49 protein-coding genes (1 of these 49 only partly in view) are annotated in these 57,671 nt (G+C 67.4%); 18 read left to right on the top strand and 31 right to left on the bottom strand.

Going from position 1 to position 57,671, the window contains the following annotated elements:
- Nucleotides 1-73: the end of an OmpA family protein gene (locus FK256_RS02340; RefSeq protein ID WP_141423544.1), read on the top strand. The gene continues 1,517 nt to the left of window position 1, outside the view; 73 of the gene's 1,590 nt are visible here — the last part of the coding sequence; its start codon lies off the left edge, out of view; it ends in the stop codon at nt 71-73.
- Between the two features lie 99 nt (nt 74-172).
- Here the strand turns inward: FK256_RS02340 and FK256_RS02335 are convergent, their stop codons facing one another.
- From FK256_RS02335 to FK256_RS02325, 3 genes are all read right to left on the bottom strand, one after another.
- A complete protein-coding gene (locus tag FK256_RS02335; RefSeq protein ID WP_141423543.1) occupies nt 173-2,773 on the bottom strand; it encodes an ABC transporter ATP-binding protein/permease in 2,601 nt (866 codons plus the stop codon).
- Nucleotides 2,770-3,765: an ABC transporter permease gene (locus tag FK256_RS02330; RefSeq protein WP_141423542.1), complete on the bottom strand. Its 996-nt coding sequence runs from the start codon at nt 3,763-3,765 to the stop codon at nt 2,770-2,772. Before FK256_RS02330 ends, FK256_RS02335 begins: the two co-directional genes overlap by 4 nt.
- Nucleotides 3,766-3,908: 143 nt before the next feature.
- A complete protein-coding gene (locus tag FK256_RS02325; RefSeq protein WP_141423541.1) occupies nt 3,909-5,648 on the bottom strand; it encodes an ABC transporter substrate-binding protein in 1,740 nt (579 codons plus the stop codon).
- A gap of 227 nt (nt 5,649-5,875) precedes the next feature.
- Here FK256_RS02325 and FK256_RS02320 point away from each other — a divergent pair, with 227 nt between their 5' ends.
- From FK256_RS02320 to FK256_RS02310, 3 genes are read left to right on the top strand one after another with little or no spacing between them, the layout of a single operon-like run.
- Nucleotides 5,876-6,655 carry a succinate dehydrogenase cytochrome b subunit gene (locus FK256_RS02320; protein ID WP_141423540.1) on the top strand — a complete coding sequence of 260 codons (780 nt, stop codon included), beginning with the start codon at nt 5,876-5,878 and terminating at the stop codon, nt 6,653-6,655.
- Nucleotides 6,652-8,613: a fumarate reductase/succinate dehydrogenase flavoprotein subunit gene (locus tag FK256_RS02315; RefSeq protein ID WP_141423539.1), complete on the top strand. Its 1,962-nt coding sequence runs from the start codon at nt 6,652-6,654 to the stop codon at nt 8,611-8,613. The genes FK256_RS02320 and FK256_RS02315 overlap by 4 nt, the downstream gene beginning before the upstream one ends.
- Nucleotides 8,610-9,365 (top strand): succinate dehydrogenase/fumarate reductase iron-sulfur subunit, encoded by a 756-nt coding sequence (locus FK256_RS02310; protein WP_009234168.1) that lies wholly within the window; start codon nt 8,610-8,612, stop codon nt 9,363-9,365. The genes FK256_RS02315 and FK256_RS02310 overlap by 4 nt, the downstream gene beginning before the upstream one ends.
- A gap of 59 nt (nt 9,366-9,424) precedes the next feature.
- Here the strand turns inward: FK256_RS02310 and FK256_RS02305 are convergent, their stop codons facing one another.
- Together FK256_RS02305 and FK256_RS02300 are read right to left on the bottom strand one after the other, a co-directional pair.
- Nucleotides 9,425-10,252, bottom strand: coding sequence for a class I SAM-dependent methyltransferase (locus FK256_RS02305; protein WP_141423538.1), 828 nt, complete (start codon nt 10,250-10,252; stop codon nt 9,425-9,427).
- Nucleotides 10,253-10,426: 174 nt separating this feature from the next.
- Nucleotides 10,427-10,786, bottom strand: a complete 360-nt coding sequence (locus FK256_RS02300) for a MerR family transcriptional regulator (RefSeq protein ID WP_141423537.1) — start codon at nt 10,784-10,786, stop codon at nt 10,427-10,429.
- 106 nt (nt 10,787-10,892) lie between these two features.
- Between FK256_RS02300 and FK256_RS02295 the strand changes: the two genes are divergently transcribed.
- From FK256_RS02295 to FK256_RS02270, 6 genes are all read left to right on the top strand, one after another.
- The gene (locus FK256_RS02295; RefSeq protein WP_141423536.1) at nt 10,893-12,047 is read left to right on the top strand and encodes an MFS transporter; all 1,155 of its coding nucleotides are present in this window, start codon (nt 10,893-10,895) and stop codon (nt 12,045-12,047) included.
- A 372-nt stretch (nt 12,048-12,419) separates the two neighbouring features.
- Nucleotides 12,420-12,617, top strand: a complete 198-nt coding sequence (locus FK256_RS02290; protein WP_141423535.1) for a hypothetical protein — start codon at nt 12,420-12,422, stop codon at nt 12,615-12,617.
- A 545-nt stretch (nt 12,618-13,162) separates the two neighbouring features.
- Complete coding sequence (locus FK256_RS02285) at nt 13,163-13,504, top strand: hypothetical protein (protein WP_021608412.1); 342 nt, start codon at nt 13,163-13,165, stop codon at nt 13,502-13,504.
- A gap of 143 nt (nt 13,505-13,647) precedes the next feature.
- On the top strand, nt 13,648-15,912 hold the full coding sequence (locus FK256_RS02280) for a VWA domain-containing protein (protein WP_141423534.1): 2,265 nt from the start codon (nt 13,648-13,650) through the stop codon (nt 15,910-15,912).
- A 121-nt stretch (nt 15,913-16,033) separates the two neighbouring features.
- Entirely contained in the window at nt 16,034-16,882 is an 849-nt protein-coding gene (locus FK256_RS02275; protein ID WP_141423533.1) for a VOC family protein, read from the top strand.
- A gap of 156 nt (nt 16,883-17,038) precedes the next feature.
- Nucleotides 17,039-17,944, top strand: a complete 906-nt coding sequence (locus FK256_RS02270; RefSeq protein ID WP_141423532.1) for an alpha/beta hydrolase — start codon at nt 17,039-17,041, stop codon at nt 17,942-17,944.
- A 252-nt stretch (nt 17,945-18,196) separates the two neighbouring features.
- Here the strand turns inward: FK256_RS02270 and FK256_RS02265 are convergent, their stop codons facing one another.
- The gene (locus FK256_RS02265; protein WP_009234175.1) at nt 18,197-19,621 is read right to left on the bottom strand and encodes a citrate synthase; all 1,425 of its coding nucleotides are present in this window, start codon (nt 19,619-19,621) and stop codon (nt 18,197-18,199) included.
- Nucleotides 19,622-19,833: 212 nt separating this feature from the next.
- On the opposite strand from FK256_RS02265, the gene FK256_RS02260 reads away from it, so the two are divergent.
- The gene (locus FK256_RS02260) at nt 19,834-21,069 is read left to right on the top strand and encodes an AAA family ATPase (protein ID WP_141423531.1); all 1,236 of its coding nucleotides are present in this window, start codon (nt 19,834-19,836) and stop codon (nt 21,067-21,069) included.
- Between the two features lie 6 nt (nt 21,070-21,075).
- Here the strand turns inward: FK256_RS02260 and dapC are convergent, their stop codons facing one another.
- The 12 genes from dapC to FK256_RS02200 all read right to left on the bottom strand — a co-directional run bounded on the left by dapC (nt 21,076) and on the right by FK256_RS02200 (nt 36,869).
- Nucleotides 21,076-22,323: a succinyldiaminopimelate transaminase gene (gene dapC / locus FK256_RS02255; RefSeq protein WP_141423530.1), complete on the bottom strand. Its 1,248-nt coding sequence runs from the start codon at nt 22,321-22,323 to the stop codon at nt 21,076-21,078.
- 24 nt (nt 22,324-22,347) lie between these two features.
- The gene (fdxA, locus tag FK256_RS02250; RefSeq protein WP_009234178.1) at nt 22,348-22,698 is read right to left on the bottom strand and encodes a ferredoxin; all 351 of its coding nucleotides are present in this window, start codon (nt 22,696-22,698) and stop codon (nt 22,348-22,350) included.
- Between the two features lie 214 nt (nt 22,699-22,912).
- Nucleotides 22,913-25,435 (bottom strand): VanW family protein, encoded by a 2,523-nt coding sequence (locus FK256_RS02245; RefSeq protein WP_141423529.1) that lies wholly within the window; start codon nt 25,433-25,435, stop codon nt 22,913-22,915.
- Nucleotides 25,436-25,450: 15 nt separating this feature from the next.
- Entirely contained in the window at nt 25,451-27,373 is a 1,923-nt protein-coding gene (gene typA, locus FK256_RS02240; RefSeq protein ID WP_141423528.1) for a translational GTPase TypA, read from the bottom strand.
- 165 nt (nt 27,374-27,538) lie between these two features.
- Entirely contained in the window at nt 27,539-28,240 is a 702-nt protein-coding gene (locus FK256_RS02235; protein WP_141423527.1) for a hypothetical protein, read from the bottom strand.
- Nucleotides 28,237-30,171: a dipeptide ABC transporter ATP-binding protein gene (locus FK256_RS02230; RefSeq protein WP_141423526.1), complete on the bottom strand. Its 1,935-nt coding sequence runs from the start codon at nt 30,169-30,171 to the stop codon at nt 28,237-28,239. Before FK256_RS02230 ends, FK256_RS02235 begins: the two co-directional genes overlap by 4 nt.
- Nucleotides 30,168-31,127 (bottom strand): ABC transporter permease, encoded by a 960-nt coding sequence (locus FK256_RS02225; protein ID WP_141423525.1) that lies wholly within the window; start codon nt 31,125-31,127, stop codon nt 30,168-30,170. Before FK256_RS02225 ends, FK256_RS02230 begins: the two co-directional genes overlap by 4 nt.
- Nucleotides 31,120-32,049, bottom strand: a complete 930-nt coding sequence (locus tag FK256_RS02220; RefSeq protein ID WP_021606287.1) for an ABC transporter permease — start codon at nt 32,047-32,049, stop codon at nt 31,120-31,122. Before FK256_RS02220 ends, FK256_RS02225 begins: the two co-directional genes overlap by 8 nt.
- A gap of 16 nt (nt 32,050-32,065) precedes the next feature.
- On the bottom strand, nt 32,066-33,691 hold the full coding sequence (locus FK256_RS02215) for an ABC transporter substrate-binding protein (RefSeq protein WP_141423524.1): 1,626 nt from the start codon (nt 33,689-33,691) through the stop codon (nt 32,066-32,068).
- 175 nt (nt 33,692-33,866) lie between these two features.
- Nucleotides 33,867-34,970: an LLM class flavin-dependent oxidoreductase gene (locus FK256_RS02210; protein WP_141423523.1), complete on the bottom strand. Its 1,104-nt coding sequence runs from the start codon at nt 34,968-34,970 to the stop codon at nt 33,867-33,869.
- 136 nt (nt 34,971-35,106) lie between these two features.
- Nucleotides 35,107-35,715: a biotin transporter BioY gene (locus FK256_RS02205; protein ID WP_141423522.1), complete on the bottom strand. Its 609-nt coding sequence runs from the start codon at nt 35,713-35,715 to the stop codon at nt 35,107-35,109.
- A 131-nt stretch (nt 35,716-35,846) separates the two neighbouring features.
- Complete coding sequence (locus FK256_RS02200; RefSeq protein WP_141423521.1) at nt 35,847-36,869, bottom strand: alpha/beta hydrolase; 1,023 nt, start codon at nt 36,867-36,869, stop codon at nt 35,847-35,849.
- A 367-nt stretch (nt 36,870-37,236) separates the two neighbouring features.
- Here FK256_RS02200 and FK256_RS02195 point away from each other — a divergent pair, with 367 nt between their 5' ends.
- Nucleotides 37,237-37,815, top strand: a complete 579-nt coding sequence (locus tag FK256_RS02195; RefSeq protein ID WP_141423520.1) for an NUDIX domain-containing protein — start codon at nt 37,237-37,239, stop codon at nt 37,813-37,815.
- A 2-nt stretch (nt 37,816-37,817) separates the two neighbouring features.
- Here the strand turns inward: FK256_RS02195 and FK256_RS02190 are convergent, their stop codons facing one another.
- The gene (locus FK256_RS02190) at nt 37,818-38,831 is read right to left on the bottom strand and encodes a patatin-like phospholipase family protein (RefSeq protein WP_425321570.1); all 1,014 of its coding nucleotides are present in this window, start codon (nt 38,829-38,831) and stop codon (nt 37,818-37,820) included.
- A gap of 33 nt (nt 38,832-38,864) precedes the next feature.
- Between FK256_RS02190 and FK256_RS02185 the strand changes: the two genes are divergently transcribed.
- A complete protein-coding gene (locus FK256_RS02185; RefSeq protein WP_141423518.1) occupies nt 38,865-39,971 on the top strand; it encodes an oxidoreductase in 1,107 nt (368 codons plus the stop codon).
- Between the two features lie 43 nt (nt 39,972-40,014).
- Here the strand turns inward: FK256_RS02185 and FK256_RS02180 are convergent, their stop codons facing one another.
- Nucleotides 40,015-40,470: a YchJ family protein gene (locus FK256_RS02180; protein ID WP_141423517.1), complete on the bottom strand. Its 456-nt coding sequence runs from the start codon at nt 40,468-40,470 to the stop codon at nt 40,015-40,017.
- A gap of 2 nt (nt 40,471-40,472) precedes the next feature.
- Complete coding sequence (locus FK256_RS02175; protein ID WP_211343506.1) at nt 40,473-41,834, bottom strand: M18 family aminopeptidase; 1,362 nt, start codon at nt 41,832-41,834, stop codon at nt 40,473-40,475.
- 80 nt (nt 41,835-41,914) lie between these two features.
- On the opposite strand from FK256_RS02175, the gene FK256_RS02170 reads away from it, so the two are divergent.
- Complete coding sequence (locus FK256_RS02170) at nt 41,915-42,568, top strand: HAD family hydrolase (protein WP_141423516.1); 654 nt, start codon at nt 41,915-41,917, stop codon at nt 42,566-42,568.
- 94 nt (nt 42,569-42,662) lie between these two features.
- Nucleotides 42,663-43,253 (top strand): GtrA family protein, encoded by a 591-nt coding sequence (locus FK256_RS02165; protein ID WP_141423515.1) that lies wholly within the window; start codon nt 42,663-42,665, stop codon nt 43,251-43,253.
- 31 nt (nt 43,254-43,284) lie between these two features.
- Here FK256_RS02165 and FK256_RS02160 read toward each other — a convergent pair whose 3' ends face one another.
- Entirely contained in the window at nt 43,285-44,097 is an 813-nt protein-coding gene (locus FK256_RS02160) for a peptidyl-tRNA hydrolase (protein WP_244936101.1), read from the bottom strand.
- Nucleotides 44,098-44,366: 269 nt separating this feature from the next.
- Between FK256_RS02160 and FK256_RS02155 the strand changes: the two genes are divergently transcribed.
- The gene (locus FK256_RS02155) at nt 44,367-45,629 is read left to right on the top strand and encodes a M48 family metallopeptidase (RefSeq protein ID WP_141423634.1); all 1,263 of its coding nucleotides are present in this window, start codon (nt 44,367-44,369) and stop codon (nt 45,627-45,629) included.
- A gap of 95 nt (nt 45,630-45,724) precedes the next feature.
- On the opposite strand, the gene FK256_RS02150 is transcribed toward FK256_RS02155, so the two are convergent.
- The 3 genes from FK256_RS02150 to FK256_RS02140 form a co-directional block, all read right to left on the bottom strand.
- Nucleotides 45,725-47,095 (bottom strand): PAS domain-containing protein, encoded by a 1,371-nt coding sequence (locus FK256_RS02150; RefSeq protein ID WP_141423514.1) that lies wholly within the window; start codon nt 47,093-47,095, stop codon nt 45,725-45,727.
- A gap of 847 nt (nt 47,096-47,942) precedes the next feature.
- A complete protein-coding gene (locus FK256_RS02145; protein ID WP_141423513.1) occupies nt 47,943-49,010 on the bottom strand; it encodes an LLM class flavin-dependent oxidoreductase in 1,068 nt (355 codons plus the stop codon).
- Nucleotides 49,011-49,075: 65 nt separating this feature from the next.
- The gene (locus FK256_RS02140; protein WP_141423512.1) at nt 49,076-49,585 is read right to left on the bottom strand and encodes a methyltransferase family protein; all 510 of its coding nucleotides are present in this window, start codon (nt 49,583-49,585) and stop codon (nt 49,076-49,078) included.
- Nucleotides 49,586-49,797: 212 nt separating this feature from the next.
- On the opposite strand from FK256_RS02140, the gene FK256_RS02135 reads away from it, so the two are divergent.
- Nucleotides 49,798-51,300 (top strand): hypothetical protein, encoded by a 1,503-nt coding sequence (locus FK256_RS02135; RefSeq protein ID WP_141423511.1) that lies wholly within the window; start codon nt 49,798-49,800, stop codon nt 51,298-51,300.
- Nucleotides 51,301-51,393: 93 nt separating this feature from the next.
- Here FK256_RS02135 and FK256_RS02130 read toward each other — a convergent pair whose 3' ends face one another.
- From FK256_RS02130 to FK256_RS02110, 5 genes are all read right to left on the bottom strand, one after another.
- Nucleotides 51,394-53,049: an MDR family MFS transporter gene (locus FK256_RS02130; protein WP_141423510.1), complete on the bottom strand. Its 1,656-nt coding sequence runs from the start codon at nt 53,047-53,049 to the stop codon at nt 51,394-51,396.
- A gap of 73 nt (nt 53,050-53,122) precedes the next feature.
- Nucleotides 53,123-53,839: a TetR/AcrR family transcriptional regulator gene (locus FK256_RS02125; RefSeq protein WP_141423509.1), complete on the bottom strand. Its 717-nt coding sequence runs from the start codon at nt 53,837-53,839 to the stop codon at nt 53,123-53,125.
- A 415-nt stretch (nt 53,840-54,254) separates the two neighbouring features.
- Entirely contained in the window at nt 54,255-54,641 is a 387-nt protein-coding gene (locus FK256_RS02120; RefSeq protein ID WP_034472333.1) for a VOC family protein, read from the bottom strand.
- 176 nt (nt 54,642-54,817) lie between these two features.
- A complete protein-coding gene (locus tag FK256_RS02115) occupies nt 54,818-55,267 on the bottom strand; it encodes an RpiB/LacA/LacB family sugar-phosphate isomerase (RefSeq protein ID WP_141423508.1) in 450 nt (149 codons plus the stop codon).
- 55 nt (nt 55,268-55,322) lie between these two features.
- A complete protein-coding gene (locus FK256_RS02110; RefSeq protein WP_141423507.1) occupies nt 55,323-56,147 on the bottom strand; it encodes a class I SAM-dependent methyltransferase in 825 nt (274 codons plus the stop codon).
- A 213-nt stretch (nt 56,148-56,360) separates the two neighbouring features.
- On the opposite strand from FK256_RS02110, the gene FK256_RS02105 reads away from it, so the two are divergent.
- Nucleotides 56,361-56,957 carry an STM3941 family protein gene (locus FK256_RS02105; protein WP_009234207.1) on the top strand — a complete coding sequence of 199 codons (597 nt, stop codon included), beginning with the start codon at nt 56,361-56,363 and terminating at the stop codon, nt 56,955-56,957.
- Between the two features lie 102 nt (nt 56,958-57,059).
- Here the strand turns inward: FK256_RS02105 and FK256_RS02100 are convergent, their stop codons facing one another.
- A complete protein-coding gene (locus tag FK256_RS02100) occupies nt 57,060-57,296 on the bottom strand; it encodes a hypothetical protein (RefSeq protein ID WP_141423506.1) in 237 nt (78 codons plus the stop codon).
- Nucleotides 57,297-57,671: the final 375 nt, after the last annotated feature.

Below are 57,671 nucleotides of genomic sequence, written 5' to 3'. Positions count from 1 at the left end.
CCAACCCGCCCAGCACTCCACCCCCAGCCCCAACAACCCCTTCCGCCTCACCGACATCCCCGTCAAGAGATAAGCAGTCAGTCCTCGACGCCCCTGAGGAACCATGCTCCAGAGACGCTTGGACTCCTTGATGCCGCCGAAGCACAGCATCACGCTGCCGCCGGCATCATGCTCATACACCCGGAGCACCGTCATAGCCCCAGACTTCACGCCGGTTTTCCAACGCACTGCTCAGGAGGAGTCGGGTGCAGGGGTGGACGGGGTGCTTCATGAGCTCGGCCGTGGGGCCGGTCTCCACGAGGCGGCCGGCCTGGAGCACCACCGTGGTGTCGGCAAGGTAGCGGGCCGAGGCCAGGTCATGGGTGATGTAGAGGATGGACAGGTCCCGCTCCCGGCGCAGCCGTAGTAGCAGGTCGAGGACACCGGCGCGCAGCGGGGCGTCCAGCATCGAGGTGGGTTCATCGGCTACTAGCACCTCGGGCTCGCAGGCCAGGGCCCGGGCGATGGCCACGCGCTGGCGCTGTCCACCGGAGAGCTCATGGGGACGCGCCCCAAGGAGCTCGGGCTCCAGGCCGACGGCGTCGAGCAGCTCGGCGGAGCCTCGGCCGGGTTCCGTGGTGCCCCGGTGCACGGCGAGGGCCCGCCCCAGCGCATGCCCGACGGTGTGGGCCGGGTTGAGGGAGGCGAAGGGGTCCTGGAAGACCATTTGGACCCGTCTGCGGTAGCTGCGGGAGGCGCGGCGCGGTTCCTCGGCCAAGACGTCGCGTCCCTCCAGGAGGAGGCGCCCGGCGGTGGGGGTCTCCAGACGCGCGATGACGCGGGCCAGGGTCGACTTGCCCGAGCCAGTCCGCCCCACCAGGGCCAGGATCTCTCCGCGGTGCAGGGTCAGGTCGACGCCGTCCAGGGCACGGATAGTGCGTCGCGAGAGCAGCCCGCCGGCGGGAAAGTCCATGCGCAGTCCCTCGACCTCAAGAATCGGCTCGGCCGATGTCTTCGTCCTGCGGCCGGGACGGGGCGGCAGCCCCGACACAAGGGCCTGCGTCGCCGGGTGGGCGGGTGAGGTGAGGATGCGGCGAGCCGGCCCCTCCTCCACGAGGCGGCCCGCCTCCATGACGCCGATGCGGTCGCACACCCCGGCCATGAGGGACAGGTCGTGGGTGATGAGCAGGACGGAGAAGCTCAGGCGGGCCTTGAGGTCGAGGACCAGTTCCATGATCTCCCGCTGGACGACGACGTCGAGGGCCGTGGTCGGCTCATCCAGGACGAGCAGGCGGGGCCTGAGGGTCAGGGCCATGGCGATGACGACGCGCTGGCGCTGCCCGCCAGAGAGCTGATGGGGATAGGCGCGCAGGCGGCCGGACGGGATGCCGACGGACTCCAGCAGCTCGGCGGCGCGCTCGCGGGCGGTGCGCCGTCGTAGGCCATCGTGGGTGGTCAGGACGTCGGCGATCTGCTCGCCGATCGTCATGACGGGGTTGAGGGCGTTCATAGCGGCCTGGGGGACGATGGCGATCTCCCGCCAGCGCAGGCGGCACAGCTCGCCCGCCTCCAGGGCCAGGACATCGCGCCCGCCCACCAGGACACGGCCGGAGGTGATACGCGCCGCGGGGCCCAGCAGTCGCATGATCGCGGCCGCGACCGTGGTCTTGCCGCAGCCGGAGGGACCGGCCAGGCCCATCACCTCATCCCGCCCGACGGCGAGGCTGAACCGGTCGACGCCGATGACGCAGCCGCCTCCGCTAGAGCGATCACCGGCGTCGTACTCGACGCTCAGGTCCTCGATACGTAGGACAGGTTCAGGGACGGCCCGGTTACCACTGTCCGGCTCGGCAGCTGGAGTCGGGGGCCGCTGCCTACTAGGCGCCCCAGAGGCCGCGCGGCGCAGGCCGGGATTGGTGGCCTCGTCGACGCCGGCGTTGATGAGGGCCAGAGCGTAGGCGACCAGCGCGATGGCGAGGCCCGAGGGCACGAAGGTCCACCAGCGGCCGGTCATGAGCGCGCCGTCGGTGGCGGCCCAGTAGAGGTTGGTGCCCCAGGACACGGAGTCGGAACGGCCGAGTCCCAGGAACTCGAGCCCGGCCTGGGCACCGATGGCGGAGTTGACGCAGCCCAGCAGCGTGGACATGACGACCGAGGCCATGTTGGGCAGCATCTCCCCCATCATGATTCGCGCCGGCCGTTCCCCGCTGACGACGGCGGCCTCCACGAAGTCCGTGCCGCGCAGGCTCATGGCCTGGGAGCGCAGGACGCGGGCGGCCCCGGCCCAGCCCGTGACGATAAGGACGATGAGGGTGCTGCCCCACCCCGGCGGCATGTAGGCGGCCAGGACGACGAGCAGCGGTAGACCCGGCAGCAGGAGGAAGACGTTGGTGACCACGGACAGCAGGCCGTCGACCGCCCTTCCCAGGTAGGCGGAGGCCAGGGCGACGACGAGGGCCACGAGCGTCGCCAAGAGTCCGGCGCCCAGGCCCACGGCCAGCGAGGAGCGGGCGCCCCACAGGGTCATGGCGAGCACGTCCTGACCCTTCGGCGTCACGCCGAACCAGTGGGCCGGGCTCGGGGCAGCGGCCGGGGCGCCCGTGATGCGGGCGGGGTCGCCGGGGCTGATGACGGGCGCCAGGAGCGCGGCGATGATGAGCAGGGCCAGGATCACCACCCCAGTCCGGGCCCGGCGGGAGCGGGTCAGGGAGGCGAGCAGGCCGGTCAAGGGGCTGCCGCGCCGTTGAGCGCGCCGTCGGGTGCGCTGCTGGAGGTACCGTCGGGCCGGGCTCATGACTCCCCCTGCCCGCTGGCGCGCACGCGGGGATCGAGGCGGATGTAGACGAGGTCCACCAGGAGGTTCGCGGCCAGGACGGCGGCGGTGATGGTCAGGAAGATTCCCTGCATGAGCGGGTAGTCCAGGGCGCCCACGGCGCTGAAGAGCTGGTAGCCGATGCCGGGGTAGGCGAAGACGACCTCGGTGAGCATCGAGCCGCCGACGATGAAGCCCAACGACATGCCGATGCTGGTCACCGTGGGCAGCATGGCGTTGCGGGCGGCGTAGCGCAGCATGATCCGCGAGCGCGAGAGCCCCTTGGCCTCGGCCAGGAGGATGTAGTCCTGGGAGGCGGTGGCGATCATCGTGTTGCGCATCCCCAGGGCCCAGCCGCCCAGGGAGACCGCCACGATGGTGAGGGCCGGCAGTGCGAGGTGCTGTGCGACGTCGGCCAGGAAGGCGGGGCTGGACCAGTCCACGACGGTCCCGGCGGTGTAGGCGTGACTCAGCGGGAACCAGCCCAGGCCCATCCCGAGAAGGTAGAGGGAGCCCATGGCCAGCCAGAAGTAGGGGAAGGAGCCGAGGAAGACCAGGAGGGGCACGAGGATCGAGTCGGCCACTCCCCCGCGCCGCCATGCCGCCAGGATTCCCAGCAGGCTGCCGACGCCGGCCGCGATGACCAGGGCGACACCGCCCAGCAGGACGGTCCAGCCGATCTGGCTGCCGATGACCTCGCTGACCGGTGCCGGGAAGCGGGAGATGGATACGCCCAGGTCCCCGGTGAGGACGGAGCGGAGGTATCTGAGGTACTGCTGCCACAGGGGTGCGTCGTCGAGCCCGAACAGCCGGCGCAGCTGGAGGGCCTGCGTCTCGGTGAGGCGGGCGCCGGAGCGGGCGAACATGCGTGAGACGGGGTCGCCGGGCATGAGCCGGGGCAGGAGGAAGTTGAGGGTGACCGAGGCCCAGAGGGCCAGGAGGTAGTAGCCCAGGCGCTTGAGGATGTAGGTCACCGGCGCGTGCCTCCTTCCCGGGCATCGAGCGGCAAGCTGCTGTGGGCGGCTCGGTCCGCCACCCGGGATAGTGTCCCTGTTCCGGCCGGGTGGCCGGTAGCCTCGCGAGCCCCGCGGCGTGGGGCGGCCGCCGGCGGGGCGGATCAGCCGCGGGGCCTGAGGGCGTTGAGGACCAGGACGGTGGTGGCGGCGCGGGTGCTCAGTGAGGCGTAGGGGTTGTCCCGGTTGGGCCAGCCGGTGAAGTGCTCGTCGGTGTAGGCGCCCCAGACGGGACCGGGGAACAGGGGGATGACGGGCAGCTGGTCGGCGTAGCGCTGCTGGATCTGGCGGCAGATCTCGATCTGGCCGGCCTGATCGGTGGTGGCGGCGAACTGGCTGAGCAGGGCGGTGGCCTGCTCGTCGCCGAAGCGGTGGTAGTTCTCCAGGGCGTGGGTGCCGATGGGCTTGACCTTCTGGGTGCTCATGGTCGCCTCGTAGTAGGTGTACGGGGTGGCGCCCAGGGAGGACCAGCACACGGCGGTCTCGAAGGTTCCGGTCTCCAGTGCGGCGGTGACCTCGGTCCAGTCAGATGAGTCGACGGTGGCGCTGATGCCGATGTCGGCGAGGTTCTGGACGATGATCCGGGCGACGCTGAGCCAGTCCGACGACGTCGAGCCCACCTGGATCGTCAGGGTGAGCGGCTTGCCGTCCAGGCCCAGGCGCTTGGAGTCCGCCCCGAGGACGTAGCCGGCGGCGTCAAGGGCAGCGGTGGCAGCGGCCTTGTCGTAGGTGCACAGGGGCGCGGCGGCCACGGCCGGGTCCTTCCATGTCTGGAAGCTCTCACTCAAACCGGTGGGGTCGGCGGGCTGGGTGTAGCCGGACATGCCGGTGGCGCAGATGGTCTTGCGGTCGATGGCCTGGCTGAGGGCCTTACGGAAGGCAGGGTCATTGTAGGGGGCCTTGGTGGTGTTGAGGGTCCACTGGATGGTGGAGTCGGCTCCGGGGAACCAGTAATGGCGGTGGGCGGGGTCCTTGTCGATGTAGGCGGTCTGGATGTCGGCCATGTACTGCGGCGCCCAGTCGACGTCGCCGCTGACGGCGGCCAGATTGGCGCTGTCGTTGCCGGCGAAGGCCAGCATGCGGATGCCGGGGAGCGAGTCTTGGTCGGCGGTGCGGCCGGTGCTGGAGGCGCCGGCGTTGTCCTGGCGGTTGTTGCCCCAGTAGGTGGGGTTGGGCATGAGGTCGAAGGACTGGGCCTGGAAGTTGGCGACCCGGGTGAAGGGGCCGGTGGCGACGGGTTCGGGGTTGGGGTACTCGGCCGGTTCGGAGATGGTGGACCACACGTGGTCGGGGGCGATGAGCTGGCTGCCGAGCTCCTGCAGGGCGACGGAGTAGGGGCGGGTGAAGGTGAGGGTGACTGCGGTGGCGTTGTTGACGGTCACGGAATCGAGGTAGTCGTAGCCGCCGGTGACGGCGCGGTGGACGGCGAAGGTGGTGACCACGTCCTTGGCCACCAGCGGTCTGCCGTCGGACCAGGTGACGCCAGGGCGCAAGTAGAAGGTGAGAGCGGTGGCGCCGTCGGACATCGCCCAGGAGTCGGCGAGCCAGGGGGTGACCTCGCCGCTGAGGGGGTTGACGATGAGGAGGGGCTCGTAGATGGCCTGCCCGGTCATGGGGGCGCTGTTGGTGGTGAAGGGGTTGAAGTTGCGGATGAAGGTGCCCGTGTCCTCTCGCGGGATTGTCAGCAGGCGCGGACCGTCGGCTTTTCTGGAGCAGCCGGAGGCGGCCAGGAGGACGGCGAGGGCACCTGTGGCGCCTCCAGTCAGGACCTGACGGCGGGAGGGTCCGGAGGTGCGCGGCGAGACCGGCGCGCCCGGTAAGACCGGTGAGACCTCAACGGGCACGGCTGGTCCTTTCGTCCATGGAGCTCATACTTCCTGGGCGAGGTTATCGCGCGGCCGGTTCGCCTTGATAACGGAGGCTGGGGCCGCCGCGCCCGCGGGAGCGCCGCGAGTGCGACAGGCCCGCCTTCGGGCCGACCCTATGAAACATAGTGTTCACACTCTATGCCAGTATCAAGGTGTTCGTTATCATAGTCATGGGTTGTTCTGCGCAAAGGAGGGGAGGCCAGATGGCTGCGACGTCCACGGCCGTCCGCACCCCCGAGGCTGCTCAGCCCGTTGGTGACGCACTGCCGCCCCGGCGCAGGCGCCGCGTCCCTGTGTGGGCATCGCAGCGCGTCCTCAAGGCGACGATGGCGATCACCGGCACGATCATGGCCCTGTTCGTCGTGGTCCATATGGTCGGCAATCTCAAAGTTCTCGCAGGACCGGAGGCGTTCAACGGCTACGCCGCATGGCTGCGGCAGGTCGCCTACCCGCTCCTGCCGCACGAGGGGCTCCTGTGGGCGATGCGCCTGGCCCTGGGGGCCTGCATCGCGGCGCACATCGCGGCGGGGATCGCGCTGTGGCGACGTGCGAGGGACGCTCGCGGAGCCTTCCGGCGCCGAGCCCTGCCCGCCCGCACCATCGGCGCCCGCTCCATGCTGGTGACCGGCGCCCTCATCGGGGTCTTCGTCCTCATCCACATTCTCGACCTGACCATCGGCCGTCTCATCGCCCCTGAGAGCTTCCAGGCGCCGACGACGTCGAACGGCGAGATGCAGGTCAGCGCCTACCACAACCTCGTGGCGAGCCTGTCGCGCCCCGGCATGGCGGTCTTCTACAGCCTGGTCATGCTGGCGCTCTCCCTCCATCTGGCGCAGGGCCTGTGGAACGTGGTCATCGACCTGGGCGGCACCGGCCCCAGGCTGCGAAAGGTGTGTCGCGCCGTCGCCCTGGTCGTGGCCCTGACCATCGCGGTCGTCAACGGCCTGTTGCCGGTACTCATCTGCACGGGGGTGATCGGATGAGCGCGAGCGTACCGCGGGCCGTCGGCGGCCTGTACGACATCGGCGAGGATCTTGATGCGCATCTGCCGGACTGTCCGCCCGAGCAGGCCTGGGAGCGTCGGCGCGACGAGTACCGCCTGGTCAATCCCGCCAACCGCCGCAAGCTGACCGTCATCGTGGTGGGCGCCGGCCTGGCCGGTGCCGGGGCGGCCGCAGCCTTGGGGCGCCTGGGCTACCGGGTGGAGTGCTTCAGCCTGCACGACGCCCCGCGCCGCGCCCACTCGGTGGCCGCGCAGGGCGGGATCAACGCCGCCCGGGCCCGCAAGGTCGACGGCGACTCGCTGACGCGCTTCGTCAAGGACACCGTCAAGGGCGGGGACTACCGGGGGCGGGAGGCCGACGTCGTGCGCCTGGGGCTGGAGTCCGGCCGGGTCATCGACCACATGGAGGCGATCGGGGCGCCCTTCGCCCGTGAGTACGGCGGCCAGCTCGCCACCCGCTCCTTCGGCGGGGTGCAGGTCTCGCGCACCTACTACACGCGCGGACAGACCGGTCAGCAGTTGGAGATCGCCTGCGCCCAGGCGCTCCAGGAGCAGATCGCCGCCGGCAGCGTCCACATGCACACCCGCACCGAGATGCTCGACCTCATCGTGGCCGACTCCCGCGCCCAGGGCATCGTCGCCCGGGACCTGCTCTCCGGCGAAGTGCGGGCCCACACCGCTCACGCCGTCGTGCTGGCCACCGGCGGCTACGGCAGCGTCTACCACTACTCGACCCTGGCCATGGCCTCCAACGCCACCGCCACCTGGCGCGCCCACCGGCGCGGGGCGGCCTTCGCCTCCGCCTGCATGGTGCAGTTCCACCCCACGGCCCTGCCCGTGAGCTCCCACTGGCAGTCCAAGACCACGCTCATGAGCGAATCCCTGCGCAACGACGGGCGCATCTGGGTGCCCGTGCGCCCCGGGGATGAGCGGCCCCCGAACGACATCCCCGAGGACGAGCGCGACTACTACCTGGAGCGCAAGTACCCGGCCTTCGGCAACCTCACCCCGCGCGACGTCGCCTCGCGCAACGCCCGCGAGCAGATCGAGTCCGGCCGCGGCGTCGGGCCGCTGCGCAACTCGGTCTACCTCGACTTCCGCGACGCCCTGGAGCGACTGGGCAAGGAGACCATCGCCTCGCGCTACGGCAACCTGTTCGAGATGTACCTCGACGCCACCGGGGAGGACCCCTACGAGGTTCCCATGCGCATCGCCCCGGGCGCCCACTTCACCATGGGCGGGCTGTGGGCGGACTTCGATCAGATGTCCACCATCCCGGGGCTGTTCGTGGGCGGGGAGGCCTCGAACAACTACCACGGCGCCAACCGCCTGGGGGCGAACTCGCTGCTGAGCGCCAGCGTGGACGGATGGTTCGTGCTTCCGCTGGCGGTGCCGAACTACCTGGCCAGGCTAGTGGGCAGCAAGCCCCTGAGCCTCGACGCGCCGGAGGCGCTTCAGACCGTGGCCGACACCCGCAAGCGCATTGAGGCGCTCATGGCGGTGGGCGGGGCCCACCGCCCCGTGTGGTTCCACCGCCGTCTGGGTGAGGTCCTCTACGCAGGCTGCGGGGTGAGCCGCTCCGAGGCGGGGCTGCTGCGCGCACTGGAGGAGGTGCGCGCCCTGCGCGAGGAGTTCTGGGCCGATGTCAAGGTGGTCGGCGGCCAGGCGCGCCTCAACCAGGAGCTGGAGAAGGCGCTACGGGTCGCCGACTTCCTGGAGCTGGCGGAGGTCATGATCCTCGACGCCCTGGACCGGCGCGAGTCCGCCGGCGCCCACTTCCGCGAGGAGTACGCGACCCAGGGCGGCGAGGCCCAGCGCAATGACGAGACCTGGTGCTCCGTCTCGGCCTGGCAGACGGGGCCCGACGGCGGGCACACGCGCCGCACGGAGCCACTGAGCTTCTCGCTGGTACCCATGCAAGTGAGGGACTACCGATGAGGATCGAGCTGGAGATCTGGCGGCAGGACGGGCCGCGGGCGCGGGGCTTCTTCGAGAGCCACGTGGTGGAGGACGCCGAGCCGCAGATGAGTCTGCTCGAGCTGCTCGACCGCCTCAACGACCAGATCATCGAGGCCGGTGGCGAGCCGGTGGTCTTCGAGTCGGACTGCCGGGAGGGGGTGTGCGGGGCCTGCGGCTTCCTCGTCAACGGGGTGCCGCACGGGCCGATGGACACGACGCCGGCCTGCCGTCAGCACCTGCGGGCCTTCCCGGGGGTGACGCACTTCCGGTTGGAGCCGTGGAGGTCGGCGGCCTTCCCGGTCATCCGGGACCTGGCGGTGGATCGCACGGCGCTCGACGAGCTCATCCGGGTGGGCGGAACCGTGGACGTGGCCGCGGGGACCGCCCCGGACGCCGACGACGTCGCCCAGGGGCATCTGCAGGCCGAGCGGGCACTGGACTTCGCCGCCTGCATCGGCTGCGGGGCCTGCGTGGCGGCATGCCCGAACGGGGCGGCGGCGCTCTTCGCAGGGGCGAAGCTGGCGCACCTGTCGCTCATGCCGGCCGGGCGCATCGAGCGGGGGCGCCGGGCCCGGGCGATGACACGGGAGCTCGATGAGCTCTTCGGACCGTGCTCGGAGTACGGCGAGTGCGTGCCGGCGTGCCCGGCGGGGATCCCGATCGAGGCGATCGCGTTGCTCAACCGGGAGGTGCTGCGCGCCGGTCTGCGCGGCGCCACCCGCGACGACTGACGCCGCCCTCACCATCGGGGCCGATGACCGGCTCCCGGAGCTCGCGGGAGGGGCGGGGATCAGGACTCGGGCTTGTGGGCGACGAGGGCGATGCCGACCATGTTCTTCTCGTAGCGCTTGAAGGTGCGGGCCATCTCCTGAACGCGCCCGCGCAGCTCCTTGTCCGCGGCGACGTTGCGCGCGATCCGCAGGAAGCCGCCCAGCCCCTCGTCGCGGATGTTGCGCCCGACCTTGAGCAGGGCCATGGGGGCGGTGTCGACCCAGTCGACGACGAGCCCGGCGTCCTCCATGAGCTCCTTCCAGGCGGCGGCCGTCATGGGGCGGGCGTTGACGTGGATGGAGCGGGCCAGGTCGCGGCGCAGCTCGGTGTAGTACTCCTCGTCGATGTCATCGGGGGTGACGCCGAGCTCGTGAATGGCGTAGCGCCCGCCGGGGCGCAGGACGCGGGCGGCCTCGGCGACGATAGCGGCCTTGCCCTTGTCCCCCTGCATGGTGAGCATGGCCTCACCGACGACGACATCGGCACTGGCGTCGTCCAGGCCGGTGTCGGCGGCCTCGCCCTGGCGGACGGAGCCAAGATCCCCGACGACGGCGGCCACGCGCCGGGCGGCGTCGGGGTCGCGGTCGATGGCCGTGTAGGAGGCGGGGCGGTCCTTGATGATCTCGGCGGCAGTGCGCCCCAGGCCCGGGGCGAGTTCGACGACGTCGGCGCCCGCCAGGCCGGCGTGGCTGAGCATGGCGGCGGACAGGGCGGCGCCGCCGGGGCGCAGGACGCGCTTGCCGGCACGGGCCAGGACCCAGTGACCAGGGGCGGAGGCAACGGGACGGTCGGCGTAGGGCAGCGGCAGGTCGGTGGAGGTGGTGGAGTCTGCAGGCTTCTCACTCATGAGGTCAGCCTAACCATAGTAGTTCCACGGCGGGCAGAGTCCGACGTCGATGACTCGATGACGCCAGCAAGGCACCTGGAAGGCCCAGACGCTCAGGGGGTGAGCGTCGGCGCGGCAACCGAACTCGGCACGCCCCTCGTTGAGTACGACGCCACCACGCAGTTACAAGGTGAGCTAGCCAGATGCGACGTCGTGGAGGTTGTCGAGGAAGCTCCTGATGACCTCGGCGCCGCTCGAGAGCACCTCAATCTGTTCTTCGACGTCGCGGAGCCAGCGGCGCAGCTCGGGTGCAACGGAGGGGCAGGCTCTCAACGCACCGCTTTCCGTGGCACAGGGCAGCACCGTCCTGATGAGTGAAAGTGGGAATCCGGCATGAGACAGCGTAACGATCTGGCGGGCGGCTAGAACCTCTTCAACGCCGTAGCCACGATAGCCATTGTCACGGCGCGTAGGCGTCAGCAGCCCCTCAGCCTCGTAGTAACGCAGCATCCGCGGGCTCGTGCCAGCACGCCGGGCAGCCTCGGAAATACGCATGCGTGACTCTCCTCAAACAGTTCAATGGACCGCGTCAGCATCTCTTGACATTGACAGCATTGTCAAGGTTTAGCGTTGAGGCACTCTCTACGGACTGGAGAATGCTATGGACCGAAAACTTTCACTACTCGGGTTCGCGGTCATGTTCCTGATCGGTTCGGACACCTTCGTCGTCGCACCACTGTTGCCATCGCTAGCCAAGGCTTTCGACGTGTCGACGACGCAGAGCGGCTGGCTGGTCAGCGTCTATGCGATCGGCTACGCGCTCACCGGACTGGTATCCGGGCCGATCTCGGACCGAGGTAATCGCCGGATCATCCTTACGCTTGGGATGGTCGTCTTCGCATTGGCAACAGCAGCCTGTGCAGTTTCTGCTGGTTTCTGGACGATGTTCACCTTCCGTTTTATCACTGGCGGTGCGGCGGCCATCGCTGCACCACAAGTGTGGGCACTGATTCCCGCACTCGTCGGCCCGGATCAGAAACATGTTCTGCGCGTCATGGGATATGCGACCGCCGGACTGTCAATCGCTCAGGTCGTCGGCGTTCCCCTCGGGAGCCTTCTCGCGATCATCGACTGGCGCATTGTCTTCCCCATCATCGGGGCCTGCTCGTTGGGGCTAACAGTCATACTCTGGTACCAGATCCCTGATATCCGCCCCACCGCGGCAACTAAGAAGGTGCCGTACCTGACCCTGCTCCACGCACCACAAGCGTTCACACGATTCCTGTCCTACCTCGCATACACCCTGGCGTTCTTTACCGTGTTCACCTACGCACCGACGTGGTTGGAGGACGGCCTGGGCACCTCGAAGGTCACAGTGGCGCTCATCGTCCTGGCTGGCGGGATCGGTAACACGATCGGCAGTCTCTTCGGCGTCCGGCTGACCGGCCGTATGACCCCTGTCCGAGCCATCTACCTGAGCGCCACAGTGATGGGCATCGCCTACCTGACCCTCGCCGTCTCTCCACCTCCGATCGTTGTGGGGTTGGTATTCCTACCTCTCTTCGCCTGCGGAGGCGCAATGCTCAGCGTCCGTATGCTCCACCTGCAGCAACTCGACAGCACAGCGCGCGGCACCATCTCCACCCTCACTAGTGCGGTGATGTACCTCGGTACAACGGTAGCAGGGCTTATCGGTGGCCCGTTGCTCACTCTCACCGGCAACTTCACTGCTATCGGTATCACAGCATTCCTACTGAGTACCGCCAGCGCACTGATGATCCGCCTAAGCGAACTCGGAGAGGAGGTCAACCAGTAAAATGGAAGACACGCTGAAACGGCCATTCTCCGTCATCGAAGGTGGACAACAGTCGCCGACATGCGCCAACGAAACCGGTACCGGCTTCGCCCCACTCATGGAAGATAAGGGGCTCTTTGTGTTTGAGGGTACGGCAGGCAGGGGTCGGCAAAATGGATGGGTGGTTGTCTGTTCTTTAGTGGGTCTGACGTGTTGATGCTGGTGCGGCACAACCCGCACGGTGACGATGAAGTCGTCTACTCAATCCCGTCACCAACGAGGTCACGCCGCCGACGCCATCTTCCACCACGACTGCCCTGTCACCCCGCCCCTGTCCCACGTTCTCGAAAACAGGACCTGCCCCCTTACGCAAGCAGGTCACCCGAGGAACTCATGGCACTCTTCATCGACCATGCGGGGAGCCACAGGTGGGCGAAAGATCCCAAACCATCCGCAACCGACCCTTGGATCGGCCGACACGGAGGCACAGAAACGCCCGATGACATGATCCTCAACATCGATTCAGACATCGGATCGCATGACACAGATCCGTTCCGAAATTTAAATGCTGCCGACCTTTGGCACGACTGAGTCGAGATCAAAGATTACCGATCATCCGTATTTTTAAATGTATTTCAATAGAAACGCACGGCGACATCTTCGCGTTCTACAATACAGTTAGAAATCACCTTTACGTAAACTAAGATCGGTGAAATGACGTGAGAACAACACTGTCAGCATGAAATCGTGCAAAATAATGCAGGCCACTGCGACTGCCGCAGACATGTGAGACATACAGGGAACACGCCCCGGGAAATGGAGAGACCAGACATCAGACAAACACTAGCACTGACGAACGTCAGCATGTAAGATACTCGCCACTTCGATGTTAGTTTTTATACAATTGTGACATGCCTCCACCAGCCCCGCGATCTCACGGCTCCCCTCGTACCTCCAACTCCTCTTCAGAATCCACTGGCCCGCCTTCGCGCCCATCTCGACGACGAGTTCTGATAAGAGTCGGATGCCTTAGCCTTACCGGAGGACTCCTCCTCGCCGGCGGATTATGGTCTTTTCGCCCCGGAGGACCCCTCACAGAAGATGGAAAGTTACTGCGAGCACTGCGGAACGACCCCATGGGCGCCGAAACGATCCTTGATCATAAGGCTATCGAAACAGAGGAGACCAAGCCCACCGAATGGTTCTCGATCGAAGATCCACATATTTCCTTAACTCGATGGTTTCAAGGAGAAAATGGTGACATAGCATCTCTTCACAAATCATTCATTAGATATGCGGAAAAAAACGGATGGGTCGAAGAGACCGACATATCGTCATCTAATGTATGGCTGGCTCGACACCGCAACCGAGCTGGAGATGATTACATGCGACTGACACTGACCGCCAACACAGAGAATGATTCGAACATTCCAAAGGAACGACTGAATACTGTAGCAGTTTCTTTAGATTTTTCATGAGCATGCCTAATGTTATCCGCAAGATCGCAAAACCGACAAACGCAGTGATCCAGGATCTTCTTCAATAAGTCAATCCGCCGTTTCACCGTTTCGACCCGCATCGAGTATTCTCAGCACCACCCAACACGGAAGACGCTGCAGTCATGTACAGGATCAAATCCTCTAGCATCTCCAATTCTTTCTTTTCAACACTACTTCGACTCTGCTCCATCATCACGCTTCTTTCACTAATTAGCATCGCAACCAGCCTGCCACTCAGCCCGCCTGCTTCCGCTGAAGTCAAAACCAACAACCTCATTCGCGCGACACTGCTCGGCGATTCATATTCTGCCGGAAATGGAGCGGGCGACTATTATGGCCCCAAAGAATCCTATCGCAGCCACAATAACTGGGCACACAAATACACGCGTTGGCTCAATGACCAAGGAGCCCCCACTACCCTTGAAAATCTCGCCTACAGCGGTAGTGTTACGTCGGACGTCCTACATACGGACGGGAAGACGAACCAAATTGACAAAATGTCTGCAGACACAAATCTGGTGATGTTCACCATCGGCGGCAATGACGTCAATTTCTCCGACATAGTGCAACAGTGCTTCGCTCTCGGAATGCGAGACGCCAAAACATGCAAGGAGAAAGTCACAAATGCCAACACGCAGCTTGAGAACGTTAAGACCAACACTTTAACCATACTTCAACAAATCGACGATAAACTAACTAACGACGCTCAAGTTATCCTTGTAGGGTATCCGCGTCTCGCTTCCAACAGGGAGTACATCCTGAAGGATGACGGTGTCGAGTACAATGCAGGGGCCGGAGTGCGATCACTTAGTGACTCCTCCATGCAAATACAATCGACTCTCGTCCAGGAATGGAATAATTCACACCCTAGCCTTAAGGTCACTTACATCGACGGAGTCATCGATACATTTGACGGCCATGAACCAGACCCCTCAGTGAAAGATCGCAACCCACATCGATGGATCAACGAATTTTTTGAGACCGAAGGACAAACAGACGAGAACGGTAACATCCAGTCTAAAAGCAGTTGGGACACAAATGAATTCTACCACCCGAACCTCGTCGGCCATGACGAGATCGCAAAACTCATCGCCAAGAAGGTCGGTATCCCCAGTTTCGACAACCCGATGCTGGGAGTAAAGGGCGACATTGACATAGTCTTCGCCATCGACTCCACCGGCTCCATGAAGAACAACGTTGGCGCCCTCAGGGCGAGAGTCAGCACAATCATCAAACAAACACAGCAAGGCGCTTCTTCATACCGTTTTGCGCTCGTCGACTATAAGGATCACCCTGATTTCAACGCCAACAACTATTTAGCCCGGACAGATGTTGACTTTACCAGCGATGGTCCTACCCTAGAAAAAGGACTAGATTCGTTAACATATGAGGGAGGAAATTTTGGTAATACCAATGCCAGCGTTTACAGCGGTGTCATGCAGGCCGTCAATATGAAATGGCGTAACGGGGTGAAGAAGATCGTCGTCGTCATCGGCGACGCACCACCTCGAGACCCGGAACCAGGAACCGGCTATACCGCCGCCTCCGTGGCCAAGGCTGCCTACGAAGTGGATCCGGTCAGCGTCTACGGCATCGACACCGGGCATCTCAGCTCCACCGAGTTCCGAACCCTGGTCACCTCCAGCTCCGGCACCACCGCTAACGCCTCCTCCCCCGATCAGGTCAGCGACCTCGTCAACAACGCCATCAACAGCGAGCTCAACAAGCCCTTCGCCTGGATCCAGGGTCCCTACGTCGCCAAGGTAGGAGATTCCGTCGACATCGATGCCGCGGCCTCCCACGCGGTCTCGGGGTCCCTGACCTCCTACGAATGGGACTTCAACGGCGATGGCGTCTACGACGAGACCGCCAACTCGCCGCGTATCACCCATACCTTCACAGAGGAATTCAGCGGCGTCATCGGCCTGCGCGTCACCCAGTCCGACGGCCAGGCTGCCGTCGCCACCACCCAGGTCGACATCACCGACGACGGCGACAGCACGCCACGAGACCAGGACAACTGCCCCGATGTCTACAACTGGGGTCAGTCCGACTTCGATAATGACGGCGTCGGCGATGAATGCGACCCCGACCCCGGCTTCCCCACTGAGGACAAGCCCGGTGTCTGCGTCGTCGGCGAGAATTGCCCGCCCGACGGCGGTGCTCCTAGCGTTCAACCCACCCCAGATCCAAATAGCGGCTCGGTACCTACACCGGCTGTTGTCCCCGAGCCCACCAAAGCGCCCACTGCCGCTCCGACCACCACCGCCTCACGCAGGTCCTTGTCCAATACGGGACCCCGAGCGGGCAGGCTGACGACCCTGGCGGTCATCGGGATGCTCACCGGCGCAGCAGTGCTCCACTACCGGCGCAGGGTCATCTCATGACCGGCGCCGTCACCAGGCACTGACCCACCGATCCCTCGCTTCTGTCACCTTGTCGGGGTGCCGCTCCTGGCTGGAAGGGAGCGGCACCCCGTCGCACGTGCGGTCGCGGTACGGTGTCCGCATGGATCAGCTCATCACTCCCGCCATCTGGTGCGACGCCGCCGACGACGAAGCGGCCCGGTTCTACGCAGACGTCTTCCGCGAGGGCTCCGTCGTCGAGCAGACACCTGGGCTCGCTGCCACGGTCAGCATCCATGGCTTCCGCCTCTCGCTCATCAACGGCGGCGACCAGTACGCCCCGAACCCGTCGATCAGCTGCATCCTGAACTTCGACCCGCTCCTGTTCGGCGACGAGGACCAGGCCCGGACCTACCTCGATGAGCTCTACGAGCGGCTCTCCGCCGGCGGTGTGCTCATGGAGCTGGGCGAGTACCCCTTCTCGCCGCGCTACGCCTGGGTCCGCGACCGCTTCGGCATGACCTGGCAACTCATGCTCACCGACCCGGCCGGCGAGCCGCGTCCCTTCATCCTGCCCTCCTTCATGTTTGGCGGAACCAACCACGCCAACGCAGAGGAGGCCACTGAGGCCTGGATCGCCCTGTTCGACGACGCCCACCGCGGGGCTCTGCGCCGCTACGAGGAGGGTGGGCCGATGGAGGCGGGGACCGTCATGTTCACCGACTTCACGCTGCGCGGCACCTGGATGGCGGCCATGGACTCGGGGGCCTTCCACGACTTCACCTTCACGCCCGGGGTCTCCATGATCGTCTCCTGCCGGGACCAGGAGGAGATCGACCGCTACTGGACGGGACTGTCGGCCGTGCCCGAGGCCGAGCGCTGCGGCTGGTGCGTCGACCGCTGGGGCGTGTCCTGGCAGGTCGTCCCCCACAACATCGCCGAGCTCATGGCTGACGCTGCCACGCGCGAGAAGATCCTGCAGATGGGCAAGATCGACCTGACCCGGCTGTAGCCCACCGGCCTCAGCATGCCGTTGAGGCGATAGCCTGGTGGCTGCGGCCGACCAGCGGGCCGAGATCATCCGCTCAGCCGTACGAGCCTTCGTCGCGTGAGCGTCCACAGGCTGACCGGCCGGAAACGCTGACAACCTTGAGAGGGCGTAGCTGGCATGGACATCGCAACGCTGCTGAACGAGCACTCGATCGGCCTGGCCAGTTACTCGGAGGTCTCGATCGAATCGGGCCGAGCCCCCATCACACTGTCCATCTGGGAGGCGGAGCAGGACGCGGCCCCGACAGTCGTGTTCGTCCCAGGCACCATGACCCACCCCCTGTTCTACAGCCCCTTCCTAGACGCGGTCAGCCGGCACGGCTACCACGTAGTCGGCGTTCACCCGCTGTCCCATGGGCGCAGCCCCCGGATCATCCACCGGTTCACCCTCGACGACATGATCGGAAACGTCCGGGACGCGGTGGGCTATGCCTGCGCCCGTTTCCCCGGCGCCGTCGGGCTGATGGGGTCGAGCCAGGGCGGAATCCTCACCCTGCTGGCAGCCGGCGGCGAGCACCGCATCCGGACCGCCTTTCCGCACAACGTTCTGTTCACACCCTTGCGAGAGTCCCTGTCGGTCACACGCTTCCCCAACGCGCTCGGCGTGGCGTACCCAGTGATCCGGAGGGTCATCGCCCTCGCCGGTCGAGTGCTGCCCGGGCTTCAGGTACCGATGAGTTGCTACCTCGACGTCAGCAAGGTCTTCTCGGAGCGGGAGTGGCGCGACGAGTTCTACCGGGATCCCCTGGGACGCACTGCTTACCCAGTGAGCTTCCTATCCAGCCTGTTCACGACCGATATGTCGGTCCTCGTCGACGGCAGCATCGCCTGTCCGGTGGTGGCGTTCGTGTCGACGGGCGACCCCCTGTTCACCCTCGGTTACAGCCGCTTGGTCTACGAGCGACTAGTGGCGCCCCAGAAGCGGCTGATCGAGTTGCCCGCCGGTCACCACCTGATTCTCAACGAGAAGGCCGAACGCGTCACCCCGACGATACTGGCCACCCTGGATGACTACCTCAGGTAGCCCGGGCGCTTCCCTCAAACGGCCACAGGAGCTCTCGGCGGTCATCAGCCGCTCCTCCATGCGCCGGACGGCCCAACGCTCTGATCGACGACGTACTTCTGCGTCGGGGACGTACTTCTCCCCCAAACCACTGAGGTCCGCCCTCAGTGGTTTGGGGGAGAACGCAGTCCTCGTGGGGAAAGTACGTCCCCAGTCTGGACCGCCGCGGCCTTGAGCGACCGGCGTGAGCCGTAAGCCTCAGACCCTCGTGATTCAGACCCTGGTGATGCGGTCGAGGCTGGGGACGCCGGCGCGGGTGTCCGGGTACTGGCCGTCGTCGTGCTTGCGGCGGTGCATGGCCACATAGTGGCGCTCGGTGGAGCCGTCGTAGACCTGGCGGGGCCGCCCGATGCGTTTGGCGGGATCGGCGATCATTTCGCGGTACTGGGCGATCCAGCCCGGCAGGCGCCCGAGGGCGAACAGGGGCGTGAACATCTTCGTGGGGAAGCCCATTGCCTGGTAGATGAGGCCGGTGTAGAAGTCGACGTTCGGGTAGAGGCTGCGGGAGACGAAGTAGTCGTCGCGCAGCGCCGTCTCCTCCAGCTCCATGGCGATCTCGAGCTTGCGGTCGCCGTCGTCGGAGCCCAGGCGGGTCAGGACGTCGTGGGCGGTCTCCTTGACGATCGCGGCGCGCGGGTCGTAGTTCTTGTAGACCCGATGGCCGAAGCCCATGAGCCGGACGCCGTCCTCCTTGTCCTTGACCTTGCGGACGAACTCGGCCGTGCTCATCCCCGAGCTCTGGATCGTATCCAGCATCCGCAGGACCGCCTCGTTCGCGCCGCCGTGCAGGGGGCCTGACAGCGCGCCCACGCCCGCGGCCACGGAGGCGTACATGTTGGCGTCGGAGGAGCCCACGAGGCGCACGGTGGAGGTCGAGCAGTTCTGCTCGTGGTCGGCGTGCAGGATGAGGAGCATGTCCAGGGCCCGTACCACGGCCGGGTCGATCTCGTAGGACTGGTAGGGCATCCCGAAGGTCAGGCGGATGAAGTCCTCGACATAGGAGCGCTGGGGGTCGGGGTAGAGCAGCGGCAGGCCGATGGCGCGCCGGGCGATGTAGCTGATCATCGTCGGCAGCTTGGCCAGCAGCAGCACCGTGGCGAGCTCGCGCTCGTAGGGGTCGTGCGGATTGAGGGTGTCCTCGTAGTAGGTGGCCAGGCCCGCGATCCCCGCCTGGAGGATCGCCATCGGGTGTCCCGAGGAGGGGAAGGAGGTGAAGAACCCGCGGAAGTCCTCGTGCAGGAGGCGGTGGCGCGAGATGCGCCGCTCCATGCGCTCGAAGGACTCGCGATCGGGCAGCTCGCCATAGATGAGGAGGTAGGCGACCTCTAGGAAGGTCGAGGACTTGGCCAGCTCCTCGATCGGGTAGCCGCGGTAGCGCAGGATCCCGGCCGCGCCGTCGATGTAGGTGATCTGCGAGGTGCACGACGCCGTATTGGTGAAGCCCGGGTCGAGCGTCACCACGCCGGTGGAGCCCAGCAGCTTGGACACGCCCAAGCCGTCGGCGCCATCGGTCGCCCGGGTGCGCGGCAGCTCGAGGTTGTGACCGTCCAGGGTCAGCAGGCCGGGGCCATCGACGACGCCGGGCCGGTTCTGCTCCGGCTGCTCCGTCGAGGCGGCGGGGGTGGGGGTGCTCGTCATCATGTCTCCTGGGGCTCGGGGCCGCGCGCATCGCGACGGCGAGGCCTGGGCCCACTGGGTGTCCGGCGGACCCAGCGCACACTGTACGGGGTGTGCTGTCACGCCGTCGTCTCATTGGCCCGTCACGTTGCCCCCACCGTGGACGCCAACCGGGCTCCCGTCGTCTCTTGATAAATTTATCAAGTTAGCCGATCGTTGATAAACTTATCATCATGAGGACTCCCCTTGACTCGCCGTTCAGCCCAGGCTCGGACACGGTGCCCCTGGTGTGGGCGGGACGCATCGAGCACCTCAGCGACTGGCGGGACGCCCTTCGCCCGCGCCGCACCGCCGGCATCCACGAGCGCGGCCGTACGATCCTGGGAGAGGCCAGCTCCGGCAAGTCCTCACTGGTGCGGCGGATCGCAAGTGAGGCCTCGGAGTCCGGCGACTGGGTCACGCCGCAGCTGCGCATCCCGTCGGGCAGCGACCCCATCAAGCGGGTCGCCTCAGCTCTGCTGGCCCTCGCCGACACAGCAGGTCTCCCTGCCGCCAGGGAGCGGCGCATCGGCGACCTGCTGCGCCGCGTTGAGTCCGTGGCCGCATCGGGCATCTCACTGTCCATGCGCGCCCAAGATGGCCCCGAGCCTTACACCGCCCTGACCGATCTCCTCATCGAGATCGGCCGTGCGGCGACAAAACGCCACATCATGGTGATGATTCACATCGACGAGGTCCAGAACATCACCGATGAGCACGCGCGCTCTCAGCTGCTCATCGCTCTCGGCGACGCCCTCACTCACGAGGAACCCACGACCCTTCCCGGCGGTCTGAGCGTTGGCGCGGCGCTTCCTATCGCCGTCTACCTGACCGGGCTGCCCGAGTTCGCGGACATGGCCGGAGCCCTATCCGGTGCCACCTTCGCACGTCGCTTCCAGACCACCACTCTGAACACTATCGATGACGATGAGCTCCTGGTCGCCCTCCATCCCTTCGTCACCTGGGGCTGGCCCATCACCAGGGCCGACGGCGGCGCAGACCGGATCTTCATGGAACCCGCCGCTCAACGCACCATCGTCGAGCTCTCCTGCGGGGAGCCGTTCCTCTTCCAGCTCGCCGGACAATGCGCCTGGCATGCTGGCACCGACAGCATCATCACGGCCGAGCATGTTCGTACCGGATGGAGCAGGCAGGCTGCAGGCGAGGCGGAGGCGCACGTTCAGCGCATCCTGGACCGGCTCCCACCGCGCGAGCGGGAGTTCATCGAGGCGATGGCCGAACTCGCGCCTGAGGAACGTTCTCTGACGAACATCGCGAAGCGGCTCGGCCACAAGAGGGCCACCGAGGCAGGCCCTACCGCGCAGCGACTCGACCTGACCCGCAGGATCATCCGGCGCGGCAGGCCCTACCGTTTCCAGCACCGCGCCGTCGGGGCCTATCTCACCTCCGACTGGCCCGCGGTGGACTAGCCCGGCTCAGCCGGCGAAGAGGGCGGCGGCCTCAGGCGAGCGCAGGCGCTGCGCGGCGGCCTGCACGCGCTCGTCGGTGTCGGTCAGGCTCATGCGCACCCGCCCGGCCCCGGCCTCGCCGTAGAAGTCGCCGGGGGCCACGACGATCCCCAGCTCGGCGAAGGCTCCCACGAGGTCGTAGGCGCTCATCGACTCGGGTCCCTTGAGCCACAGGTACAGGCCGGCCACGGAGGCCGGGTCGTTGACGAGCCCGGCGGCGGCGGTCGCCTCCACGAGTACCTCGCGGCGCTCCCGGTAGACCTCCTTCTGCACCTCCATGTGGGCCTCGTCCCCGAGGGCAGCCACAAGGGCGGCCTGGACCGGAGTCGGCACGAGCATCCCGGTGTGCTTGCGCACCTCGGTGACCGCGCCGACCAGGTCGGCGTCCCCGGCGAGGAAGGCCGCCCGGTAGCCGGCCAGGTTGGACTGCTTGGACAGGGAGTACAGGGCGAGCAGGCCGCTCCGGCCCGCCTCTCCCCCGACCCCGGGATCCAGGAGGCTCGGGATCGGCTCGGCGTCCCACGGCGCCTCCCAGGCGAGCTCGGCGTAGCACTCGTCGGAGATGACGATCGCGCCGCGCCTCCTGGCCCAGGCGACGATCCGGGCCATCTGCTCGGCATCCAGGACGTGCCCGTCGGGGTTGCCGGGACTGTTGAGCCAGACGACGGCCACCCGCGCATCGTCGGCGACGTCCCAGGTGGCGGGGTCTGCGTCGGTGTCCACGGGAACCGGGGTGGCGCCCACGAGGCGGGCGCCGACGTCGTAGGTGGGATAGGCGGCCCGCGGGTGCAGGACGAGGTCGCCGGGGCCCACGCCCAGGTGGAGCGGGAGGAGGGCCACGGACTCCTTGGAACCGATTGTGGGGATGACCTCGGCGTCGTTCAGGCCGGCCACTCCTCGACGGCGCTCCATCCACTCGATGATGGCGGCGCGCACCACGGGGGCACCGACCGTCGTCGGGTAGCCGGGGGCGTTGGCGGCCGTGGACAGGGCGGTCCGCGCGATCTCGGGGGTGGGGTCGACGGGTGTGCCCACTGCGAGATCGACGACGCCGTCCGGATGCTCGGCGGCGCGCTCCCGGTAGGGCCGCAGCGAGTCCCAGGGGAAGTCGGGCAGGGCGAGGCGGCGGGGCAGGTGGGGGCTCGGATACGTCTCGGATGTCGTGCTGGTGCTCACAGGCACCGATTCTTCCTCACGCGCCGGGCGCATCTCCAGCCCCGTACCGCCCCTCCCGTCGTCTCAGTAGCCGTTGGCCTCTCTCCACTCCTCGTTCTGAGGGGGCAGAGCGGCGATCATGGGGTCGTCGTAGTCCTGAGGGCCGATCCTCTGGGCGCCGCCGGGCGAACCCAGCCCCTTAAGCTCGAAGAAGTCGATGTTGGCGCGGGTGTAGTCCTCCCACTCCTCGGGAACATCGTCCTCGTAGAAGATCGCCTCAGTGGGGCACACGGGCTCGCAGGCCCCGCAGTCAACGCACTCGTCGGCGTTGATGTAGAGGCTGCGTTCGCCCTCATAGATGCAGTCGACGGGACACTCGTCGACGCAAGCACGGTCCTTGACGTCGACGCAGGGCTGGGCAATGACGTACGTCATAGCAGCAGTGTCCTTTCTCCTCTAGGGAACCTCCCGCGCGGATGGGCGGGGTCGAGGCAAGTATCGTCCTCCAGGGCCCATCGGCCCAAGAGGCGGAAGAGTGGCCGTCAGCACGCGGAAAACTCGGGGTCGTCACGCCTCGATTACGTCACTGCCGCGGCGCGAATGTCGTAGGTAACAACAGCTCCGGATACCGAGGCGCCCTGAGGCCGCGTCAGGAGCAGACGATGTCGTTGTCCGCGGCGTACTGGGTGGTGATGACGTCGTCGGGCACGGCCTTGCCGTCGTGCTTGCGGGTGCGGGTGACGGTGATATCGAAGCCGGGATTGCCGCCCGAGTAAGGCTCGCAGCCGGGGCCCGACTTGCGCTCGGTGGACACCGGGCGGAAGTTGAAGCGCTCCGAGGAAGTAATCGACACGTCGTAGTACTTGGTGGACCACATCCGCACGTGGATCTGCTCGCCGTCCAGCCAGGCCTGGACCAGCACCGAGTTGGAAGTGGAGTTCGTGAACTTCACGTCGAGCTTGCCGGTCCACAGGGTGGCCTCGCGCCCGGCCGGGTAGCGGTCGAAGTAATACTGGTGGGCGTGGTGCTCGGTGTCGTCCATGCCGGCCTCGAAACCGGCGTTGAAGACGGTGGTGGCCACCTGGCTCAGACCGCCGCCCAGGGAGTCGACGTGCTGGCCGTTGGAGATAACGCCGGCGTCGGCGAACCCGTGATCGTAGTCCACCTCGCCGAGGGTCTGCTCCAGGGAGAACACCTCGCCGGGCTTAACAACGGTGCCGTTGACGAGCTCGGCACCGCGAGTGAGGTTCTGGGTGCGCGGCGCGTCCCCGCTGTTGTAGGGGGTGGCGTACTCGCCGATCGGCTCGGTGATGCCCCACTCGTTCTGCGGCGTGGTCACCGTCGGTTCGGCGACGACCATCGGCAGGCTCACGGTCCGCCCGGCGACGTCGGTGGCAGAGGTGCCCGCCTTGATCAGGTTCGCGGACAGGGCCGCGGTGTCGATGACGTTGCCCTGGGCGGAGGGGACGTACTGCGGGCGGGCTCCGGGCGCCCCGGCGGCCGAACCGTCGATCTTCCAGGTGGCGTTCTGGGCGGGGGTCTCGACCTGGCCGATCCTGGCGACGACGGCGTCGTGCAGCGCGGTCGGGTCGAAGGTGGCGCTCAGGGTGCCGCCCTCGGAGGAGATCCGCAGTAGGCCGGCGATGTCCTGGGGAGAGAAGGCCGCGGCCGTCGCCCCGCCGGTCTGCCCGGGTGGGGTCGTTCCCGCGCCGTCGACGGTCAACCCGCTGGAGAGCAGCGGCTTGAGCGTGCCGTCAACGAACTTCGTGGCCTCCTCGTCGGTGATGGCGGGGATCGCGGTGCCCTCGGGCATGGCGATGGTCTGCTTGCCCAGGGGCCAGGAGCCGGTGAGCTGTTTGAGGGAGGCGTCGACGTCGAGGCCGACACCGTTGCTCGCGGGCGTGGTGACCGGCTTGGTGCCCTCCAGGGTCACGGTGGCGGAGACCGCGCCGTTGGCCATCGAGCTCACCCGGTCCTCCAGGGCGCCGCGCAGCGTGGCGGCATCGACCCGGATGACGGCGTCGGTGCGCTGGCCGCTCAGGCGGTGCCCCAGGGTGAGGGGGTTGAGGGTGAAGCCGGTGAGCCGCTTGACCGAGGCGTCGGCGTCCACCGAGACGCCCGAGCTTGAGGGCACGAGCTCGGAGTGGCCCTGCCCCACGGTGAGGGTGACCGGCTGGGCGAGCCGATCACCGACCTCCTTGCCGATGCGGTCGCGGGCCTCCTTGGGACTCAGACCGGAGATGTCGACGCCGGAGACGCTGGTTCCCGAGGCGATGTGCTGGGTGGTCCACCAGGCGATGCCGCCCCAGGCGAGTAGTAGGACCGCGAATCCGGCGGCGCAGGCGGCCGGGATGAGGCGCCGACGACGCGAGGAGGGCTTCTCATCGGCCTGTCCACCGGCCGCCTTGCCGGCATTCTTCACAGCATTGTCAGTCTTCGCAGCCTTCTGGGCTTTCGCGGCGAACTCGGGGCGCGTGGTCGGGAGGGACGCCGCTCCCACAGGCTCGACGGAGACGCCGGCCCGCTCAGGCGAGTAGGGGGCATTCGCTTCGGCCGCGGCCTCGGCGGGTGCAGCAGCCTCGGTGACATCTTTCCCAGGCTCGGAGGGGGATGGCGCGCCGGCGGGGCGCTTCGGTGCGATCGATGGCGGCATGGTGCCGGAGTCGGGCCTCCATGCCGTGCGCCCAGCGGGCTCGGCAGCCTCCGAGGGCCGAGCAGCCGCATCCGCTTCGGTCAGATCGCGGGGAGAATCGTAGGGGGAGAGAACCTCGGCCGGTGTGGCGCCCTCATCGGGGACGCGCACCGTTGCCGGCGTCGCCACCGGTTCGGCGGTCGCTGGCTCGGCCTGGTGGGACTCGGCAGGCTCGTTGTCCGCTGCGGCCTCGGAAATGTTCTGAGGCTCCTCATCGGGATGCTGCGCGTCCTGGGCCTCGTCGTCGGGCTCCTGATCCGTTTCTTCCTCGTCGTCGCTACCGTCATTGAGGTCGACGGTCGGGGTCTCGTCGGGGGTCCCGGCCTCAGCGGGAGAGGCTGCAGCACCGGTCTGCTGCTCGGTCCGCTCCTCAGCCGGCTCGGCGCTGGTCGACTGAGAGGGCCCGATAGCCTCGACGGGCTCGACGGTGTCTTCGGTCGAGGAGGCAGACTTCTCCCCGTGGTTGACGGACTGGCTCATGGGTGCTGGTTCCTCTCAGGCCTCGGCGCGACGACGACGGGCGTTGTCCCGGAAGCGCTCCTGGGAGTTCAGGATGACCTTGCGGATGCGCACAGCCTCCGGGGTGACCTCGACGCACTCGTCGTCGGCGGCGAACTCGAGGGCCTCCTCCAGGGTGAGGCGGCGCGGCGGCACGAGAGCCTCGAAGGAGTCGGCGGTAGAAGAACGCATGTTGGTCTGCTGCTTCTCGCGGACCACATTGACGTCCATGTCCTCGCCACGGGGGTTCTCCCCCACGACCTGGCCCTCGTAGGTTTCCTGGGTGGGCTCGACGAAGAAGCTGCCGCGGTCCTGCAGGCGGATGAGGGCGTAGGCGGTCACGGCGCCGGCGCGGTCGGAGACCAGGGAGCCGGTGGTGCGTGAGACGATCTGCCCGGCCCAGGGGGCGTAGCCCTCGGCGATGGAGGAGGCGATGCCGGTGCCGCGGGTGTCGGTGAGGAACTGGGTGCGGAAGCCGATGAGGCCGCGGGCCGGCACGAGGAACTCCATGCGGATCCAGCCGGTACCGTGGTTGGTCATCGTCTCCATCTGGCCCTTGCGGGCGGCCATGAGCTGGGTAACCGCGCCCAGGTACTCCTCGGGGACGTCGATGGTCATGCGCTCGATGGGTTCGTGGCGCTTGCCGTCGATGGTGCGGGTGACCACCTGGGGCTTGCCGACGGTGAGTTCGAAGCCCTCGCGACGCATCTGCTCCACGAGGATCGCCAGCGCCAGCTCCCCGCGCCCCTGGACCTCCCAGGCGTCGGGTCGTGAGGTGGGCAGGACCCGCAGGGACACGTTGCCAATGAGCTCGCGGTCCAGGCGGTCCTTGACCTGGCGGGCGGTGACCTTGGCGCCCTTGGTGCGCCCGGCCATCGGAGAGGTGTTGATGCCGATGGTCATGGCGATGGCCGGGTCGTCCACGGTGATGAGCGGCAGCGGGCGCGGGTCCTCGGGGTCGACGAGGGACTCGCCGATGGTGATGTCCTCGATCCCGGCGACGGCGACGATGTCACCGGCATGGGCCTCCTCGGCCGGCTTGCGGTCCAGGCCCTCGGTGACGAGGAGCTCGGAGATGCGAGCCGAGGCCAGCGAGCCGTCGTGGCGGGCCCAGGCCACCGTCTGGCCCTTGCGCAGGGTGCCGTTGTGGATGCGCAGCAGCGCCAGGCGCCCCAGGAAGGGCGAGGCGTCCAGGTTGGTGACGTGGGCCTGCAGGGGCGCGCCCTCCTCGTAGGAGGGGCCAGGGATCCGCTCGATAATGGTGCGGAAGAGCGGCTCGAGGTTCTCACTGGCCGGCAGCTCGCCGTCGGCGGGGGCCTCGGTGTCGGCGCGGCGGGCCTTGGCGGAGGCGTAGATGACGGGGACGTCCAGGACGGCGTCGAGGTCGATGTCCGGGTGCTCGTCGGCCAGGTCGCTGGCCAGGGACAGCAGCAGGTCGGTGGACTCGGCGACGACTTCGTCGAGTCGGGAGTCGGGGCGGTCCACCTTGTTGACCACGAGGATGACTGGCAGGTTCGCGGCCAGGGCCTTGCGCAGCACGAAGCGGGTCTGGGGCAGGGGACCCTCGGAGGCGTCAACGAGGAGGACGACGCCGTCGACCATGGACAGCCCTCGCTCGACCTCGCCGCCGAAGTCGGCGTGACCGGGGGTGTCGATGACGTTGATGGTGATGCCCTCGGGGCAGCCGGCGTCCGCGGCGGCGGGCCCGGAGTAGTGGACCGCGGTGTTCTTGGCGAGGATCGTGATGCCCTTCTCGCGCTCCAGCTCGCCGGAATCCATGACGCGCTCGCCGGTGGTCTCCTCGGTGGCCCGAGCTCCGAAGGCGCCCGCTTCCCAGAGCATGGCATCAACGAGGGTGGTCTTGCCGTGGTCGACGTGGGCGACGATGGCAACGTTACGCAGGTCTTGGCGCACGCTCATAGGGGCTACTTCTTCCGGTGGGGGACGCCGCGGGCCGGATACCGCTCACGGCATCGGTCACAGGGGCAGGAGACGGAGAAAGACTAGAGGACGCCGGTCCTGGCCTGCCATGTCTGGGCCAACACCTCGCCTGTGCCCCCACTCACGATCACGTCACAGGAGCTATCAAAGGAGGGCAGTGACCGCGGCGATCACGACGACGAGAGCTCCGGCGGCAACGGCGACCGGCCGGTTGAGACTGCTGGTGACACCGCGGCCGACACGGCGCCCGGCGTCGTCATTGGACTCCCCGTGGCGGCTGCGCACCTGCTCGGCGTAGGCGGTGATGAGGGCCCCGGCGTCGCCGGCGTCGAGGTTGGTGCGGTGGTTCCTCTCCCCCGTCAGGTACTCCGGGCGCACCACTGCGGCCGGAACCGTCTCGGAGCCCCGAAGCCCGTCGCGCCGCTCCTGCTGCTCGCGCAGCATCTGGCGGTGCCGGAAGGCCTCGGCCATCCCACCGCGGCGGGGTGCGGCCGAGGCCCTGACCTCCACGTCATCGGACGTGATGACGGAAAGTCCCCAGCGGGTGCGGCACATCTCGACCTCGTCCCAGCCCAGCACGTGGGTGCGCCAGGCGTTGCGGATGACGAGGGCCTGAGGGCTCAAGGTGATCTGCGGCACCCACCACAGCAGCCAGGTGAGGAAGGCGAGCAGCCCGGCCCAGGTCAGGGCGCGCAGACCGCGCCCGGGGCCGTCGACGAGCCCGATCGTCAGCGCCATCGCGGACGCGACGAGGCCGATGAGCACAGTCCCCAGACGGGCCGGCAGGGAGCGGATAACGACGGTAGGCACGACTTCGGGCACGGGCGCATCATGCCCGACGCTCACGCCTCCGCCGCCTTGTCCGCAGCTTTGTCCTCAGCCTTGTCCGCTGTCTTATCCGTTGTCTCCTCACCGTAGAGGTCGATGCCCGCCCCAGGTACGGCCCGGATGAGCTCGCGGGTGTAGTCCTGGCTCGGTGCCGCGAAGAGCTCGTCGGCCGCCCCGGACTCCACGATCCGCCCGTGCTCCATGACCACGACATCGTCGGCGATCTGGCGCACGACGGCCAGATCGTGGGTGATGAACAGGTAGGTCAGCTCCAGCTCGGCCTGCAGATCGGACAGCAGGCGCAGGATCTGGGCCTGGACCAGCACATCCAGGGCGGAGACCGCCTCGTCGAGAACGACGATCTCCGGTTTGAGGGCCAGGGCGCGGGCGATGGCGACGCGCTGTCGCTGGCCACCGGAGAGCTCATGGGGGTAGCGGCGCATGACCGAGCGCGGCAGGGAGACCATGTCGAGCAGCTCGGCAACGCGCTCCTCGCGCTCCTTGGCGGTGCCGATGCCGTGTACCCGCAGCGGCTCCTCCACGACTCGGAAGATCGAGTACATCGGATCTAGGGAGCCATAGGGGTTCTGGAAGACCGGCTGCATGATGCGCCGCAGGGCGAAGAGCTCCTTGGGCCCCAGGGTGGACAGGTCCACTCCGTCGTGGAACACCTTGCCGGATGTGGGGTCGATGAGGTTGAGGATGATGTTGGCGACCGTGGACTTGCCCGAACCGGACTCGCCCACGAGCGCCGTCGTCGTGCCCTTGCGGATGCCGAAGCTGACGTCGTCGACGGCGGTGAGGGTCTTGTCCTTCCCCTTGGCGCCGCGCACCTCGAAGACCTTGGTGAGGTGCTCCACGCGCAGGATCTCCTCGGTGGAGCTCGCCCCGAGGCTCGCCCCTAGGAGCTCGTCGTCGGCGACCTGGATGCCGCGGGCGTGGGCGGACTCGATGCGGCGCGACGCCAGGGAGGGGGCGGCCTTGACCAGGCGCTGGGTGTAGGGGTGGCGGGGGTCCTGGAGGACCTCGAGGCTGGGTCCGGACTCCACCACGCGGCCGCGGTGCATGACGACGATGTGCTCGGCGCGCTCGGCGGCCAGGCCCAGATCGTGGGTGATGAAGAGCATCGCGGTGCCCAGCTCGCGCACGAGGGTCTGGAGATGGTCGAGGATGCGCCGCTGGACGGTGACGTCCAGGGCGCTGGTGGGCTCGTCGGCGATGAGCAGGTCGGGGCGAGCGGCCAGGCCGATGGCGATGAGAGCGCGCTGGCGCATGCCGCCGGAGAACTCGTGGGGGTACTGCTTGGCCCGCCGGGAGGCCTCAGGAAGCCCGGCCTGCTCCAGTAGGAGGGACACCTGCTCGTTGACGTCGATGCTCCCACCGGTGGACGGAACCGGTTTCTCGGCGTCGTCGGTGCGCTCGGCGATGAGGTGGGCGAGGCGGTCGTCGGCGACGCCGGCCAGGCCGTTGGCCCGCAGCGCCTCCTTGACCTGGAAGCCGATGGACCACACCGGGTTGAGGTTGGACATGGGGTCCTGGGGCACTAGGCCGATGGAGGAGCCGCGCAGGGCGGTGAGTTCCTGGGGGCCCAGGTGGGTGATGTCGCGTCCTTGGAAGCGGATCGTGCCGCCGGTGACCCGACCGGTTCCGGGCAGCAGTCCGATGATGGCGTGGGCCATGGTGGACTTGCCGGAGCCGGACTCCCCCACAATGGCAACGGACTGGCCGGGGTAGAGGGTCAGCCGCGCCTTGCGCACGGCCGGGACGAGCCCGGTCGAGGATCGGAAGGCGACCTCCAGGTCGTTGATCTCCAGGAGGGGGTCACTCCCGGCGTTCCAGGAGGCCGCGGGAGCGAAGGTCTTGTCGGAGGTGCCGGTACTGCTCGCCTTGCTGGCGGTTGAGGCAGCTGTCGTGGTGGTGGTCGATGCGGGTGCGTTGGTGGGTGTCACTTGCGGGCCTTCGGGTCCAGGGCGTCGCGGACGACGTCGCCGAGCATGATGAAGCCGAGCACGGTCAGGGCCAGCGCGCCGGCGGGGAAGAGCAGGACGCTCGGGTGGCTATTGAGGGCGTCCTTGGCGGCCGCGATGTCCGCGCCCCAGGAGACGACCGAGGAGGGCAGTCCGATGCCCAGGAAGCTCAAGGTGGCCTCCGAGACGATGAATACGCCCAGCTCGACGGTGGCCGTCACGATGATGGGGGCGGCCGCGTTGGGCATGACGTGGCGCAGCAGCATGGCCATGCGCCCCGAGCCCAAGGCACGCGAGGCGGTCACGTAGTCCTCGTTCTTGACGCTCATGACCGAACCCCGCGTGATGCGGGCAATCTGGGGCCAGCCGAACAGCGCCAGGACCAGGATGACAGTGAGGATCGAGCGGTCGTTGCGGAACATCTGCATGACGACGATGGCAGCCAGGACGAAGGGCACGGCGAAGAAGATATCGGTGACGCGTGAGAGCAGCGCGTCGAAGAAGCCCCCGAAGAACCCCGCCAGGGCCCCGACGGCCGAGCCGACGAGGACCACGATGAGGGTGGTGAAGATGCCCACGCTCACCGAGGCCCGGGCCCCGTGAACGGTGCGGGCGAAGATGTCGCAGCCCTGGATGTCGAAGCCGAAGGGGTGGGCCCAAGAGGGTCCCTGGTAGGAGTTGACCAGTGTGCAGTACCCGGGGTCGCGTGGGGCGATGAGCCCGGGGACCAGCGAGAAGAGCACGGCGATGGCGATGAGCACTGAGGCCGCCCAGAAGATGGGGCGACGGCGCAGCTGCCTCCAGGCGTCGAGCCAGACCGAGGCGGGGGCGGACTCGTCTGCGACGGCGTCGACGGCGCCCAGGCCGATCTCGTCGTCCTGGCTGACGAAGCGCTCCTGGCCCGGGCGCGTAGTGGGGGACGTGGTGTTCTCAGGCATAGCGGATCCTCGGGTCCAGGGCGGCGTAGAGCAGGTCCACCAGGAGGTTGGAGATGATGAAGACGAGCACGAGCACGGTCGTGAAGGACACGACCATGGGGCCGTCGCCGCGGATGATGGCGGAGTAGAGGGTGCCTCCCACGCCCTTGATGTTGAAGATGCCCTCGGTGACGATGGCGCCTCCCATGAGGGCCCCCAGGTCCGCGCCTAGGAAGGTGACGACCGGGACCAGGGAGTTGCGCAGGACGTGGACGATCATGACGCGGGCCCCACTCAGGCCCTTGGCCCGGGCGGTGCGCACGTGGTCGGCGGTGAGGTTCTCGGCGACCTCGGTGCGGGTCAGGCGCAGCACGTAGGCGAAGGAGACGGCTCCCAGCACCATGGCCGGCATGAGGAGCTCGGTGAAGCCGGGGCTTTCTCCGGCGGTCACGGGCAGCCATCCCAGGCGGACCCCGATGATGAACTGCAGGACGAAGCCGATGACGAAGGTGGGCACGGCGATGACCACCAGGGAGAGCACCAGAACGGTGGCGTCGAACCAGCCGCCCTTCTTCACCCCGGCGATGAGGCCGAAGCCGATGCCGGCGACGGCCTCGAAGGTCAGGGCCATGAGGGAGAGCTTGATAGTGATCGGGTAGGCCCGTACCAACACGTCGAGGACGGATTCGGTTCCTCGCAGCGACTGGCCCAAATCCAGGGTGAGCAGTCCCTTGAGGTAGAGCAGGTACTGCACGATGAAGGGCTTGTCGAGGTGGTAGCTCGCCTTGATTTGGTCGATCACCTCGGGGCTCAGGGAGCGCTGGCCTCCGAGCGCTGCGACCGGGTCGCCCGGCAGGGCGAAGACCATGGCGTAGATGAGTAGTGTGGCCCCGAAGAACACCGGGACCATCTGCAGCAGCCTGCGTGCGACGTAACGAAGCATGTCCACTTCCTCCCGATCAGAACTTGGAGATGGCCTCGGCCTGCGCCCACAGGCGCCTGGCCTCGTCCGGGTCGTAGGTGAGGACCTCGTTGCCCGGAACCTCGGCGGTCCATCCCTCGACGGTGGGGGCGGTGAAGTCCTTGGCCGGTGTACGGGTGCCGTAGTAGAGCTTCTCGCAGATGAGCTTGCGGTCGATGGCCCGGCAGATGGCGGCGCGTCGGGCGCGCCCCTCCTCGTCCATCTTCCAGTGCTCATGGGTGACGTCGATGGCGAGTCCCTGGAAGTAGGCGGCGGGCTTGTTGATGGCGCGTCCCTGGAGCTGTTCGCGGAAAGTCGGCAGGAAGGCGTCGGGGATGGAGTCGGCGATGTCGAGGGCGCCTGCCAGCAGGTCGTTGTAGACCGAGTCGTAGCTCGTGTACAGCTTGAAGGTGATGCCCTTGTTCGCCACGGTGCGCCCGCCGGCATAGGCGGGGTTGGGCTCCAGGACGATCCGGCTGTCGTGGTCCCAAGAGATGAGCCGGTAGGGGCCGTTGCCCACGGGCTTGGCGCCGTAGGCCTTGGTGTCGGCGAAGGCCGACTCGGGCATCGGGTAGTAGGCGTAGTGGCCCAGGCTGATCTTGAAGTCCGACGCCGGGGCGTTCAGCTCCACGGTGAAGGTGTAGTCATCCACCTTGGTCAGCCCCGTCAGCTCAGAGTCCTCATCGTAGGAGAAGCCCTTGATCCGCTCGAAGAAGGAAGAGCCGAGCTGGGCGTTGGACAGCAGGGCTCCGAACTTCCAGGCCTTGATGAAGGAGTCAGCGGTCACCGGGCTGCCGTCGGAGAAGGTCCACCCCTGCTTGAGGGTGATCGTGTAGTGCTGGTTATCCTCGGTCTCGATAGAGGAGGCCACCTCGTTGATGACGTTGCCGTCCTTGTCGTAGCGGACCAGACCAGCGAACACCAGGTCGAGGATCCGCCCGCCGTTGGACTCATTGGTGTTGGTGGGCAGCAAGGAGTTCTGAGGCTCGGAGAGGTTGGATAGGACGACGCCGCCATTGGCGCTGGAGCGGGCCTCCTCGTAGAACGGGACACCGGTCCAGTTGAAGTCGACGTTGGAAGCGTTGCGGGAGTAGCCGCCGAACCCGTTCTGGTACCACAGCGGGATGCCGGGCAGGTCGGCGAAAAGCTGGGTCTGAGCCTGACGGAAGTAGCCGTAAGCGGTCTCGGGATCGGTGGCTGCAGCCGCCTGGGCCAGGAAATCGTCGAACGTCTTCGAGGAGTACTGGGAGTCGTTCGCGCCGGCACCGGTCTGGAAGGTGGCGCTGAGGAAGTTCTCGAGCGAGGGGTAATCGGCCGACCAGCCGTTGCGGAAAGCACCCAGGAGGGTGTGCTTAGTGATGGCGGAACGCATCTCGGAGAACTGGGCCACCGGGAGGGGCTCCATGGTGATGCCCAGGACGTTAGACACCGAGTGGCACACGGCCTCGACCCAGGTCTTGTGGGGGCCGTCGGAGTTGTAGGCCAGGGTCAGCTTGCCGCTGCCGCTGCCCAGACCGTCTCCACCGGAGCTCGATCCGCGCGAGCAGCCTGAAGCCAGGAGCAGGCCGATGGTTGCCACGCCGAGCCCGAAGCCACGGCGCGACACTGTCAGGGCGTTGTTCATGCGACCTCCATGGGGCATGGAACTGACTGCGATGTCACAGGGATATTGGGATTCAAGGGTGCGAGCGCGATCAGGCGCCGCCCATGAGCGGTCATCTTACGTCCAGCAAGGAAACAGAATCGACACGTAGGTCACACACCGGAGAACGCGGGAGAAGAGGCCCGCCCGGGCCCGCTCAGGCGCGCCAGGCCTCGGCGAGCAGCTCGTAGGAACGGCACCGCGCAGCCGGATCGTGGGCGTGCGTGACTACGAGGATCTCGTCGAGGTCCCAGCGGTCAGCCTGCTCGCGCAGGCGGGCGGCGACGTCGTCGGCCGTTCCGACGAAGGACAGGGACATGGCGGACTCGACGGCGGCCTCCTCGCCCGGTGCGTGGGCGCGCCAAGCCTGCGGGTCGGTGGTGGGCGGGTCGAGGGGGCCGGGGCGGTTGCCGACGATGCGGGCGGCGGCGGCCATGGCGGTGCTGAACAGGAAGCGGGCCTCGTCGTCACTGGGGGCCACCATGACATTGACGGCGGCCGCCACCCGGGGGCCGGCCTGCGGGCGCGCGTCGCCCGGGGTCTTGAAGACGGAGCGGTAGGTGGCGATCGCCGCCTCGGCCTGAACCGGGGCGAAGTGGGAGGCGACGGCGAAGGGCAGTCCGAGACTGCCGGCGACGCGCGCCCCGTTGACCGAGGAGCCCAGCACCCAGATGTCAGGCCGGGTGCCCTCGCCCGGAATGGCTCTCACCCGAGGGCCGTCGGCAGTGACGCCCTGGACCGCGTCATCGGGAGCTCCGGGAGCACCCAGGAGAAGGGAGCCGGGCACATGGGGCTCCTGTGCCAGCCCGTCGTCGAGGTAGCCGAGGATCTCCAGGATCTCCTCGGCGAAACGGCCCGGATCGGAGGCCCCTCGGCGCAGTGCGGCGGCCGTGAGCCGGTCCGTTCCCGGGGCGCGTCCCAGCCCCAGATCGACCCTGCCGGGGTAGAGGGTGGCCAGGGTGCCGATCTGCTCGGCGACGACGAACGGGGCGTGGTTGGGCAGCATGATGCCGCCGGAGGCGACGCCCAGGCGGTTGGTGGAGGCCAGGACCTGAGTCATGAGGACGATGGTCGCCGAGGACAGGTAGGTGTCCGAGCCGTGGTGCTCGGCAAGCCAGTAGCGCTCGTAGCCGGCGGCATCGGCGGCCCGAGCGAGGGCGATCATGTCGTTGAGGGCGTCGGTGCGGCTGCGACCGGCGCTGACGGGGACCATGTCCATGACGGACAGTACGGGTGCGGCCCGCCTTTCGGGCTGACTCATACGGGCACTCTAACCCGGGCTAACCTGCCCCGATCCGAGCCTTTGGACCCGTGTGCCCCGCCGATCGGCGACTCGGCGGGGCACACGAGCGGCAGACCGTGACAGCGGCTGCCGGGTGGAGACCGGTACGGGGACGTCAGTGCAGCCGGCCGCGCGCGGGCAGCAGTCCGGTTGCGGCCAACGACTTGATGACATCGCCCACGATGAAGGGGACCAGGCCCATGCTCAGGGCGGCGCCCCAGCTGGCGCCGGTGGCGATCTTCAGCCAGACGACGCCGGGCACGTACACCGATGCGGAGGCGAGCAGCATGAGTCCGACGGTGGTGGCGATCCGGCGGACTCCCGAGCCGGAGGGGCCTGACCACACGGTGGCGGCGCGTCCGGCGATGGCGGCGATGAGGATGTAGCCGATGACGTAGCCGAAGGTGGCCACGACGCCGCTGCTCCAGCCGGCCAGGACCGGGGCGCCGACGGCGGCCAGGGCTCCGAACAGCAGCGCGGAAAGGGCGCCGCGGCGCGAGCCGAGAACGGCCCCGACGCCTAGGGCGGCGAAGGTGCCCAGAGTGATCGGCACGGGGGTGAAGGGCAGAGGGATAGAGATCTGGCCGATGAGGGTCAGGGCGGCGGTGCCGGCCAGGACCAGGCCCACCTCCCGGAGACGGGCGAGAGCGGGGTTGGCGGCGCTATCGACGGACGCCGAGTGGGCCGCGGAACCGGCGGTCGGGGTGGAGTGATTCGTGACCATGCCTCAACCCTACGGGCACCGGCAGCACCGCGAACGACCGAATCTCACTGAAGCACCACGCCACCATTTGTGGGATACCTACAATGAACGAGGGGCTCGGCGGGTCCGAGGCAGCAGTCAATCGGTGGTTTTCACAGTTCTTGCACGTGTCCGTCGATCCAAGTGAGGATGTCACCGGTGACCTGGTCCCGGTTCGTCTCGTTGAGGAGCTCGTGGCGCCCGCCCGGGTAGAGGAGGACGGAGACCTCCCGTACGCCTGCGCGGCGGTAGAGGGTGGCGGCCCGCTGGACGCCCCGTCCCATGGCGCCGACCGGATCCCGGTCCCCGGAGGCCAGCAGCATGGGCAGCTCCGCGGGCACTGCCGCGGCGTGGGAGGCCGTGTTGACGACACCCTGCCCGGCAACCAGATCGCGGAAAAAGCTGGAGGTGCATACGAATCCGCACCAGGGATCGGCGACGTAGCGGTCGACCTCCTTGGCGTCCCGGCTGATCCAGTCGGCCTCGGTGCGGTTGGGGGCGAAGTGGCGCTGGTAGGGGCCGAAAGCGAGGGCGTTGAGCAGCCGGGAGGGGTGGCGCGGGCCGCGCAACCTGGATTCCCCGGCGCAGATCGCCGTCGCGGGTCTTGTCAGCGCTCCGACGCCCGAACCGGTCCCCAGCAGGATGAGGCCGGCCAGATCGCCACCGCGGCGCGCCGCCAGGTCGCGGGCCAGGAAGGAGCCCCAGGAGTGGCCCATGAGGAAGACCGGAACATCAGGCCAAGCCCGCCGGGCCGCGTCCATGACGGTGCTCATGTCGGCCACGACCGTGTCCCAGCCGTCCTGCTCGGCAACGAACCCGAAGCCGCCTGGGGCGGCGGTGGCCCCGTGCCCGCGGTGGTCCCCGGCCAGGACCGCGTAGCCCTCCTCCACCGCCGAGGCGGCGAAGCGGGCGTAGCGCGAGGCGTGCTCGGCCATCCCGTGGGAGATGACGATGATGCCCCGGGGGCGGGCGGCACCGGCCACCTTCGGGTGCGGCGTCACCATGGTGCCGAACCCGGCGGCGTCGGAGGCATCGGCCACCAGCAGGGAACCGTCGATGAGCCACTCAGGGAGCCAGATGTGCACAACCAGACGCGTTCCGTCGTCGGCCGTGAGCCGAGTAAGGCTGGTCTGCATCTGGTCCTCCTCAGGCGGCGTCTTCAAGGGGCCTCGATCATGCTCAGGTCGGCATCGGTCATCATTGATCGCGTCGACGGCTGACGATCGGCGGTGGTGCAGCTCCAGGGCTGGGCCTGCGGTCTCCCGCCGCCCCAGGTAGAAGCCTAGTTGTCCGACGTCGAGCCGGCAGCGTTACCGCGGAAGGCGAATCGCAGCGATCCAGCGACGGGTGCGCTGCGGAAGTTTCCACGGACGGCCATTGATGACTGACTGTGTGGGAGCATTGCCTAAGTTCCTGATGGTTTCATGAAACTTGACACTCGGTATCCCGGCTACTTCTTCCCGGGGCCGCACCCCTGCCCGCGCCTGGTCTACGGTGGCCGCCATGGCCGTCCACTCCTTCACCCTCGTCCCCGCCGCCTACGTCTACCTCCTGCGCCCCGCTCCCGACTCCGCCGCCGACCGGGCCGGGGCGACGAGCAGATCGGAGAGCGCTGAGACGCAGGTGCTCCTCCAGCTGCGGCAGAGCACCGGGTATATGGACGGTCACTGGGCCTGCGGAGCCTCGGGCCACGTCGAGGCCGCCGAGAGTGTCGTCGAGACGGCCCTGCGCGAGACCCGCGAAGAACTGGGCGTCCGCGCGGCGACGACCGACCTGAACCCGCTGACGGCGATGCACCGCACCAATGACCTCGGCGGTGACGCCCTGGAACAGCGCATCGACTTGTTCTTCACGCTGCGCACCTGGGAAGGCACGCCGACCGTGCGCGAGCCGGCCAAGAACGCGGGCTTGCGCTGGTTCTCGCTGAACGACCTGCCCGAGGCGGTCCCACCCCACGAGCGCCACGTCCTGACCCTCCTGGCCGCCGCCCTCGCCGGCGGCCTGCCAGTACCCCCGATCACCACCTTCGGCTTCGAGATCGGCCAGGATATCGCCCGCTACGGCGTCGCCCTGCCGCACTGAGCTCAGCTGGCGAGGAAGGCCTCGATGGCGGGCAGCTCGCGTCGGGCCTGGGCCAGGCCGGCCTCGAAGGCGGTGACGATGCGGTCGTAACGCAGCTCGCCGTTGGCAACGGGCATGCGCTCGGGCCGGAAAAGATAGGCGCGTCCCTGGCCGCGCAGGTCCTCAAGCTCCTCGACAGTGCGGTTGTAGTTCTCGGGCCGGTCGATGACGGCCTGGACGAGGGCCGGGTAGCGAGAGTAGAGGCGCTGGAGGACCTCGATCTCGTGGCGCCGCATAGGCGGTTTGCGGTAGCCCTCGGGACGGGTCATGACCACGAGGAGCTTGTCGTATCCGTCGGCACGGGCGGCGTCGATGGCGAATCCGCCGGTGGGCCCGACGGCGCCATCCACGTAGGGGGCGCCGTCGACCTCGACCATGGGCATGAGCACCGGCATCGACGACGACGCCCGGGCCCGCACCAGCAGGTCGCCCATGGTGGGCATGTCCTCCAGACCCCAGTAGACCTCCTCGCCGGTATCGCAGCGGAAGGCGCCCAGTCGCACCGTGGTGGGCGAGGCGGCAAAGGTATCCCAGTCGAAGGGGATGGACTCGTCCGGCGCGGAGGTGTGCAGGTAGATGTGCTCGGAGTTGAAATAGCCCTTGCCGGCCACGAAGCTTCCCCAGCCGCCGGCCTTGGGGTCAGTGGTCAGGCCCAGGTAGGCCTCGCGGGTGCGCCAGGTGTCCCGGGAGACAAAGTTGCAGGTGTTCGTGCAGCCCGCCGAGATGCCACCGACCCAGGGGAAGGAGAGACCCGCCTCCAGCATGACGCGCACGAGGCCGGCCGTGTAGGCCCCGCGCATGCCGCCGCTTTCGAAAACGAGGGCGACGTCGTCAGGACCGTGGGTGATGGGGGCGGGCCGGTGGCTGGGGTCGGTGACGGGGACAGGCCGTTGTACAGGGTCGGGGACGGGGCGTGGGCTCACGCCTGGGAGCCTATGGGTTCCATGGTGTGATCGCACGGGTGATTCCCACCCCATGTCTGCCGGCGGTCGGGAGAGTAGCGTGAGGTCATGAGCACCTCGAGCACACCGCGCATTCTTGAGCCGATGACCTTCGGCGGGATCACCGCCCGCAACCGCCTCTGGCTGCCGCCCATGTGCATGTACTCGGTCGAGGCGCAGGACGGCGCCGTCACCGACTGGCACGTGACCCACTACGCGAGCCGCGCGGTGGGCGGCTTCGGCACGATCATCGTGGAGGCCACAGCGGTCACGCCCGAGGGACGCCTGTCCCCCTACGACCTGGGCCTGTGGTCCGATGAGCAGATCGCCGGCCAGCGCCGCCTGGTCGAGGCAATCCATGCCGGCGGGGCGGTGGCCGGCATCCAGATCGGGCACGGCGGCCGCAAGTCGGGGACCGCCCCGTGGCGGCCCAACGTCGCCGGTGCCCGCACCGGAACCCTGGAAGGCTGGGAGCTGCTGGCCCCCAGCGCGATCCCCTACCCCGGGCACGCGACGCCCACCGAGCTGGACGAGGCCGGGATCGGCCGGCTGGTGGAGGCCTTCGCGGCGGCAGCCCGCCGCGCCGTCGAGGCCGGGTATGACGTCATTGAGATCCACGGCGCCCACGGCTACCTCATCCACGAGTTCCGTTCGCCCCTGTCCAACCAGCGCACCGACTCCTACGGCGGCAGCGCCGAGAACCGTCAGCGCTTCGCGCTGCAGGTGGTGCGGGCGGTGCGCGAGTCCATCGCTCCGGACACGGTCCTCGACATCCGCCTGTCGGCCTCGGACTGGGAAGACGGCGGGGTGACCGGTGAGGAGACCGCGGTCTTCAGCCGCGAGCTGGTGGAGGCCGGCGTCGATGTTCTGCACATCTCCAGCGGCGGCAACACACCTGCTCCGGTCCCGGTGGGGCCCGGCTACCAGCTGCCGCTGGCCCAGCAGGTCAGGCGGGCCGTTGCCGGCACCGGCGTCCCGGTGGTGGGCGTGGGTCTCATCGAGGAGGCGGCGCAGGCCGAGCAGGCGCTGGTGTCCGGTCAGGTCGACGCCGTCGCCGTGGGCCGGGCCGCCCTGCGCGATCCCTACCTGCCGCTGCGCTGGGCGGCGGACCTGGGGGTGCGCTCCTGGGATCAGGCCCCCTGGCCCATCCAGTACTGGCGCGGCACCTGGCGCTGAGCGGGGACCCGGCGTTGTCGCCCGGCCGTCCGGGGCTCCGAAGCTATTCGACGGCGTCGAGGTAGAGCCAGCGGCCGGCGCGACGGGTGAAGCGGGAGCGCTCGTGCAGGGCGTCGGCCACCACCGCCCCGCGCCCGTCGCCGGTGCGGTAGGAGGCGGTGAATTCCACGACGCCGGTCTCGTCCTGCACCCCGCCATCCACGGTCTCGTCGACGCTCAGGCCCGTCCACTGCGTACCGGGGTGGCAGTAGGGACCCTCGGGCCGGGTGCGCGGATGCCAGGTGCGGAAGAGATAGTCCTCGTCACCGACGACGAAGGCCGTGTAGCGCGAGCGCATGAGGGCCTCGGCGGTCGGTGCCGGGGCGCCGTCGTGGAGGGGTTCGCAGCACTGGGCGTAGGCGCGCCCCGAGCCGCAGGGGCAGGGGTCGGTGCCGCGCACGCCCGCGGTGCGGACCGGCGAGCCCGGCTGCTCCCGGCGGCCTGCCTGCCGACTGGCCATGATCAGGCGCCCAGCCAGTAGGCGTGCAGGGCCCGGGCGAGCCAGGGGCCGTCCTTGACACCGGCCATCTCGCGGGCCGAGTGCATGCTCAGCAGGGGCACGCCGACGTCGACGGTGGTGATCCCGAGCCGGGTGGCGGTGATGGGACCGATGGTGGAGCCACAGGGCACGGCGTTGTTGGAGACGAAGTCCTGGCTGGGCACGTCCGCGGCGGCGCAGGCCCGCGCCCAGATCGCGGCTCCCATGGCGTCGGTGGCGTAGCGCTGCTGAGCGTTGATCTTGAGCAGGGGGCCGTGGTTGATGAGCGGCTGGACGGCGGGGTCGTGCAGGTGGGCGTAGGCGGGGTGGACGCTGTGCCCGGCGTCGGCGCTCACGCAGGACGAGCGCGCCAGGAGGGCCTCGACGTCGTCGCTGCTGGCCCCCAGAACGCCAGCGAGGCGCCGCAGGAGGGTCGTGAGGAAGGGGCCGTCCGCGCCGGATCGGGTAGCCGAGCCGACCTCCTCGTGGTCGAAGGCGATCAGGATGACGGGCTCGGCGGGCTCGCCCCCAGCGGCCGCGAGCGCCTCGAGGGCCACCAGTCCGGCATGCACCGAGGAGAGGTTGTCCAGGCGGGAGGAGGCCAGGAACTCTCCGTCCCGGCCGAAGCGGGCGGGGGCCTGGGTAGGGTAGGTCAGAACGTCGTGGCCGGCGAGCTCGGCCGGGTCGATACCGGCGATCTCGCACAGGTGGGTCTCGACCGCGTCGGGGGCGGCGTCGGGCCCGGCCAGTGACCACAGGGGCAGCAGGTGGGTCTGGCGGTCCAGGTGGAGGGCGTCGTTGACGCCGCGATCCAGGTGCGGGGCGATCTGACAGATGCGGGCGATGGGGCCGGTGCGCACGAGGTGGACGGCGCCGTCGCGGGTGGTCAGGCGCCCGGCCAGGCCCAGCTCGCGGTCGAGGAGGGAGGCGAGCAGGGGGCCGCCGTAGACCTCGGCGTTGATGAGCTGCCAGCCGGAGCGGACGAGGGCGGCGTTGGGTTTGAGCTTGAGGGCCGGGGAGTCGGTGTGGGCGCCAACGATGCGAAGACCCGCTCCTGGCGCGAGCGCCTTGGGCAGTGCCCAGGCGGCGATGGCGCCGTCGCGGATGACGTAGCCGCGGCGCGGCAGGCCGGCCTCCCAGGAGATCGTCTCCTCGACGCCGGAGAAGCCGACCGCTTCCAGGCGCCGGGCGACCTCGGCGGCGGCATGGTAAGAGCTGGGTGAGGCGGTGACGAAGTCGATGAGCGAGTCGGTGTAGGCGTCCTCGTCGCGCAGTGCCTCACCGGTGGCGGCGCCGAAGGGATCGCTGTGTGAAGCACTGGCGGGTGTGCTGGCGGCATCGGTCATGGCCCCAGTCTTCCACTGGAGCACCATGTCCCGGACGACATCTGCCGCACGGTCGGGCGGGGATAGGGCAGGATCGGGGCGTGAGCATCTCTCAGTCAGCCATCCCACCCGCCTCGTCCACTCCCGTGCGCGCCGTCCTGCTCGATGCCGACGGCGTTCTTCAGCTCATCGGCACCCCGTGGGGCGAGGCGCTGACCCGCGGCGGCGGCCCGGCCTTCGCCCAGGCCATGATCGATGGCGAGACCGACGCCCTGGCAGGCCGGGAGACCCTGACCGAGCTGTTGGAGCGGGTGGTGAAGGACCTGGGGCTGGAGCTGCGCGCATCGGACCTGTTGGAGATGTGGCACCGGGCCACGCCCGACCCTCTGGCCTGGCAGCTCGTGAGGGACCTGCGCGAGGCGGGATACACAACGGTCCTGGCCACCAATCAGCAGTGGGAGCGTCGGGCCTGGATGCGCGAGCATCTGGGCTATGACGGCCTGTGCGACATCGACGGCTACTCCTGCACGCTGGGGGTGGCCAAACCGGATGCCGCCTATTTCCGCCGCCTGCTGGAGCTGGCGGGGGTGGAGCCCGACCAGGCCCTGTTCGTCGATGACAGCGCCACCAATATCGTCGCGGCCCGCGAGGTGGGCTTGCGCACGATCCACCACCCGGCCGACGCCGGCGGCGAGCTTCTGCGCCGCGAGGTCGCCCAGGCCCTAACGCAGACCGCCTCTCCTCCACGAGGATGAGCCGGCAGGCCACCGTTCCTCCTTTCGGAACTTGCCTCACCGGCGCAGGCGGTGAAGACTCCCCCTGACACCAGCAATCAGGAAAGGACACCCCATGGCAGGAGCGACGGCGGACGGCCAGGCCTCCGAAACCACCACCGCAACAAAGCCTGCGGTATCCTCCCTCCAACCGCCCGCCTCCAACGCCCGCCGTGCCCCCGAGATCTTCCTGCGCCTCATCACGGCGATCCACTCCGAGCTGCCCAGATTCGTACGCAGCCGGCTGCCGGTGACCTTCATCGGCTACGCGATCATCAACGGCTCCGCCTTCTTCCTGGACATCACCTGCCTATGGGTGTTCTACAACCACCTCCACTGGTTCTACCCGCTGGCGGTCACGGTTGGCTACGTCATCGCCGCCGTCTACTCCTTCCTGCTCAACCGGTGGCTGAACTTCCAGGCCCACGGGCACGTCATCGAGCAGGGGGCGGGCTACACGGCCGGCATCATCAGCCAGTACGTCATCTTCATTCTCGGGTTGTCCTCGCTGCTGCACTGGTTCGGGGTCAATGCCGAGCTGGCTCGGGTCATCTCGGCCTGCTGCGAGGGGATTTACCTCTACGTGTTCATTCGGCTGTGGGTGTTCCGCGGAGTCCCGGAGCCCGCACAGACCCACCGCTTCGAGGACTACCCCACCGGAGTCTGAAGACTCGTCCCCGTCGGTCAGCTCCTCGCCCTCACCAATAGGCGCGGGTCGTCTCGGTGGGGCCATCGAGCTCGGTGAAGCCAGCGTCGGTGATGCGCACGGGCCGAGTGGTGGACTCCCACTGCTCCCGGCTAGGCACGACCACGCGCACCCGGTAGCCGTCATCGGCCCAGGCCCGCCGCACGGCGGGCTCCATGGCGGGGCTCTCCCAGGCCAGCTGGGCGGCATGGCCGCACTGGGCGGCGAGCTTGCCCGAGGTCATCTCGTGCAGGGGCGTGACCTCAATCGTCACGAGCGCCCCGGCGGAGGCCGACTCCGACCCGAGCTCGATCTCATCGGCCGCGGCCGGATCCTTCGCAACGCACGCGGTGATCGCGGCAGGCGGTGGGGGCAGCTCGTCGCCAGCCGGGAAGTGGGTTCCCTCCACTTGGGTCTTGGCCAGGGCTCCGGGCAGGGGGCGCACCGGGCCGGGGACGAAGGCGCGCGCCGCAGCCCGCCCCCAACCCGGCGGGCCGTCCTGGGTGACGGTAACGCCGTCGATGTCCTGGATCTCCTCCCAGCGCTTGCCGCGGGCGCGGCGCACGAGCTTGCGGATGCGCCCGTCGCGCCAGTAGTCGACGGCCCGGTTCCACGGCCCGCCCGGGGCGGAGGCGGGTGCGGCCAGGAGGGCGACGACGGCGCGGGCGGCGGCCTCGGCGACATCGATCCGCCGCGGCGGGTGGACCTTGTCATAGCGCACGGCGATCTGCATACCCCAGGGAACCGCGTGGTCCGGGTGCCCGGACAGGGAGGGCGGCTGCAGCGAGAAGGAGGATGGCGAAGGAGACGAGAAGGAGTGAGGCACGGGTAGGAGCCTACGGGCTCGGCTCCGGCCGCGTCAGGATCCGACGCAGGCACCCGGGGAGCCGCCCCAACGGCGCGGCCCCCTGGAAGGAGAGGACGCGACCTTTTCCCACCATAAGGCGGATAAGTAGCGCGGCCAAGATCCTCCTGAGGCAGGAGAGGAAACCCGGGGAGGTCGTTTAAGTTGCCACCATGCAACTACCTGTTCCGTCTACCGTCCCCGGCGCTTCAGGCAGTACGCCTCCGGCCGGGGCCCTCTCCCGCCCCCGGATGTTCAACGGTGCGACCGTTCACGGCATCGCCGGGATCCGCGGCCTGCGTCATCCTGCGGAGATTCCTCTGCTCATCGCCGCCGTGGTCACTACGGCACTGGGCTACATCGGTTGGTTCGGCCTAGTGACGTGGCTGGTCACCGTGCCCGAGCCGACCGGGCTGAGCGCCGAGATTCGCGAACAGATCCTGGGGGGCGGGACTATCTCGGAGGCGATACTGGCCATCCCCCTCATCCCCCTGCTGGTATGGATCATCCGCGCCCTCACGTACGCCCAGCTGCGGGCTAGCTCGGTGCAGATGTCCCCCACCCAGTTCCCGGAGGGGTATCGGATGGTCGTCGAGGCGGCCCGGGAGTTCGGCCTGCGGCGGGTCCCCGACGCCTACGTGGTGCTGGGCAATGGCCAGATCAACGCCTTCGCCTCCGGCCACGGCTTCCGGCGTTTCGTGGCCGTCTACTCCGACCTATTCGAGATCGGTGGGCAGGCCCGCGACCCCGAGGCGCTGCGCTTCATCATCGGTCACGAGGTCGGCCACCTCGCCGCCGGCCACGTGTCCTACTTCCGTCTCATCCTCTCCCAGCTGGCGGGCTATGTCCCCTTCCTGGGGCAGGCGCTCTCGCGCGCCCAGGAGTACACCGCGGACAACCACGGCTACGCCAACGAACCCCAGGGCGTGCCCGGAGCCATGGGAGTCCTCTCCGGGGGCAAGTACCTGGGAGCCGAGGTCAACACCCATGCTCTGGCCGATCGCGCCACACGCGAGAAGGGGTTCTGGCTCCACATGACCAACTGGCTCTCCAGTCACCCCATCAACACCTGGCGCGCTCATGCCCTGCGCGACCGCAGCCGCCCCGGACGGATCATGATCCGTCCACCGGAGTCGACCGCTTGGTTCCCGCCCTCGGCTCCCACCGGATACCAGCGCTCCGGTTCCTGGCCGACGCCGGAGCAGATGCTCTCGGTGCTGGACTCCACCACCACGAGCGTGCCCAGTGAGGAGCAGTTCGGCCGTTATCCGGGTGTGAGCTACAAGATCCCCCGCAATGAGCTGCGTTGGGCCTCCCCCGTCCCCGTGAAGGCGGAGCCCGGCGAACGGACATCGTTCGAGGACGGTCAATCCGCGCCGAGCGCGACCGGGCCGATGCATCCCGAGCCGTACGGGCACTCCCCGTCAGCAGGTCAGGAGGAGGGGCTCATCGGCGGCTCCAACACGGCCCCCTTCGATCCACCGGATCCGGAGTCTGCGCACTCTGGGGCCTAAATCCCATCGACACAGCGGTGCCGGTTGGGCGAATGCATGCGTTCGCCCAAGCGGCACCTGTCTGCGTCCGTTGGCGCGGTTCCGCCCCACAGGGCTCAGCTCGGGGCTACGACGCCGGCCGCCGCCGTGAAGGCACTCAGAGCCGCCCGCAGATCCCCGGCGCCGTCGGCGACATCGACGCCCTGACTGATGGCCTGGCAGCGAGCGGCCAGCTCGTCAAGCTCAGCCAGGCGCTGACCGACAGACTCGACCACTCCGGAGGCGGCGGCGGACAGCTCTGCGGCCTCTGCCGGCAGGGCGGGATCGGTTGAGGCCGGGGAGCCGGTCCACAGCATGAGGAGCTGGTTGGGAATCGTCATCATCCGGCTGACCTCACCAATGTACGCAACAACCTGGGTCGCGAGCGTGCTGTAAGTCCGGGCCTGGCGCTCCATCTCGGCAACGCCGTCGTCGAGGGACTCGATGAGGTCGGGAATGGCCTCTGCCGAGTACTGCGGGTCGCCGGCACCGTCGATGAGCTCAACGGTGAACAGCGAGGTGGTGGTGGCGTGCAGACGAGCCAGGGCGATACGGGAACGGGTCCTGGCGCCGTTGGTGTCGAGCTGGGCCAGGGTGTCGACGAGCCGGGCGACCAGGGGGCTGACCAGGCTCTGCATCTGGGACCACAGGTCCAGCAGGTCCGCCAGGGGCTTGACCCGGGTATCGGAGCGGTCCAGGGCGGCGATCCGCGTGGGGCCCAGGCGCGGGTCCTCCAGGGTCCGGGTCAGGCCCTTGCCCGCGGCCTTGAGCGAGGCCGACAGCTCGGCGAGCTGCTGCTGGCCGGCCATCCAGGAGTCGAGCCCGGTGGCGATGGTGGTGACCGAATCGAGCATGACGCGCAGGTCCCCGGTGGCATCGGGGCGCACCGGGACGCCGTCGGAGAGTTCTTCGCGGCGCGCTACCTCCGCCGGCAGGGCGGTGTTCTGGAACTCCTCGTACGAGGACAGGCCCGCCCCGGCCAGTAGCTCGGCGATACGGCCGAGCCCCTGTTCGGCCGCCGCCCGGCGGTTGGCGCCGTCGGCGATGGCCCGATCCTCCACGGCGCGGGCATCGCGGTAGATGGTGCAGGCGGTGTCGAACAGGTCCGTGCACACCGGCCGGGTGCGCACCGAGAGATAGCCCCCGTCGGACAGCGGGGTGACGGCGGCGAAGACGTCGTACTCGCTGCCGTCGGCGGCGAGGTTGCGCACGTAGGCGGCGAAGGGATTGCCGGTCTTGAGGGTGTCCCACATGGCCTTGAAGGCGCCGCCGGGCATCTCCGGGTGGCGGATGATGTTGTGCGGGGCACCGGAGAGCTCGTCGCGTCGGTAGCGGGAGAGCTCGATGAACACATTGTTCGAGTGACGAATGACGCCGCGCGCGTCAGTGGTGGAGAAGAAGAGCTGGTCCACGCCCACCTCATGGGTGGCTCCGGTGACCTTAGGCATAAGCGAGTGCTCCTTGAAGAGATCGGGGCGCGACGGCGTCCGGCGCGGCGAGACGGGTATTCCTCACCTTCCGCCCGCTGATTTCCGGTTGGACGGCTGAACAATACACCCCGTTTCCGAAATGAGATCTGATAATTCGCTATAAATGACCGATCGCACGGCATGCCGATTGGGTGAGATGTGCGTCTTTTCACTGACCACAACAGTCCCCTTGTGCGGGGGTCACATTTTTTCACCGACGCTCCAACACGCAGCCCCTCTGAGAACTTTCGACCATCAATAATGATCGACAGAAAGCAGCGGAATCAGAACCCGAAGGAACACTAACGGGGACGCCTATACGTTTTAAAGCTACCCACCAAGACGGAGTCGACTGCATAACACCGGAACCCAACCCGACAACCCCATGAAAACAGAATAAATAACATGGAGAGACTTCCCAGACAACTCTCAGCTATATTGGAGTGCCCCTACAGGAGTAGCGGGTTACATAGTAACTGCCGCCGGACGGAACCGGTCGCGAGGGTTGGGGAGCCCGATGACCGATCGGATTTCGAGGCCGCTTCGGGTTGATAGGGAGCCCGACGCGAGTCGTTCTGGCGAAGGAGGGCGAGTCCCCCTGGAGTTATGGGAATCCAGGGAGATGCCACCCTCAACGACACGGGCCTGTGGGGCCCGGGCGAGTCCCGGACCCCACAGGCCACGTCATGTTCAAGCCGACCCGTCGCCCCCGTCTTCGCGGTGCTCTATCGCCGGCCCGTTTCCTTTCACTTTTTGGTCGTATCCCCCGTCTCAGACGAATATCGGCGTCCTCTTCACCGTCTTCGGATGTCCCCGATCAGTGCAGCTACTCCTCCGGGGCGTCACTCATCACCGGTCCGGCTGTGTTGGGCCGCCAGCCCAGTGCCGGGGCGACGTGCTCGGCGAAGGCCTGGAGGATGTGGAGATTGAAGTCGACGCCGAGCTGGCTGGGGATGGTGAGCATGACGGTGTCGGCGGCGCGGAGCGCCTCGTCCCCGGCAAGCTGCTCGATGAGAACATCGGGCTCGGCGGCGTAGGTGCGTCCGAAGGTCGACTGCAGGCCGTCGATGATGCCGATCTGGTCGTGGGAGTCCTCGCCGCGCAGGGCGAAGAACCTGCGGTCGGCGTCGGAGACGATCGGGAAGATGGAGCGCGAGACGCTCACGCGCGGGGTCCAGTCATGACCAGCCTCCTTCCACGTCTCCCGGTAGCGGCGGATCTGCTCGGCCTGGAGGTGGGAGAAGCCCTCGCCAGTGGCCTCGGTCAGGAGGGTGGAGCTCATGAGGTTCAGGCCCTGACGGGCGGTCCACTCGGCGGTCTCGCGCGAGCCGGCACCCCACCAGATGCGGCGATCCACACCGGGGGCATGCGGCTCGATGCGCAGGCGGGAGGACGCACCGGGAGCCATACCGTTGCTGGTATCGAGGTCGGCCTGCGGGACGCCCCGGACGGCGTCGAGGAACTGAGCGGTGTGGGCGCGGGCGACGTCGGCCCCGCGCGGGTCGGCGCCACCGACGTAGCCGAAGGTCTCCCAGCCGCGCCGGGCCTGCTCCGGGGAGCCGCGGGAGATGCCGATGGCGATGCGCTGGTCGGTGAGCAGGTCAAGGGCGGCGACCTCCTCGGCCAGGTGGAGAGGGTTCTCGTAGCGCATGTCGATGACACCGGTGCCAACCTCGATGCGCTTGGTACGTGCGCCGGCCGCGGAGAGCAGCGGGATGGGGGCGGCGGCCTGGCGGGCATAGTGGTGAACGCGCCAGTAGGCGCCGTTGACACCGATCTCGTCGGCGCCGACCGCAATCTCGACGGCGTCCTTAAGCGCTTGGCCGGCGTCGGGGTCGCCAGGACCCCGACCGTGTCCGTAGTGTCCGAAACTGAGGAACCCGAATGCTTTCATGCAACCTTCAACTACATGAGTTCACGGATCATTCCGGCCGACCGCGCGAGCCGCATCACCCGACCTCAGGCGTCGCGCATCTTCAGCTCGTGACCGGGGTCGTCCATCGACGCACCTCGAGTACCCAGCCAGCGAGGAACGGCCTTCTTGTAGTCGAGATAGGCCTGCCCGAACCTCGCCTCCAGCGCCTTCTCCTCCGCCGGGATCTGGTGTCGGTCGATCAGCCAGACGAATCCGATCAGCGGGATCACGGCAGAAGGGCTCCTGCGCGCAATCGCGTGCGCAAGCAGTGCTCCCGCCAGGCCTACGTACATGGGATTGCGCGTCAGTCGGTTGGGACCGTCCACAACGAGGCACTGCGCGCGCTCGACTCTTATCGGATCGACCGTCGTGTGGTGCCGAAGAAAACTGCTTGCACTTCCAGCGAGCAAACAGAACGAGACCCCGAGTACCGGAGCAGCCACCGCCATCGACGACGGCGTCATTCTCCGACCACGAGTCACGGCGCTCTGCGCCAGCCCCGCCATCGCCAGCAGCACTGCCGGTGGCGGTCGTCTGAACCTCTCGATCACCATGCCATCCTCTCACCCATGACGGCCTGATGGAGAGCCGGGCTCAACCGTTATGGAAGCACTGGGCCACCAGAGCCTCGACCTGGATGCGGGCGTCGGCGATCTCCTCTCGCAAATCTACCTGTTGGGCAGAACTTCCCTGGACGCCTCCAGCGATCTCCACTAGCCTTTCGAGGCATTGATCGACCTCCTATGTTCCCAACGGAGTCAACGAGATGCCTTCCGATCATCAGCGCAACGGCGACAGCCCCAATGCCCCCGGCGCATCCGCCACCGGGGCCGCGCACCCGCCCCCACACCCCGAGAAGCGCTCCTTCGCCTACCGTGCGGGTATAAGGCTCGGTAGGAGGATGACGCTGGCATGCAGCGCTATCTCGACAGTACTGTTCGCCTTCTGCATGGCATGGTTCTTCGCTTTCGCGATGGTGATATCGAGTCTCGCTCCGAGGTTCGATCCCGATGATCTCATCTTCCGGTGGACAGGGGGAGTCACTATCTCCTTCGCCTTCACTTTCCTCATGATCGCAGCCATCAGCTTCGCTCGCCAGCACGGATGGCTGGCCCCGCAACACGCCTTCGCGGCGAGCATCGTGTCCCTGGGATACGGCATCATCGACGCGGTGGCGGATATCGCCCTGGTGATCAACATCGAGACCGCGAACTCCGGTTCCCTTGAGTCGTCGCTCGGTCCGATCCAGCCGATACTCGGCCATCTTGATATGACGCTCCTACGCGCCTCCTGGGTCGTATGGGCGCTGGCGGCGGCAATCACCGTCAGCGGTCTGACCATCAGCAGACGTCTGGAACCAGGGCTACGGGCCATCGTCGGGCTCCTCGTCGGGGCTCTCCTGGCTCCGTTCACCTTCGCGGTGGATGCGTTCCTGTGGATGGGCGCGATCGTCGCTCCACTCGCGCTCTTCGCCATCACGAAGTCCTCCAACCGTCCCAAGCACCCCCCTTACCCGATTATGCGGCCCGCTCAGGGCCCGCTGATCGCCGACTGCAATGCGTCCTACCCATCTCAGTGGAAACAGGCAGTCGCTCCGTCGGCTGGGCCGGCACTTCCCTACACCGCACCGGTCAGGCCCTCGCCTCCTAAAATGTTTTCAAAGCCGGCCCGGCAGCGCCCGCTGAACATCCTGTCTGACAGACGAGTACTGTCCATTCGTCTCCTCGGCGCCTGCGCCACTGTCCTTGGAGCCCTGGCCGCCTGCTGCGTCATCGTGAGAATCACCGGGATCGTCACCTTCGCCTCACGAAGGACGCTCCTGGCCCTGGGGGTTCCCATCGGATTCATCGCCTTCATTCCCGTTCTCGTGGCGATCGGTCTGTGGGCCTCGGGGCGTTGCTCCCATAAGGCTGTGCATGTCTGGGCGCCAGTCGCCCTGGCCTGCGCCTCAGCCGTCGGATTCGCGGCGCTGTACTGGGTGGAGGCGACCGGTGGTGACAATGTTTCTGTTCTCCCGCTTCACAGCGTCCTTGCGCTCTGCTGCGGCACAGCGCTGATCTGGGCGATTCTGGTCTGGACTCCCTATCCTCCGAACATCCGAGTTCTCGGGGGAATCGCCCTGGGAATGGCATGTATGCTGCTCGCCATCATGTTCTTCCAGGACGCGATTTCCGTTCCTCCTGTTATCGGGCTGATTCTCGCCGGCGCATTCCCGCATCTCCGCCCATTGAAATTCCCCGAGCCGGCCGGCGCCCGCACTTCCGATTAGCGCGAGCAACGAGGCGGAAGAGCGCATGTGGGTGGTGGGAAGACCGTCGCCGGTCTCCTCACCACCCATATGTTGTTCCTCAGTCGCTGAGCTCTACTCCTTCGAAAGGCTCTCACCGGCCGACTCGCCGCCGGCAGGCTCACTGGCCTCGGCGATCTGCTCCATCCCGGTCTTCTGGGACAGGGGGACTTCGGGCAGGAAGATCGCGACGACGGAGGTCACCACGAATAGCGGGATCATCCAGCCGAAGATCGGCAGGAGGGCATCGGCGTAGGAGTTCGCGACGGCGTCATGCAGGGCGGCGGGCAGCTGGTTCACCAGGGCGGGAGTGAGCGAGGAGGTGTCGGCCTCCCGGAACTGGCCAAGAGAGGCCAGCACGGCAGGGTCGGCGCTGCGGGCCAGCTCCCCAATCCGATCGGTGAGGTTGGAGGTGAGGCCGGAGGAGAAGGCCGCACCGATGAGCGAGGCGCCCAGGGAGACGCCGACCTGGCGGAAGAAGTTATTGCCGCTGGTGACCGTACCCAAGTGCCTGGCCTCAATGGCGTTCTGCACCACGGTGACCAGGAGCTGGAAGAACATGCCAATGCCCGCTCCCATGAAGAAGGTGGCGGCCGAGATCTCCCAGACGGGCGACGTCGTCGACAGGCGCGAAAGCCAGAAGGAGGCGCCGGCGGCGACCAGGGGCCCCAGGACCGGGTAGATCTTGTAGCGGTCGATGCGTGAGACGAGGATGCCGGAGAGGATCGAGGAGACGAGCATCCCGATCGTGATGGGGACCAGGAGCAGGCCGGAGGCGGTGGCCGAGTACCCGTAGACCATCTGGAGGTAGGTGGGCAGGTAGCTCATGACGCCGATCATCCCGCCCATGGCGAGCATGCCGACCACCGTGGCCACGATGAAGGTGCGGTTGGTCAGGATCGACCAGGGCAGGATGGGGTCGGCGGCGCGGGTCTCGACGTAGGCGAACAGTCCCCAGCAGATCAGGCCCGCAGTGCCCAGGCCGATGATGACGGGGCTGGTCCACGCGTACTGGTTGCCGCCCCAGGTGGCCATGAGGACGATGGCGACGGCGCCGGCGTCCATGAACGCGAGCCCCCACCAGTCGACGGGGCTGGTCAGGCGGCTGCTGGGCAGGCGCAGCACCACGGCGATGGCGATGAAGGCGAGGACGCCCAGCGGCAGGTTGATCCAGAAAGTCCAGCGCCAGGAGACGGAATCGGTCAGCCAACCGCCGATGATGGGCCCCAAGATGGAGGCGATGCCGAACATGGCTCCCATGGGGGCCATGTAGGTGCCGCGTACGCGCGGCGGGATGAGGTCGCCGGTGATCGCCTGGGAGGAGATCATGAGACCGCCGCCGCCGAGGCCCTGGATGAAGCGGTAGATGATGAGCTGGGTCATCGTGTTGGCGGTCCCGCACAGGGCCGAGCCGACCAGGAACAGGGCGATGGCCACCAGGAAGAGGTTCTTTCGGCCCACGAGGTCGCCGAGCTTGCCGTAAACCGGCATGGCTACGGTGACGGCCAGGGTGTAGGCGGTCAGGATCCAGGCCATGTGGGCGGCACCGCCGAGGTCACCCACGATGGTGGGCAGGGCGGTACCGACGATGGTCTGGTCCATGGCGGACAGGAACATGACGACCAGGAGCGAGGCGTAGACCGCCCAGAAACGGCGGTCAGGGTGGAAGTCGGCCCCCGGCTCGTGGAGGGTGGTACCGGCGGGCACCGGCGTCGAGGTGCTTTGAGTCACGGATACGACCTTTACGGTTGAGGCAGGCGGGTAAAACGAACAGTAAGGAGGACTGAGAGAGCCGAGTGCGCGACTAGCCCGGCGAGTGCGACGGCGTCAGACCGCCGGAGGCGCCGAAGGCCGCTTCTGCAGAGCGAGGGGGAGCGACGACGTCGGAGATCGCCTCGACCATGGCGCGGACGGCGTCTGCCAAGCGGACCTCGGGACGCTGGTCCGAGGCTTCGGGCACCTCGGCTCGTACCGGTGCCTCCTCTCGGCGCTGCTCCCAGGGATGAGCGCGCCCGCACCACAGGTCCATGGCGCTGCGCTGGATCGCCATGGCCAGGGCGACGACGGCGCGAGCGCGCGGGTCGTCGGGTTCCGTGCCCAGGCGACGGCCGGCGGCCTCGGTCAGGGAGACGGCAATGGCACGTAGGCGCTCGTGGATGGTTCGCTCGATCTCCGGGTTGTCTCGCACGATCTCTGGGAAGGACAGGAGCCATCCACGCTCGGACTCGACGGCCTCGGCGCCGGAGGCGAGCAGGGTTCCCAGGTCCTCCAGGAGGCTTCCGGAACCGTTGACGAAGGCCTCGACGGCCTCGGACTCAGGGGCCTCCAGACCGACGACGAGGAGATCGGCCTTGGAGGAGAAGTGGTTGAAGACGGTGCGTCGAGAGACGCCCGCGAGGGCTGCGACATCGTCGACCGTCATGGCGGCATAGCCGCGCTCCCTGGTCAGGGTGAGCGCGGCAGCACGGATGGCGACGCGGGTGCGTTGTGCATGGGTGGCGCGCAGGTCGGTTCCGGTCACGCACTCATATTGCACTCAGTGTAGTCTTGCACTCAATGCAAGTTCGCGCGAGGTTCCTCACGAAGACGCCATCTCACGCCGCCCACCAGCCCCACCGAAGACTGCGAACCGGACGCCAACGTTGCACAAGCAAGTCGTCCATGACACCTTACGACCCAAGGTGTCACACATCGGATGTCATCTAACAATGGACATATTGATCCAATAGGCGGCAGGACGCTGCGACGCCATGCACAGCGCGACCGTCCAGGATGTACTGGGCGGTGTCCAAATCGGATACAAAGGCTCACCCCCAGCTCGGACACACAGAAAGAAACCGCATGATTCCGCGGTTCAGTCAGCAACCACATCGGACCTCAGGCTCCTTTGTATCCGATTTGGACACGGAACGCCTCCTTCGGTACCCGAGCGGATCTCAGGCACTCTCGTAGAGAGCGATCTCGACGAGGTTCCGATCGGGGTCGCGCACGTAGAGGCTGCGGATAGCGCCACGGGCGCCTGTCCGCTTGACGGGGCCGAGCTCCACGGGGACCGCCTTGGCGGCAAGATGCTCACGAATCTCGTCGATCGTACCGTCAGCAACCAGACACAGGTCCGCGCTCCCAGGGATGGGCTGCGTGGCATGCGGAGCAATCGGATCGTCCGCCGCATGGAGGTTGATCTTCTGGTCCCCGAAGCGCAGTGCCGTTCGCCCATGCCCGAAGGTGATGATCTCCATGCCCAGAACCCGCGAATAGAAGTCGACGCTTGCCTCGATGGAGTGGACCGTCAGAACAATGTGGTCAATGCCGGTGATACGCACCGAGCAATTGTCCCAGATACCCTGGGACTGACCGCAGTGGGCCAGTTCCTCACCGAGGGGCGAACGGCTGTGGAGCACCGCCTGGCCGGCGCACGCTTCGACACCAGGACCCTGGGGCGGCGCGCGCAGTTCCCGCACGACCTGTGCGACGTCAGGTGTCTCACGCAGAACCACTTTCAGGAGTGGAGGTGCACCTCGTAAGCCTCGATCTCGCCAACCTTGGGGCCGTAGCTGCTAGTGGGATCGTGGCGCAGGTCGAGCCAGATATCGATGAGCGCCCGGGCAGCGGGTGCCGCAATGACGTTCTGCCCCATGCACAGGATCTGGGCGTCGTAGTTCTCCACCGAGCCGCGTACGGTGATCAGGTCATGCGCGGTCGCCGCACGCACTCCCGGGACCTTGTTGGCGGCAATGGCGGTTCCGATGCCGGTACCGCAGATGAGAACACCACGGTCGGCCCTCCCCTCGGCGACCGCTCTGGCGACCTGGAAGGAGACCTCCGGGTAAGTGATGTCCGGCGCGGACAGGTCGACGACGTCGTTCACGCGCTCATCCTCGACCAACAGCTCTTCGATGGCGTCCTTCAGGAGGGCTCCGTTGCCCGGAGCGCCGATGGCGATTCGCATGTCCCCAAGTCTCTCAGGCCTCATCACGGAAGGCGAGTCGACCGCGATCAACGTGTCAGCGAGACTCCCCTACGACGGCAAAATCGGCGATGACCTCGTAGAGAGCCCGGCTCTCCCTCATCTTGGCGAAGCCATCGAGTACCTGCGCAGGAAGGACTAAGGGATCAGCGGCGTAGGAGGACAGGTCGAAGTTCACCCTGATCTGGGATACGTGAGAGCTCCAGGTGTGTGCAGCGCAGGGGTCGGCGACCCGGAAGGGCATGGGGGCCGCATCGATTCCTCGATCCCGTACGGCCTGCTCGCTCATCGCGACCATCTCCGGGGACTCGGCGTCGTAGATCAGACGGCCACCGGGAAAGCGGCGGGCCATCGCACTGACGAGGTCTCGAACTGAACTGCTCTCCAGGAAGTAGAAGACCCCGGAGGCCACGGCAATCAGTCCGCCACTGGCGTCGACCTCATCCATCCAGCGGTGATCGGTCAAGGAGAAGGGCAGTTCCCGCTCTCGCTCATGGGGCTCGGCCCAGGCGCGTCGGGCTTCGAGAACGCCGGGGAAGTCGAGGTTGTGGATCAGCGCCCGACCGTTGTCGACCTCGTCGACGAGTCGATCCAGTCCGCATCCGAGATCGACGACGGCGGCTCCGGGGCGAGTCTCCAGGTAGCGCCGGATCTCCGTGACAGCCGCAAGGTGGCGCAAGGCGTAGATGGCGGCGGGCATCTCACCCATATCCATGTTCTCGATACCAGGGTGAACGGCGGAGACCATGGAGACCAGGCGCTCGGACCAGGAGTCCCGGAAGCAGCTCGGCCAACTCCGCGCAGCACGGGCCCGCCCCAGGAGCGGGAAGAAAAGAGTCTCCTGAACCCCAGCGTCGATCATGGTCCACACCCTAAGAGGCAGCGTCACTCATGTCGATATTGACAATCAAGTGCATGAGTGGGGTGGGTGCGACCTTCGTCCACAGAACGCGGACATGGGGGCGACAGAAAACGTGATCTGCATCGCAATATAGCGGCCGTCGGGCGTCACTGCGTCTCACATGACAGCATCGAACTCGACGTCAGAGCACACAGAGGAGAGGAGGAGCGGCCGATGCCACAAAGAGAGGAGCGCGTCGCACAGCACCTCGGAGTGCTGGAGCGCGACGGCACCCTGGTCATTCCCTCATCTCGAACTCGGCTCATCCTCAAGCTCATCGTCTTCAGCGTCTTCACGGCGATCAGCGCTGCCATCATCCTTACCGCACCAGCAGCACCCGGCAACTCGGCGGCACCCCTGGTACTACTGACGATGGGACTCGCACTCTCCGCCCTGTTTTTACTCGCATCCGTGGCAACCTACAGGCAGTTGACTCAGAGGATTCGGTTGGTGCTCACATTCCAGGGACTGAGGCTAGAGAACGCGAACGGCAACATCATCGAACAGGTAGAATGGCGCGACGTTGAAGGCTTCCGGGCAATACGCTCCCGCGCAGGAACAATAGCCGCCATTCACTATTATCTGACCGATACCGGGAGGGAGCGTCGACGCGAATTCCTGGCCACCGACCCGATCGGCAGAAACCAGTTCCTCGTACTTAAGGTTTCCTGGGCAGGGAAAAGCAAATCAGTCGCCCTCCCTTCAGGATTCGCCGTCTCAAACGCCGATCTGATCGAGCTCCTCGAGAAGGCTCGTCATCGTTACCGATAGAGAACACCAGCCAAGTCCGAGCCGCAAGTACGGACGTCAACGCGGCGGAACTAGGCAGGTAGAACGCTCTTCAGGTCACCAGCACGATCCTTGCGGCATCGCTCAGCCGATCATGTAGACCATGCCGCGCCCGCTCCCGACGAGCACATCAGCAAATCGACAGGCCGCCCGAAGATAGCTGGCAACATAGGACATACGTTCTCCACCACTGACTCCATCACCGTGTTCCGGTATCGGCACACCCTCTTCCAGGCACAACGACTTCAAGTCCAAACTGATCACCTTCATCTCTTCAGGTCTCAGCACCCTGACCCACGGCTCCCACCCCATTCCGAACATGCACACTTTTCCTTCTCAACAGCATATGCATAGTATCGAATTCCCATGACACTATCGTGCAGGATGACCTGCAAGGTAAACACCCCGACCACCCCGCCCTGGGGATAACGTTCTTCGTCCACAGCTTGCGATCACCGAACATTCCCGACATCCTGCGCTCGACACAATCGATTGAGCGCAGATGGATTCACGTGAGGCGATCCGGCAAGTTCCAGCAGGGGTCACGCGGCCGAATCAACACCACTGAGCGCTCCGACTCGGCCCACCGGCGCTGCGCGGTCACCGGGCCCCAAGGCCATCCCGGTCGACGCCACCACAGGCACCGCCGGCCCGCCAGCCTCTGTCGAGCGGACCACAGGCCAGCCCCGAGAGCCT

The organism is Actinomyces johnsonii, assembly GCF_006546835.1.
Classification (GTDB): domain Bacteria; phylum Actinomycetota; class Actinomycetes; order Actinomycetales; family Actinomycetaceae; genus Actinomyces; species Actinomyces johnsonii.
Note: the sequence above shows the minus strand (reverse complement) of the source record. Positions and strands in the feature narration are given on the sequence as shown.

What these genes read in the sequence shown, in the direction of transcription:
- FK256_RS02335 (WP_141423543.1), bottom strand. Translation starts at nt 2,773, where the DNA reads ATGAGCCCGGCCCGACGGTACCTCCAGCAGCGCACCCGACGGCGCGCT.
- FK256_RS02320 (WP_141423540.1), top strand. Translation starts at nt 5,876, where the DNA reads ATGGCTGCGACGTCCACGGCCGTCCGCACCCCCGAGGCTGCTCAGCCC.
- FK256_RS02315 (WP_141423539.1), top strand. Translation starts at nt 6,652, where the DNA reads ATGAGCGCGAGCGTACCGCGGGCCGTCGGCGGCCTGTACGACATCGGC.
- FK256_RS02310 (WP_009234168.1), top strand. Translation starts at nt 8,610, where the DNA reads ATGAGGATCGAGCTGGAGATCTGGCGGCAGGACGGGCCGCGGGCGCGG.
- FK256_RS02305 (WP_141423538.1), bottom strand. Translation starts at nt 10,252, where the DNA reads ATGAGTGAGAAGCCTGCAGACTCCACCACCTCCACCGACCTGCCGCTG.
- FK256_RS02300 (WP_141423537.1), bottom strand. Translation starts at nt 10,786, where the DNA reads ATGCGTATTTCCGAGGCTGCCCGGCGTGCTGGCACGAGCCCGCGGATG.
- FK256_RS02295 (WP_141423536.1), top strand. Translation starts at nt 10,893, where the DNA reads ATGGACCGAAAACTTTCACTACTCGGGTTCGCGGTCATGTTCCTGATC.
- FK256_RS02290 (WP_141423535.1), top strand. Translation starts at nt 12,420, where the DNA reads ATGGCACTCTTCATCGACCATGCGGGGAGCCACAGGTGGGCGAAAGAT.
- FK256_RS02285 (WP_021608412.1), top strand. Translation starts at nt 13,163, where the DNA reads ATGGGCGCCGAAACGATCCTTGATCATAAGGCTATCGAAACAGAGGAG.
- FK256_RS02280 (WP_141423534.1), top strand. Translation starts at nt 13,648, where the DNA reads ATGTACAGGATCAAATCCTCTAGCATCTCCAATTCTTTCTTTTCAACA.
- FK256_RS02275 (WP_141423533.1), top strand. Translation starts at nt 16,034, where the DNA reads ATGGATCAGCTCATCACTCCCGCCATCTGGTGCGACGCCGCCGACGAC.
- FK256_RS02270 (WP_141423532.1), top strand. Translation starts at nt 17,039, where the DNA reads ATGGACATCGCAACGCTGCTGAACGAGCACTCGATCGGCCTGGCCAGT.
- FK256_RS02265 (WP_009234175.1), bottom strand. Translation starts at nt 19,621, where the DNA reads ATGACGAGCACCCCCACCCCCGCCGCCTCGACGGAGCAGCCGGAGCAG.
- FK256_RS02260 (WP_141423531.1), top strand. Translation starts at nt 19,834, where the DNA reads ATGAGGACTCCCCTTGACTCGCCGTTCAGCCCAGGCTCGGACACGGTG.
- fdxA (WP_009234178.1), bottom strand. Translation starts at nt 22,698, where the DNA reads ATGACGTACGTCATTGCCCAGCCCTGCGTCGACGTCAAGGACCGTGCT.
- FK256_RS02245 (WP_141423529.1), bottom strand. Translation starts at nt 25,435, where the DNA reads ATGAGCCAGTCCGTCAACCACGGGGAGAAGTCTGCCTCCTCGACCGAA.
- typA (WP_141423528.1), bottom strand. Translation starts at nt 27,373, where the DNA reads ATGAGCGTGCGCCAAGACCTGCGTAACGTTGCCATCGTCGCCCACGTC.
- FK256_RS02225 (WP_141423525.1), bottom strand. Translation starts at nt 31,127, where the DNA reads ATGCCTGAGAACACCACGTCCCCCACTACGCGCCCGGGCCAGGAGCGC.
- FK256_RS02220 (WP_021606287.1), bottom strand. Translation starts at nt 32,049, where the DNA reads ATGCTTCGTTACGTCGCACGCAGGCTGCTGCAGATGGTCCCGGTGTTC.
- FK256_RS02215 (WP_141423524.1), bottom strand. Translation starts at nt 33,691, where the DNA reads ATGAACAACGCCCTGACAGTGTCGCGCCGTGGCTTCGGGCTCGGCGTG.
- FK256_RS02210 (WP_141423523.1), bottom strand. Translation starts at nt 34,970, where the DNA reads ATGAGTCAGCCCGAAAGGCGGGCCGCACCCGTACTGTCCGTCATGGAC.
- FK256_RS02205 (WP_141423522.1), bottom strand. Translation starts at nt 35,715, where the DNA reads ATGGTCACGAATCACTCCACCCCGACCGCCGGTTCCGCGGCCCACTCG.
- FK256_RS02200 (WP_141423521.1), bottom strand. Translation starts at nt 36,869, where the DNA reads ATGCAGACCAGCCTTACTCGGCTCACGGCCGACGACGGAACGCGTCTG.
- FK256_RS02195 (WP_141423520.1), top strand. Translation starts at nt 37,237, where the DNA reads ATGGCCGTCCACTCCTTCACCCTCGTCCCCGCCGCCTACGTCTACCTC.
- FK256_RS02190 (WP_425321570.1), bottom strand. Translation starts at nt 38,831, where the DNA reads ATGGGGTGGGAATCACCCGTGCGATCACACCATGGAACCCATAGGCTC.
- FK256_RS02185 (WP_141423518.1), top strand. Translation starts at nt 38,865, where the DNA reads ATGAGCACCTCGAGCACACCGCGCATTCTTGAGCCGATGACCTTCGGC.
- FK256_RS02180 (WP_141423517.1), bottom strand. Translation starts at nt 40,470, where the DNA reads ATGGCCAGTCGGCAGGCAGGCCGCCGGGAGCAGCCGGGCTCGCCGGTC.
- FK256_RS02175 (WP_211343506.1), bottom strand. Translation starts at nt 41,834, where the DNA reads ATGACCGATGCCGCCAGCACACCCGCCAGTGCTTCACACAGCGATCCC.
- FK256_RS02165 (WP_141423515.1), top strand. Translation starts at nt 42,663, where the DNA reads ATGGCAGGAGCGACGGCGGACGGCCAGGCCTCCGAAACCACCACCGCA.
- FK256_RS02155 (WP_141423634.1), top strand. Translation starts at nt 44,367, where the DNA reads ATGTTCAACGGTGCGACCGTTCACGGCATCGCCGGGATCCGCGGCCTG.
- FK256_RS02150 (WP_141423514.1), bottom strand. Translation starts at nt 47,095, where the DNA reads ATGCCTAAGGTCACCGGAGCCACCCATGAGGTGGGCGTGGACCAGCTC.
- FK256_RS02145 (WP_141423513.1), bottom strand. Translation starts at nt 49,010, where the DNA reads ATGAAAGCATTCGGGTTCCTCAGTTTCGGACACTACGGACACGGTCGG.
- FK256_RS02140 (WP_141423512.1), bottom strand. Translation starts at nt 49,585, where the DNA reads ATGGTGATCGAGAGGTTCAGACGACCGCCACCGGCAGTGCTGCTGGCG.
- FK256_RS02135 (WP_141423511.1), top strand. Translation starts at nt 49,798, where the DNA reads ATGCCTTCCGATCATCAGCGCAACGGCGACAGCCCCAATGCCCCCGGC.
- FK256_RS02115 (WP_141423508.1), bottom strand. Translation starts at nt 55,267, where the DNA reads ATGCGAATCGCCATCGGCGCTCCGGGCAACGGAGCCCTCCTGAAGGAC.
- FK256_RS02110 (WP_141423507.1), bottom strand. Translation starts at nt 56,147, where the DNA reads ATGATCGACGCTGGGGTTCAGGAGACTCTTTTCTTCCCGCTCCTGGGG.
- FK256_RS02105 (WP_009234207.1), top strand. Translation starts at nt 56,361, where the DNA reads ATGCCACAAAGAGAGGAGCGCGTCGCACAGCACCTCGGAGTGCTGGAG.
- FK256_RS02100 (WP_141423506.1), bottom strand. Translation starts at nt 57,296, where the DNA reads ATGTTCGGAATGGGGTGGGAGCCGTGGGTCAGGGTGCTGAGACCTGAA.